53 protein-coding genes and 1 tRNA gene (2 of these 54 only partly in view) are annotated in these 56,555 nt (G+C 69.8%); 15 read left to right on the top strand and 39 right to left on the bottom strand.

Features of this window, described 5'->3' with window-relative positions:
- Positions 1-984: the 3' portion of a DUF445 domain-containing protein gene (locus tag IEX49_RS05495; RefSeq protein ID WP_188804943.1), read on the top strand. 285 nt of this gene lie to the left of the window's left edge; only the last 984 of its 1,269 coding nucleotides appear in the window; the start codon falls outside the window, past its left edge; the stop codon is at positions 982-984.
- Between the two features lie 20 nt (positions 985-1,004).
- Here the strand turns inward: IEX49_RS05495 and IEX49_RS05490 are convergent, their stop codons facing one another.
- From IEX49_RS05490 to IEX49_RS05475, 4 genes are all read right to left on the bottom strand, one after another.
- Entirely contained in the window at positions 1,005-2,039 is a 1,035-nt protein-coding gene (locus tag IEX49_RS05490; RefSeq protein WP_188804941.1) for a hypothetical protein, read from the bottom strand.
- 40 nt (positions 2,040-2,079) lie between these two features.
- On the bottom strand, positions 2,080-2,799 hold the full coding sequence (locus tag IEX49_RS05485) for an alpha/beta hydrolase (protein ID WP_229672266.1): 720 nt from the start codon (positions 2,797-2,799) through the stop codon (positions 2,080-2,082).
- A 7-nt stretch (positions 2,800-2,806) separates the two neighbouring features.
- A complete protein-coding gene (locus tag IEX49_RS05480) occupies positions 2,807-4,189 on the bottom strand; it encodes an endonuclease/exonuclease/phosphatase family protein (RefSeq protein WP_188804939.1) in 1,383 nt (460 codons plus the stop codon).
- Positions 4,190-4,589: 400 nt separating this feature from the next.
- Positions 4,590-4,665, bottom strand: a tRNA-Lys gene (locus IEX49_RS05475).
- 207 nt (positions 4,666-4,872) lie between these two features.
- Between IEX49_RS05475 and IEX49_RS05470 the strand changes: the two genes are divergently transcribed.
- The 3 genes from IEX49_RS05470 (at position 4,873) to IEX49_RS05460 (ending at position 7,377) form a co-directional block, all read left to right on the top strand.
- The gene (locus IEX49_RS05470) at positions 4,873-5,547 is read left to right on the top strand and encodes a hypothetical protein (RefSeq protein WP_188804937.1); all 675 of its coding nucleotides are present in this window, start codon (positions 4,873-4,875) and stop codon (positions 5,545-5,547) included.
- A 178-nt stretch (positions 5,548-5,725) separates the two neighbouring features.
- Complete coding sequence (locus IEX49_RS05465) at positions 5,726-6,352, top strand: hypothetical protein (RefSeq protein ID WP_188804936.1); 627 nt, start codon at positions 5,726-5,728, stop codon at positions 6,350-6,352.
- Positions 6,353-6,357: 5 nt separating this feature from the next.
- Positions 6,358-7,377 carry an inorganic phosphate transporter gene (locus tag IEX49_RS05460; protein ID WP_188804934.1) on the top strand — a complete coding sequence of 340 codons (1,020 nt, stop codon included), beginning with the start codon at positions 6,358-6,360 and terminating at the stop codon, positions 7,375-7,377.
- Positions 7,378-7,413: 36 nt separating this feature from the next.
- Here IEX49_RS05460 and pstB read toward each other — a convergent pair whose 3' ends face one another.
- The 4 genes from pstB to pstS all read right to left on the bottom strand — a co-directional run bounded on the left by pstB (position 7,414) and on the right by pstS (position 11,632).
- Positions 7,414-8,193: a phosphate ABC transporter ATP-binding protein PstB gene (gene pstB, locus IEX49_RS05455; protein ID WP_188804931.1), complete on the bottom strand. Its 780-nt coding sequence runs from the start codon at positions 8,191-8,193 to the stop codon at positions 7,414-7,416.
- A gap of 32 nt (positions 8,194-8,225) precedes the next feature.
- Positions 8,226-9,410: a phosphate ABC transporter permease PstA gene (gene pstA / locus IEX49_RS05450; protein ID WP_188804929.1), complete on the bottom strand. Its 1,185-nt coding sequence runs from the start codon at positions 9,408-9,410 to the stop codon at positions 8,226-8,228.
- A complete protein-coding gene (gene pstC / locus IEX49_RS05445; protein WP_188804927.1) occupies positions 9,410-10,378 on the bottom strand; it encodes a phosphate ABC transporter permease subunit PstC in 969 nt (322 codons plus the stop codon). Before pstC ends, pstA begins: the two co-directional genes overlap by 1 nt.
- A gap of 150 nt (positions 10,379-10,528) precedes the next feature.
- A complete protein-coding gene (pstS, locus tag IEX49_RS05440; protein WP_188804925.1) occupies positions 10,529-11,632 on the bottom strand; it encodes a phosphate ABC transporter substrate-binding protein PstS in 1,104 nt (367 codons plus the stop codon).
- Between the two features lie 395 nt (positions 11,633-12,027).
- On the opposite strand from pstS, the gene IEX49_RS05435 reads away from it, so the two are divergent.
- Together IEX49_RS05435 and radA are read left to right on the top strand one after the other, a co-directional pair.
- A complete protein-coding gene (locus IEX49_RS05435; protein WP_188804923.1) occupies positions 12,028-13,200 on the top strand; it encodes an FUSC family protein in 1,173 nt (390 codons plus the stop codon).
- Positions 13,201-13,271: 71 nt separating this feature from the next.
- Positions 13,272-14,672 (top strand): DNA repair protein RadA, encoded by a 1,401-nt coding sequence (gene radA, locus IEX49_RS05430; protein WP_188804921.1) that lies wholly within the window; start codon positions 13,272-13,274, stop codon positions 14,670-14,672.
- Between the two features lie 38 nt (positions 14,673-14,710).
- On the opposite strand, the gene IEX49_RS05425 is transcribed toward radA, so the two are convergent.
- On the bottom strand, positions 14,711-15,430 hold the full coding sequence (locus tag IEX49_RS05425; RefSeq protein WP_188804919.1) for a hypothetical protein: 720 nt from the start codon (positions 15,428-15,430) through the stop codon (positions 14,711-14,713).
- 78 nt (positions 15,431-15,508) lie between these two features.
- Between IEX49_RS05425 and IEX49_RS05420 the strand changes: the two genes are divergently transcribed.
- Entirely contained in the window at positions 15,509-16,429 is a 921-nt protein-coding gene (locus tag IEX49_RS05420) for an iron-sulfur binding domain-containing protein (protein WP_188804917.1), read from the top strand.
- A 77-nt stretch (positions 16,430-16,506) separates the two neighbouring features.
- Here the strand turns inward: IEX49_RS05420 and IEX49_RS05415 are convergent, their stop codons facing one another.
- The 23 genes from IEX49_RS05415 to dacB all read right to left on the bottom strand — a co-directional run bounded on the left by IEX49_RS05415 (position 16,507) and on the right by dacB (position 40,500).
- Positions 16,507-16,704, bottom strand: coding sequence for a CsbD family protein (locus IEX49_RS05415; RefSeq protein WP_188804915.1), 198 nt, complete (start codon positions 16,702-16,704; stop codon positions 16,507-16,509).
- A gap of 80 nt (positions 16,705-16,784) precedes the next feature.
- Positions 16,785-17,297 (bottom strand): amino-acid N-acetyltransferase, encoded by a 513-nt coding sequence (locus tag IEX49_RS05410; protein WP_188804913.1) that lies wholly within the window; start codon positions 17,295-17,297, stop codon positions 16,785-16,787.
- Positions 17,298-17,424: 127 nt separating this feature from the next.
- On the bottom strand, positions 17,425-19,962 hold the full coding sequence (locus tag IEX49_RS05405; protein WP_188804911.1) for an ATP-dependent Clp protease ATP-binding subunit: 2,538 nt from the start codon (positions 19,960-19,962) through the stop codon (positions 17,425-17,427).
- A 149-nt stretch (positions 19,963-20,111) separates the two neighbouring features.
- Positions 20,112-20,411 carry a histone-like nucleoid-structuring protein Lsr2 gene (locus IEX49_RS05400; RefSeq protein ID WP_188804909.1) on the bottom strand — a complete coding sequence of 100 codons (300 nt, stop codon included), beginning with the start codon at positions 20,409-20,411 and terminating at the stop codon, positions 20,112-20,114.
- 389 nt (positions 20,412-20,800) lie between these two features.
- The gene (locus IEX49_RS05395) at positions 20,801-21,076 is read right to left on the bottom strand and encodes a hypothetical protein (protein WP_229672264.1); all 276 of its coding nucleotides are present in this window, start codon (positions 21,074-21,076) and stop codon (positions 20,801-20,803) included.
- Positions 21,076-22,617: a lysine--tRNA ligase gene (gene lysS / locus IEX49_RS05390; protein ID WP_188804907.1), complete on the bottom strand. Its 1,542-nt coding sequence runs from the start codon at positions 22,615-22,617 to the stop codon at positions 21,076-21,078. The genes IEX49_RS05395 and lysS overlap by 1 nt, the downstream gene beginning before the upstream one ends.
- Positions 22,618-22,670: 53 nt before the next feature.
- Complete coding sequence (locus IEX49_RS05385; RefSeq protein WP_188804905.1) at positions 22,671-24,749, bottom strand: M13 family metallopeptidase; 2,079 nt, start codon at positions 24,747-24,749, stop codon at positions 22,671-22,673.
- A 58-nt stretch (positions 24,750-24,807) separates the two neighbouring features.
- Positions 24,808-25,278 carry an SRPBCC family protein gene (locus IEX49_RS05380; protein ID WP_373286688.1) on the bottom strand — a complete coding sequence of 157 codons (471 nt, stop codon included), beginning with the start codon at positions 25,276-25,278 and terminating at the stop codon, positions 24,808-24,810.
- A 126-nt stretch (positions 25,279-25,404) separates the two neighbouring features.
- Entirely contained in the window at positions 25,405-26,418 is a 1,014-nt protein-coding gene (gene panC / locus IEX49_RS05375; RefSeq protein WP_188804901.1) for a pantoate--beta-alanine ligase, read from the bottom strand.
- A gap of 52 nt (positions 26,419-26,470) precedes the next feature.
- Positions 26,471-27,379: a Rossmann-like and DUF2520 domain-containing protein gene (locus IEX49_RS05370; protein ID WP_188804899.1), complete on the bottom strand. Its 909-nt coding sequence runs from the start codon at positions 27,377-27,379 to the stop codon at positions 26,471-26,473.
- The gene (locus IEX49_RS05365) at positions 27,376-29,079 is read right to left on the bottom strand and encodes a PH domain-containing protein (protein WP_188804897.1); all 1,704 of its coding nucleotides are present in this window, start codon (positions 29,077-29,079) and stop codon (positions 27,376-27,378) included. Before IEX49_RS05365 ends, IEX49_RS05370 begins: the two co-directional genes overlap by 4 nt.
- Positions 29,076-29,576 carry a PH domain-containing protein gene (locus tag IEX49_RS05360; RefSeq protein ID WP_229672262.1) on the bottom strand — a complete coding sequence of 167 codons (501 nt, stop codon included), beginning with the start codon at positions 29,574-29,576 and terminating at the stop codon, positions 29,076-29,078. Before IEX49_RS05360 ends, IEX49_RS05365 begins: the two co-directional genes overlap by 4 nt.
- A 1-nt stretch (position 29,577) precedes the next feature.
- Positions 29,578-30,129, bottom strand: coding sequence for a DUF3180 domain-containing protein (locus IEX49_RS05355; RefSeq protein ID WP_188804893.1), 552 nt, complete (start codon positions 30,127-30,129; stop codon positions 29,578-29,580).
- Positions 30,126-30,704, bottom strand: a complete 579-nt coding sequence (gene folK, locus IEX49_RS05350) for a 2-amino-4-hydroxy-6-hydroxymethyldihydropteridine diphosphokinase (protein WP_188804891.1) — start codon at positions 30,702-30,704, stop codon at positions 30,126-30,128. The genes IEX49_RS05355 and folK overlap by 4 nt, the downstream gene beginning before the upstream one ends.
- On the bottom strand, positions 30,701-31,090 hold the full coding sequence (gene folB, locus IEX49_RS05345; protein WP_188804889.1) for a dihydroneopterin aldolase: 390 nt from the start codon (positions 31,088-31,090) through the stop codon (positions 30,701-30,703). The genes folK and folB overlap by 4 nt, the downstream gene beginning before the upstream one ends.
- Before the next feature lie 3 nt (positions 31,091-31,093).
- On the bottom strand, positions 31,094-32,032 hold the full coding sequence (folP, locus tag IEX49_RS05340) for a dihydropteroate synthase (protein ID WP_188804887.1): 939 nt from the start codon (positions 32,030-32,032) through the stop codon (positions 31,094-31,096).
- 85 nt (positions 32,033-32,117) lie between these two features.
- On the bottom strand, positions 32,118-32,723 hold the full coding sequence (gene folE, locus IEX49_RS05335; RefSeq protein WP_188805083.1) for a GTP cyclohydrolase I FolE: 606 nt from the start codon (positions 32,721-32,723) through the stop codon (positions 32,118-32,120).
- A 112-nt stretch (positions 32,724-32,835) separates the two neighbouring features.
- Positions 32,836-35,010 carry an ATP-dependent zinc metalloprotease FtsH gene (gene ftsH, locus IEX49_RS05330; protein WP_188804885.1) on the bottom strand — a complete coding sequence of 725 codons (2,175 nt, stop codon included), beginning with the start codon at positions 35,008-35,010 and terminating at the stop codon, positions 32,836-32,838.
- Between the two features lie 206 nt (positions 35,011-35,216).
- Positions 35,217-35,768: a hypoxanthine phosphoribosyltransferase gene (gene hpt, locus IEX49_RS05325; protein ID WP_115932510.1), complete on the bottom strand. Its 552-nt coding sequence runs from the start codon at positions 35,766-35,768 to the stop codon at positions 35,217-35,219.
- A 36-nt stretch (positions 35,769-35,804) separates the two neighbouring features.
- Complete coding sequence (tilS, locus tag IEX49_RS05320) at positions 35,805-36,896, bottom strand: tRNA lysidine(34) synthetase TilS (RefSeq protein ID WP_229672261.1); 1,092 nt, start codon at positions 36,894-36,896, stop codon at positions 35,805-35,807.
- A 110-nt stretch (positions 36,897-37,006) separates the two neighbouring features.
- Positions 37,007-38,179, bottom strand: a complete 1,173-nt coding sequence (locus IEX49_RS05315; RefSeq protein WP_188804883.1) for an Rv3626c family coenzyme F420 biosynthesis-associated protein — start codon at positions 38,177-38,179, stop codon at positions 37,007-37,009.
- Between the two features lie 90 nt (positions 38,180-38,269).
- Positions 38,270-38,755 (bottom strand): DNA-binding protein, encoded by a 486-nt coding sequence (locus IEX49_RS05310; RefSeq protein ID WP_188804881.1) that lies wholly within the window; start codon positions 38,753-38,755, stop codon positions 38,270-38,272.
- 86 nt (positions 38,756-38,841) lie between these two features.
- Positions 38,842-40,500 carry a D-alanyl-D-alanine carboxypeptidase/D-alanyl-D-alanine endopeptidase gene (gene dacB, locus IEX49_RS05305; RefSeq protein WP_188804880.1) on the bottom strand — a complete coding sequence of 553 codons (1,659 nt, stop codon included), beginning with the start codon at positions 40,498-40,500 and terminating at the stop codon, positions 38,842-38,844.
- A 118-nt stretch (positions 40,501-40,618) separates the two neighbouring features.
- On the opposite strand from dacB, the gene IEX49_RS05300 reads away from it, so the two are divergent.
- Positions 40,619-41,197 carry an inorganic diphosphatase gene (locus tag IEX49_RS05300; RefSeq protein WP_188804878.1) on the top strand — a complete coding sequence of 193 codons (579 nt, stop codon included), beginning with the start codon at positions 40,619-40,621 and terminating at the stop codon, positions 41,195-41,197.
- 72 nt (positions 41,198-41,269) lie between these two features.
- Here IEX49_RS05300 and IEX49_RS05295 read toward each other — a convergent pair whose 3' ends face one another.
- Entirely contained in the window at positions 41,270-43,078 is a 1,809-nt protein-coding gene (locus IEX49_RS05295) for a flavin-containing monooxygenase (protein ID WP_188804876.1), read from the bottom strand.
- 148 nt (positions 43,079-43,226) lie between these two features.
- Between IEX49_RS05295 and IEX49_RS05290 the strand changes: the two genes are divergently transcribed.
- Together IEX49_RS05290 and IEX49_RS05285 are read left to right on the top strand one after the other, a co-directional pair.
- On the top strand, positions 43,227-44,351 hold the full coding sequence (locus IEX49_RS05290; RefSeq protein WP_188804874.1) for a GAF domain-containing protein: 1,125 nt from the start codon (positions 43,227-43,229) through the stop codon (positions 44,349-44,351).
- Positions 44,352-44,387: 36 nt separating this feature from the next.
- A complete protein-coding gene (locus IEX49_RS05285; RefSeq protein ID WP_188804873.1) occupies positions 44,388-45,029 on the top strand; it encodes a hypothetical protein in 642 nt (213 codons plus the stop codon).
- A gap of 3 nt (positions 45,030-45,032) precedes the next feature.
- Here IEX49_RS05285 and IEX49_RS05280 read toward each other — a convergent pair whose 3' ends face one another.
- A complete protein-coding gene (locus IEX49_RS05280) occupies positions 45,033-45,956 on the bottom strand; it encodes an HAD family hydrolase (protein WP_188804871.1) in 924 nt (307 codons plus the stop codon).
- 26 nt (positions 45,957-45,982) lie between these two features.
- Positions 45,983-47,269: a serine--tRNA ligase gene (serS, locus tag IEX49_RS05275; protein ID WP_188804869.1), complete on the bottom strand. Its 1,287-nt coding sequence runs from the start codon at positions 47,267-47,269 to the stop codon at positions 45,983-45,985.
- Between the two features lie 136 nt (positions 47,270-47,405).
- Here serS and IEX49_RS05270 point away from each other — a divergent pair, with 136 nt between their 5' ends.
- On the top strand, positions 47,406-48,638 hold the full coding sequence (locus IEX49_RS05270) for a diacylglycerol/lipid kinase family protein (protein ID WP_188804867.1): 1,233 nt from the start codon (positions 47,406-47,408) through the stop codon (positions 48,636-48,638).
- A gap of 3 nt (positions 48,639-48,641) precedes the next feature.
- Here the strand turns inward: IEX49_RS05270 and pheA are convergent, their stop codons facing one another.
- Positions 48,642-49,637, bottom strand: coding sequence for a prephenate dehydratase (gene pheA / locus IEX49_RS05265; RefSeq protein ID WP_188804865.1), 996 nt, complete (start codon positions 49,635-49,637; stop codon positions 48,642-48,644).
- On the bottom strand, positions 49,634-49,960 hold the full coding sequence (locus tag IEX49_RS05260; RefSeq protein WP_188804863.1) for a rhodanese-like domain-containing protein: 327 nt from the start codon (positions 49,958-49,960) through the stop codon (positions 49,634-49,636). The genes pheA and IEX49_RS05260 overlap by 4 nt, the downstream gene beginning before the upstream one ends.
- 81 nt (positions 49,961-50,041) lie before the next feature.
- Between IEX49_RS05260 and IEX49_RS05255 the strand changes: the two genes are divergently transcribed.
- The gene (locus IEX49_RS05255; protein ID WP_188804860.1) at positions 50,042-51,460 is read left to right on the top strand and encodes an amidase; all 1,419 of its coding nucleotides are present in this window, start codon (positions 50,042-50,044) and stop codon (positions 51,458-51,460) included.
- Positions 51,461-51,476: 16 nt separating this feature from the next.
- Here IEX49_RS05255 and IEX49_RS05250 read toward each other — a convergent pair whose 3' ends face one another.
- Entirely contained in the window at positions 51,477-52,076 is a 600-nt protein-coding gene (locus tag IEX49_RS05250) for a DUF4190 domain-containing protein (protein ID WP_188804858.1), read from the bottom strand.
- 151 nt (positions 52,077-52,227) lie between these two features.
- On the opposite strand from IEX49_RS05250, the gene IEX49_RS05245 reads away from it, so the two are divergent.
- From IEX49_RS05245 to pgm, 3 genes are all read left to right on the top strand, one after another.
- Positions 52,228-53,361, top strand: coding sequence for a M4 family metallopeptidase (locus IEX49_RS05245; RefSeq protein WP_229672259.1), 1,134 nt, complete (start codon positions 52,228-52,230; stop codon positions 53,359-53,361).
- A 49-nt stretch (positions 53,362-53,410) separates the two neighbouring features.
- On the top strand, positions 53,411-53,812 hold the full coding sequence (locus IEX49_RS05240) for a hypothetical protein (RefSeq protein WP_188804856.1): 402 nt from the start codon (positions 53,411-53,413) through the stop codon (positions 53,810-53,812).
- Positions 53,813-53,921: 109 nt separating this feature from the next.
- On the top strand, positions 53,922-55,676 hold the full coding sequence (gene pgm, locus IEX49_RS05235) for a phosphoglucomutase (alpha-D-glucose-1,6-bisphosphate-dependent) (RefSeq protein WP_188804854.1): 1,755 nt from the start codon (positions 53,922-53,924) through the stop codon (positions 55,674-55,676).
- A 15-nt stretch (positions 55,677-55,691) separates the two neighbouring features.
- Here pgm and IEX49_RS05230 read toward each other — a convergent pair whose 3' ends face one another.
- Positions 55,692-56,555, bottom strand: the 3' portion of a protein-coding gene (locus IEX49_RS05230; protein ID WP_188804853.1) for an aldehyde dehydrogenase family protein. Its footprint extends 729 nt past the window's final position; the window shows 864 of its 1,593 coding nt (coding positions 730-1,593); the start codon falls outside the window, past its right edge — the gene reads right to left on this strand; its stop codon occupies positions 55,692-55,694.

Below are 56,555 nucleotides of genomic sequence, written 5' to 3'. Positions count from 1 at the left end.
ATCGGGGAATCCCTGGGAGCCTTCGTGCAGGAGAACTTCCTGGACGGGGAGGTGGCCCGGGAGAAGCTCGCCGGACTGAAACTCGCCGGCCGCACCGGGGCCTGGCTCCGCCAGCGCCCGCATGCGGAGCGGGTGGCGGCGGAGGTCTCCGCCTCCGCCGAGCGGATCCTGGACGCCATGGACGATGTCCTGGTGCGGGACCTGGTGGCCAACCTGGCTCAGAAGCACATGATCGAGCCCGATTGGGCGCCCACCCTGTCGGAGGTCCTGGGCAAGGTGACCGCCGAGCGCCACCATGACCAGGTGGTGGACCTGGTGGTGTCCCGGACCGGGGACTGGATCACCCGGCACCCCGAGTTCTTCCTGAACAGCGTGCGGCAACGCTCCCCGCAGTGGGTGCCGGGCGTCGTCGACCAATTGCTGGCCGAACGGATCCATGCCGAGGCCCTGAAGTACCTTGCTGCCGTGCGGGAGGATCCGGACCACGAGCTGCGCCGCTCGGTGGACGACTGGCTCGCGGACCTGGTGACCGACCTGCACCGGGACCCGGCGACCAGGGCGAAGGTGGAGCAGGCCAAGAGGGAGCTGTTCAACGATCCACGCATGCGGGAGTGGGCCGAGCGGGCCTGGGCCACGACGAAGTCCGCGCTGCTGGCCCAGTTGCGGGACCCCGGCTCAGACCTGCACCTGGCCCTGGTGGCCGCCCTGCAGGACCTCGGCGTCCGGCTCGAGGAGGACCCGGCGCTGGCGGACCGCGTGGACGGCTGGGCCTCCGACGGCGCCCAGCATCTGGCCCGCCGCTACGGGCCGGAGCTGGTGGGGATCTTCGGCGAGACCATCCAACGCTGGGACGGCCGGCAGGCCTCCCGCACCATCGAGCTCTACCTCGGCCGGGACCTGCAGTTCATCCGGATCAACGGCTCCATCGTCGGTGCCCTGGCCGGCCTGGCGATCTACACGGTCGCCACCCTGGCCTTCGGCTAACCGTGACCGACCGGGGTGGCTCACTGCCCGCGCGTGCGGTTCCGGCGGTGTTCGGCGCGGGCGGCCTCGACGTCGGCCGCGAACCCGGCCGGGTCCTCCGCCCTCAGGGCGTCCAGGGTGCCGTCCGCCCGCAGTGCCTCGATGTCCGCGCGCACGCCCTCCTCCAGCAGGGCCACCAGCTCCGGATCCGTCCCGGCGTCCTCCGAATCCGCGTCCGCTCCTGCCGTCACGTCGCCCGCTCCCCGGGCACCGGCGGCGGAGTGCTTGGCCTTCTTCCCGGCCGGCAGGGCCTGGAGGTCCGTCACCAACCGCCCGGGCAGTGATGCCGGCAGCGGCCCGAAGATGTTCTGGGCGGCCTTGATGACGCTCTTGCCCATGGCCCGGTTGCCGACGCCGCCGATCACGGCGCCCACCCCGAACGGCACCAGTCGGCCGAGCATGCCGGCACCCTGCCGGACGATGAACTTCTTCATGAACATGCGCTTCATCTGCTGGAACAGCACATCGGAGATGCCGGACGTCCCGGAGATGGCAGCCACCGCGCCTGCCAGCGGGCCGGACCCGGAGCCGTTCGCCTGGCTGGTGAAGTCCCGCAGGAGCTTGCGGCCGTCGTCGCCGAGCATCACGGCCATGACCAGGGTCTGTGCGCGCTGTGGGTCTTCAGTGGTCACGCCCATCAGCTCCGCCACGGACTGGGCGTACAGGGCCGTGGTCTCGAGGAAACCGATGGTGGCCGCGGCGGAGAGGCCCAGGGCGGCGGCCGTGCCGACCCCCGGCACCACGGCGGTACCCCCGACGGCGGCCCCGCCCCCGGTGACGGCGGTCAGGTACTGCTTGCCCAGGCGCTCGGCGAGGTGGGCGGGCGTCTCGTCCGGATGCGACCGGCGCAGGCGGTTGAGGTTGCGCAGCACCAATGGGCGCTGGACCTCCACGGCCCGGAGCACGATCTTCTGGAAGGCCGGCGTCGGGTTACCGTGCGGGTCCACGGCCCGGTTCAGGGCGAAATCGGTCGCCTTCTGCCCGGCGACCGTCGAGATGATCGATTTCTTTGCCATGGTGGTGGCCTCCTGGAGCTGGTGGATCCTACCGACGACGCTACCGGAGCGCGTGCTTCAGGAAGATCCGGACGTCCCGGGCCTCCTCGGCGCTCATCCCATGCCCCATGCCCTCATAGGTGCGGGCCGTGAGCCGGGTGTTGGCGTCCAGCCAGTCGGCCGTGTACGCGATGGCGTCCGGGTTGATGACGAGATCCTCCACGTCCCGGCCCCAGAAGAAGGGCCTGGGCCCCGGCCCCTCCGGGGGCGAGTCCAGGGTCTCCAGCAACGGGTTGGAGAGCACGAAGCCGCTGAGGCCCACCACGCAGGTGAAGGCCTCCGGACGGAGCCGGTACACCGTGGAGGCCATGGCCATCCCCTGGGAGTGACCGAGCACCGAGACCGTCCGGAATCCGCTCCGGGTGACCTCCTCGGCGTCCAGCAGGTCGAAGACGCGATGGGCAGCCGCCACCACCTCGGCGAAGTCGTTCGTCAGGAAGTAGTCCAGGAGGAACCAGCCCCAGGCGCCCGGATCGGGTCCCGGACCGGACCCGGCGCCGTCCGTGCCCTCCATGACCGGTGCGGCGCCGGCGTCGATCTCGAACCCGCCGCGCACGGCCAGGCCCGTGGCGTTCTCGGGAAGCATGCCGAAGTAGGCCTGGGCGGCCCGGACCTCATTGGCCCCGTAGCCGTGGATGACCAGCACGAGGTCCGTGCCGTGGCGCTGGGACTCAGGCCGTGACCAGACCACGTGGTGGCCGGTGGACAGGGTCTCTCTCACGCGGCCGTCAGTCGCTTTCGGAGCCGAGGTCGAGGTCGGTCCAGACCAGACGGTGCTCGCTCGGGGTCGTGTCGTTGGACTCGCCCGGTTCGCCACCCGGAGCGTTGGCCCGGGTCAGGTGCGAGCCCAGTTGGCCGGACTGGGGCCAGAAGACACCGGACGCCGCGGTGGTCAGGGACGAGGACGGCAGCAGGTAGTCCGACCGAGCCACCGTCCAGTCGCCGCCCTCACGGCCCACCACCTCGGTGGCCATCGGATGCTCGTCCTCGGTGAGCGCCTGGGCGCCGCGCGAGGTGGGTTCGGGATCGTGGATGACCTCCGACTCCAGCAGGCCGGCGATGACGGAGGGATGCTCCTCCTCGTCCAGGGCGGTGCCGGTCAGCGGGCCGAACTCGCCGGCCAGAATGAAGGATTCGCCCTCGTCCAACCCGCCGGGTCGGCCCTCGTCGTCCACGATGTAGCCGGAGTCGGCCGGGTCCCCGGAGACGTAGTCCGCCCACAGCCTCATCTCATCGTGGTGGCGCTCCGCCCCGGCGAGGCCGTCGCCGGCACCACTCGGCTGGGCCGCCAGCACGTGCACGGTCTGGTCGCCGACCTGGACGGGGATGTCCCAGTGCGAGGTGGACGAGAGACGCAGGACGGACCGCTCGAGATCGGTGAAGGTGTCCTCCGGGATGGCGTTGCCCGGCATGGAATCCCACGGCAGTTCCCGGAAGGTGCGGATGCCCTCCGTGTCCAGGGGATGCTTGGAATACAGCACCATGCCGTGCTGGCCCGCGAACTCGCCCGGGCCGAAGGTGTCCCCGGGCCCGCCGATGATGCCGTCGTTGTCCAGGTCTGCCCCGGTGTCCACGCCGTTGTTGACCTCGGCCACGTACATGTACGGGTAGTCGATACCCTGCTGGCCACCGGTCCCGACGGCCAGGTAATTCGTCCGGAAGGACTGGGCGAACTCCTCGCCTCCGTCCACGTCCACGTCCGTCAGCAGCACGAGGTCCGGCGCGGCCCGCTGGACGGTCTCGGCCACCTGTTGACCCTGCTCATCTCCGGGAGTGGAGAGATCCTCGGTCAGCTCCCCGAGGGCAGACCGGCTCAGCCCGGCCGAGAAGGTGGCCACGCGCAGGTTCTCCGGGGCGGCGGAGGGCACCTGCCCCTCCTTGATCCACAGCATCTGCCGCAGCAGGTCGGGATTCTCGGGAAGGGCGTCGTTGAAGTCGAAGGAGGCCACGCGCTGTGCGGGCGCCACCGAGGTGAGCGCCACAGGTGTTTGCTGGACGGCCGGAGCGGCCGTCGCCACGGGTGCGGCAAGCAGCGCCGCCGCGGCGGCTGCAGGCACAAGGGCACCGCCAAGCACCATGCGCCGGCGGAGCACCCGGGGGAAAGCACTCATGCGCACCACCCTAGGCACGGACACTGCTCCGGCGGTAGGGCCTCCCCCAGCCCGGATCGCCAGGTCACGGCACCGACCGGGCGGTGGCCACAGCCGACGGAACGACCCCAAAACCGCGAGGACAGCGCGTGTCGCGGCCACTATCTCGAGAGTGGTTCGGCGGTCACAACCCTCATTTGCACCGCAGAGCTCGTCATTCGGTTATCAAATCTTGATCTTGGCGCTGCCACCGAGACATCTCTGAAATATTCAAGCGATCGACCGGGATGCTGGGGTCCGAAAGGACGGGAGGTGGCGGGAACTGGCAGCGTTGCGGCCGGGACGAGCAGCGTGCATTCTCTGGCACTGGGCACAGCAGCGGCCCCTGACCCGGCATGATGCCGGTTCAGGGGCCGTTGCGTGGTGGGCCCTGCGGGGATCGAACCCGCGACCCGCGGATTAAAAGTCCGATGCTCTGCCAACTGAGCTAAAGGCCCTGGCCAGCCGGTGACCGCGTCCCATGCTAGCGGACGGCGGCCCCCAGTCGGCGATCGCTCGGCCGGAGTCCCGGGACGCGACCCTGCCGCCGGCGAAGGCGTACCGTGGAGTGGGTCCCCGGTGGCGCCGCCCGGTGCAGCATCACGCCCGCGCGGCACCGAGACCCCGAGCAGACACACCCCCATCCCCGGAAAGGTGGCCCTCCCGTGACGTCCTCCCGGAATCGTTCCGGCCGGTCCGCGAGCTCGACGGCGGCCGGCACCGTCCGCCATCACCGGCCCCGGCCGTTCGCCCCAGACCAATTCGCCGCCTTCCAGGGTGGTGCGGACCCTGCCGCCACCGCAGAGGGCGCGGCGTTGCTGGCCCGCGCCCTGGTCGACGGTGGCCGGTCCACCTCAGACCAGGCCGCGATCCGGCGGCTGGTCGGCCTGGTCGAGGAGGCCGGGATCGACACCGTGGCCCAGTGGTGGGCCGATGCCCCGGCGATCTCCCTGAGCGGTGTCCTCTGGCGGCTGTACGCCCTCCGCTCGGCGACGGTCCGCAACGGGGCCCAGTGGGCCGCCTGGTACCGGGCCGGCCACGAGGCACATGTGGCCCGCGCCGTGGCGGGGCCGGTGGAACCGCCCGGTGCCCGCGAACTGCAGCAGCTGACGACCGACATCCTCACCGGCGCCTTCACCGGCGACTTCGACGTGGCACTCGAGCGGGCCGCCGCCTACAGCCGGGTGGTCTGCCTGGGCCAGGCACATCACTCCGAGGCACTCGAGGCCGGTCAGCCGGCCCAGGCCGCCGTCCTGCTGCGCCAGGCCAAACGGCTCCTGGGCACCGCCGAGGAACTCGAGGAGGCGGCAGCCGCCTGGCGCCGCGGCACGCTCAATTGAGCCGATGGCTGACAACATCGGCGCCGGTGGACATTCCCTCCCCCGACCGCGCACACTGGATACCGGTGCCGGGCCGCGGTAACCCCGGGCTCCAATATTCTGCCGCTACGAGCGGCCACTCGCCGAGAGGCGTTCCCGGTCCGGCACTGCCCCCTCTCGCGGGATACCCTCTTCTTTGATGAACCTCTCACTGTCCTCCCTCCTCGCCCCGGACACCGCCAGCCTCGAACACCTCGCGGCCCTGGCGGATGGCCTGGGTGCCGCCGTGCACCAGGTCGCCCAGTTGATGGGCTCCTCCACGGCCGCCGCTGAGGAGGTCAGCACCCGGTTGTCTGAGATCGACAGCGAGTCCAGCGTCCGCCACATGGCCTTGCTCACCAGCCTGCGCAGCTCCTTCATCACACCCCTGCCGCGCCAAGACCTCTACCTGATGGCGGACGGGCTCAACAACGCCGTGGAGAAGGTCTGCAATGCCGGACTGCTCATCGTCTCCACCGAGCAGTACCGGCTGCCGGCCGAGGCCATGGACATCCTGGAGACCTTGGGGCGGCAGGCCGAGCTCCTCAAGGAGGCCACGGCACAGTTCCGGGCCCTCGACGCCCTCGAGGAGACCTGGATCCAGCTGCAGCGCAACTCAAAGCGCGCTGAGCGCGTCATGGTCGAATGGGTCTCCGGGATGACCGGTGACCTGCTGCAGCGCAACTACAACCGGCAGCGGGAGGCAGCGCACGCCGTGGATGCAGCCATCGTCGCCGTCCGTCAGATCACCGTCCACGTCGGCAGCGTCCTGGTCCAGGAATCCTGACAGACGTGTCCCCCCTCGTCCTGATCCTGCTGTGCCTCGTCTTCGCCCTCACGGTCGGATATGGGCTGCTCAATGGCATGCGGGACGCTCCCAACGCCATCGCCCTGCCCGTCCGCAGCCGTGCCCTCACTCCCGGGGCGGCCCTGCTCCTGGCCGCCGTGATGAACCTCGGCGGCGGCATCCTGTCCGGCGGCCTGCTGACCGCCGTGTGGCAGGAGCTCCCCCCGGCCATCCCCAGCGGCGGACCGGGCCTGCTCATGGCCGTCGTCGCCCTGGCCGTGGCGATCGCGTGGGGGTTGTTCGCCTGGCAGCGCGGCCTGCCCGTGTCCATGACGCATGCCCTCATCGCCGGCCTCGTCGGGGCCGGCGTGGCCTTGACCGTGACCGGTGACGCGTCCTTCGAGGGGATCTGGTCCCCCGGCTTGGTCACCGCGATGCTGGCGGGGCTGCTGCTGACCCCGTTGCTGGGGTGCTTCCTGTCCTGGATCCTCGTCACCCCGGCCACTTGGGTGGCCCGCGATGCCGCGCCCGGCACGGTCAACCACACCGCGCGCATGGGACTGTCGATCACCGGTGCCGCCAACGCGCTCGGCCACGGCGTGCAGTCCGGCCAGCGCATGACCTTCATGGTCGCCATCGCCCTGACCGCCATCGGCCGGCCCGATGCCATGGGCTGGTGGGTTCCGGTGGCAGCCGGCCTCGCCCTGGCCATCGGCACGCTGTTCGGCGGGTGGCGGGTGGCCCACACCCTCACGGAGAAGCTCGTGCACCTGGACCCGCTGCGCTCCGCGGTGGCCTCGACCGTGAGCGCCGGGCTGCTGTTCGTGGGCTCGTTCGCCCTCCACCTGCCGTTGTCCTCCACCCACGCCGCGGCGGCGACCATCCTCGGCGCGGGCCAGAACCAGCGCTACACCGCGGTCCGGTGGCAGCAGGTCCAGCGGGTGGTCGGCTACTGGCTCGTCACCTTGGTGGCGCCCGCGGCCGTGGCCCTCATCCTCGCTGCCGCCGCCAGCCCGCTGTTCTGAGGCGAGCCTGGCCTGGAATGCCCCGGCCGCCGTCGATCAGCCGAAGCGGCCGGAGACGTAGTCCTCGGTCTGCTTGTTGGCGGGGTTGTTGAAGATGACGGAGGTCTCGTCGTACTCGATGAGCTTGCCCGGCTTGCCGGTGCCGGCGATGTTGAAGAACGCCGTCTTGTCCGCCACGCGAGCAGCTTGCTGCATGTTGTGCGTCACGATCACCACGGTGAACTCGTTCTTCAGCTCGTTGATCAGGTCCTCGATCGCCAGGGTGGAGATCGGGTCCAGGGCGGAGCAGGGCTCGTCCATGAGGATCACGTCCGGCTCCACGGCGATGGAGCGGGCGATGCACAGACGCTGCTGCTGGCCACCGGACAGACCGGAACCGGGCTTGTCCAGCCGGTCCTTGACCTCGTTCCAGAGATTGGCACCGCGCAGGGACTTCTCCACGATCCCGTCCGCCTCCGAACGGGACATCCGGGCGCCGTTCAGCTTGTGGCCGGCCAGGATGTTGTCCCGGATGGACATGGTGGGGAACGGGTTCGGACGCTGGAAGACCATGCCGACCTGGGTGCGGACGGTGACCGGGTCCACGCCCGTGGCGTAGACGTCCTCGCCGTCCAGGAGCAGCCGCCCCTCGGCGCGCGCCCCGGGGAGTACCTCGTGCATGCGGTTGATCGTCCGCAGGAAGGTCGTCTTGCCGCAGCCCGAGGGGCCGATGAAGGCGGTGACGGACCGCGGTTCGATGTTGATGTTGACGCCTTCCACAGCCAGGAAATTGCCGTAGTAGACGTTGAGGTCAATGGCTTCGATGCGCTTTGACATGTGGATTCCTCTGTCTTTCGTCTCTGCTCGGCTTAGCGGCCGGTCTTCTTCGGCGCGAACGCCTTGGCGATGATGCGTGCGGCCAGGTTGAGCAGCATCACGATGACGATCAGGACCAGGGCCGCGGCCCAGGCACGGTCCGCCGAGGGCAGGCCGGCGGCCGGCGCGGTCGGGTTCATCAGCTGGCGGTAGATGAACACCGGCAGGGCCGTCATCCACTCACTGAACGGATTCCAGTTGGTCGCCGCCGCATAGCCCGCGGTCACCAGGATCGGTGCCGTCTCGCCGGTGACGCGGGCGATGGCCAGGGTGATGCCGGAGGCGATACCGGACATGGCCGTGGGGAGCACGACCTTGAAGATGGTCCGCCACTTGCGCACACCGAGGGCGTAGGACGCCTCCCGGAGTTCGTTCGGGACCACCCGGAGCATCTCTTCGGTGGAGCGGACCACCACGGGGATCATCAGCACGGACAGGGCGATGGCCGCCGTGAGGCCCATCTTGATCATCTGCACATGCCGAGGGGACTCCCCGATGAACGTGGTGATGAACAGTTCCACCACGGCGAATGCGAACAGGCCGGCCACGATCGAGGGGATGCCGGTCATGACGTCCACGAAGAACACGATGGAGCGGGAGAACCAGCCGCCCCGGCTGTACTCCACCAGGAAGATCGAGGTCAGCAGGCCGATCGGCACCGAGATGATCGTGGCCATCAGCGTGATCATCAGGGTGCCGGCCAGACCGTGCAGGAAGCCGCCCTGCAGGGAGGCGCCCTCATTCTGCGTCGCGATGTCATCCGCGCCGGTCACGCCGCCCATGTCCGTCCACAGCAACTGCGGATTGGCCAGGAGGGTGGGCAGACCGTTGGCGAACACGGTCCAGACCACGGAGACCAGCGGGATGAGTGCCAGGATGAAGGCGGCCCACACGAGGTTGCGCCAGATGCCGTCCGTGGCACGGCGCTTGTTCTCGATGGCGTAGGTGGTGACGTACATGCCGACGATGTAGAGGACCGCGGCGAAGATCAGCCAGCCGGTCCAGCTGAAGGACCCGCCGCCCAGCAGGGCCGTGAGGCCGGCGGCGAGGACCAGCGCACCGATGGCGACGGCGATCCAGGTCCAGCGCGGCATCTGGCCGGCGGTCAGGGAGTTCTTCCTGGTTCCGCCCGGCTGCGGGGCGGAACCCCGCTGGGTGGTGTCAGTTGAGGTGGTCATCAGTTCGCTCCCGAGAATTCCTTGTGCCGGTTGACGATCCAGCGCGCGATCATGTTGACCACGAGGGTGATGATGAACAGCATCAGGCCTGCTGCGATCAGCTCCGACTGGCGCATGCCGAAGGCCTCGGGGAAGTTCAGCGCGATCTCAGACGGGATGGTCGCGTTCCGACCTGAGGTGATGATGCTCCAGGAGAAGATGCCCGGGGAGAGCACCAGGGTGACGGCCATGGTCTCGCCGAGGGCTCGGCCCAGGCCCAGCATGATCGAGGAGATGATGCCGGCCCGGGCGAACGGGAAGACGGTCATCCTGATCATCTCCCAACGGGTGGCACCGAGAGCCAGGGCGGCCTCCTCGTGCAGCTTGGGGGTCTGGATGAAGATCTCGCGGCAGAGGGAGGTGATGATCGGCAGGATCATCACGGCCAGCACGATCGCGGACGTCAACAGGGCACGGCCGGTGTTGCCGGCATCCCCGCCGAACAGCGGGATCCAGCCCAGGTACTCGTGCAGCCACTTGTAGAGGGGCACCACGCCCCCGGCCAGCGTGGTCATGCCCCAGGCGCCGAAGACGACGGACGGGATGGCCGCCAGCAGGTCGATGACATAGCCGACCGGAGTCGCCACCGACTTGGGGGCGTAGTGCGAGATGTAGAGGGCGATCCCCACCGCCACCGGGGTGGCCAGCAGGATGGCGATGATCGAGGCGATCAGCGTGCCGGCCATGAGCGGCCAGACGTACTGCCAGAAGGTGTCCGCGCTCTCGATGCTCTCCTCGTCGGAGAAGACCTCCGGCCACAGGGCCGGCAGGGACTCCACCACCAGGAAGATCGCGACGAACGCCAGGACCATCAGGATGATGACGCCGGCCGCGAGGGCCAGGCCGGAGAAGACCTTGTCCCCTGCGGCGCCGCCGCGCGACGCCGTGAGCGACGACCTCTTCGCCGGCTCAGTGGCAGTTTCAGTCACGGTGACTCCCCTCGGAGTTCGTGGTGCGGACCCGGGGTCCACATCTCAGGAATGGATAGCGTGTAAAGCATGACACAGCCGCCGACCCTACTTGAGAGGGTCGGCGGCTGGGCCGAATGGCCGATCAGCACCGGCCGGAACCGGCGATGATCAACCCTGGACGGAGATGGCCTGGATGGACTCCAGAGCGGCGTCGCGGGTGGCGTCGGAGATCGGGGCGTTGCCGGCGGAGGCCTCGGCGGCAGCCTGGCCCTCCGCGGACACCACGTACTCGCCGAAGGCCTTGGCCGTGTCAGCGGTCTCCTGGTCCTGGTACTGGTTGCAGAAGATGTGGTAAGAGACCAGCACGATCGGGTAGACGCCGGCCTCGGTGGTGGTGCGGTCGAGCTCGACGGCACCGGCCTCGCCCGGCTCGGCCTTCTCGACGGCGGCGGCAGCAGCGTCGGCGGAGTACGGCACGTACTCCTCGCCGACCTGGACGGCCACGGTGCCGAGGTCGCCGATCTGGGAGGCATCGGCGTAGGTGATGGCACCGTCGGTGGACTGGGCCAGGGAGACCACACCGGAGGTCTGCTGGGCAGACTCGGCGGTGATCTCAGAGGGCCAGGTCTCGACGACGTCGTAGGTCCAGGACTCCGGAGCCGCTGCCGTCAGGTAGTCGGTGAAGTTCTCGGTGGTGCCGGAGTCATCGGCACGGTGCACCACGGTGATGGCGGTGTCCGGCAGCTCGGCATCCGGGTTCTGGTCAGCGATGGCCGGATCGTTCCAGGTGGTGATCTCACCGGTGAAGACCTGGGCGATGGTCTCGGCATCCATGTTGACCTCGTCGACGCCCTCGAGGTTGAAGGCGACGGCGACCGGGGAGATGTAGGACGGGACGTGGAAGACGCCCTCCGGGCCGCAGATCTCCTCGGCGGAGGCCATCTCCTCCTCGTCCATGGCGGCGTCGGAGCCGGCGAAGGAGTACTGGCCGGCCAGGAAGCCCTCGCGGCCGGAGCCGGAGCCCACCGGGTCGTACTGGACGGTCAGGTCCGGGTGGACCTCGGTGACACCATTGGTCCAGGCGGTCATGGCGGACTCCTGCGAGGAGGCGCCACCACCGATCAGGGTGCCCGAGACCTCGGCCGGGGCACCCGACTCGGAGCCGGCCGGAGCGGAGGACTCGGAGGAGCCACCGTTGCCGCCGCAGGCGGTCAGGGCCAGAGCGGCGACAGACAGGACGGCGGCGTAGCGCCCGATGCGAAGAGCCTTCACGAATATGCCTCTTTCGAGTTCGATGACAGTGCAGACGAGGCCGTCACCACTGCTTGTCCGAGTGGCAACTGACGAAGCAGGGCAGGGATGCCGATGGCCTCGATCCACCAGAAAGCTATGGGGGCAAGGTGACGCGAGGGTCGGTGCAAGATTAACGCGACCTTAACGAGGCCCCGGCACGGGAGGCGGCGCCGCCGCCCCGACGCGCGGGGAGGCCAGTAACGGCGCGGAAGTCGCCGACTTCTCCGGAGATTTCGTTGACGTCGTGAGTAATCTCACGCTGCCCTGGACACCGTCAGCGTCCCATCAGGACTCCTCGGCGGTCCCATGGCGACGGGTCCAAGCCCTGGCCTCTCGGTCCGCCGCGCCGGTCGGACCGGCCTAAGCTAGTCGGCATGGAGCAGCAGCCTCCGTCCGGCTCCTCCTGGACGAGAACGGTGACGAAATCACGGCAGTGGTGGGCCCGCACGTGGTCCTTCGCCACCCGCCGGGCACGCTCGGGCGCCTCCCGGGTCACCTCGGCGCTGGTTCCTGCGGCCGTGACCTCCCTGTGCGCCGTCCTGGCCTACGTCTTCGCCGAGCTCGTCCTGGGTCACCAAGATCCCCTGTTCGCCGCTACGGCAGCGCTGATCGCCCTCGGTTTCAACCGGGACCCGAAGGTGCGCAAGGTCCTCGAGGTGGCCATCGGCTGCACCCTGGGCATCCTCATCGGCGACCTGATGCAGGCCGTTCTGGGCCAGGGCTACTGGCAAGCCGTGCTGGTGGTCTACACCTCCATCCTCGTGGCCCGGTTCATCGACTCCGGGGCCACCTTTACGCTGCAGATGAGCCTGCAGTCCGTTCTGGTGGTGCTCCTGCCCGCCGCGCAGGGTGGGCCGTTCACGCGCAGCCAGGACGCCGTCGTCGGCGGTTTCATCGCCCTCCTGGTGACCCTGTTGATGCCGAAGGACCTGCGCAAGGAGGCCGCCACCGGCCTGCGGGACCTCTACGTGACGCTCACCCGTGCCCTGCGCGACTGCTCGGAGGCGCTGCGCTCCCACGAGTCCCGGACCGCGTGGATGGGCCTGGTGGCCTGCCGCGGCACCCAGACCGCCGTGGAGAACCTGCGCAAGGACGTCAAGAATGCCCGCGAGCTGGCCACCTTCTCCCCCACCAAACGGCGTGCACGTCCCGAACTGGACGAGACGGCCCACACCGTGGAGATGTCCGACCTGGCGGTGCGGAGCATGCGCATCGTCGCCCGCCGCGTCATCAGCGTGATCGACAACGGCGCCCTGGACGACGAGGGGACCGGGCTGCTGGCAGACTGGTTCGATGAGGCCGCGGACGCCGTCGGGATCCTGGGCCGGTCCCTGGGGGAGCCGGCGGCGGCCGGCCGGCACAAGTCACTCTCCGTGGCCCGGGGTGCCCTCGGCGGGGCGGCGGCGCGGCTCGATCCAGCCGAGCTGGGCGCCACCACACTGCACGCCGAGGCGCTCGTCATGCTGCTGCGCCCCATGATGGTGGACCTCATCGAGGCCACCGGCGCCTCCCACGACGAGGCCGTCGGGTACCTGCCGCGCCTCTGAACTCGGCGCTCAGCCGGCCTCTGGACTGGCCACTGAGGTAGCGTGTCCGCGCGCGGCACTAGCCTTGGTCCATGGCGACGAAGACCAGCAAACGAGCGAACCCCGGCTACCGCTGCAGCGAGTGCGGGTGGACCACCGCCAAGTGGGTGGGTCGGTGCGGGGAGTGCCAGGCCTGGGGCACGGTGACCGAGGCCGGCGCGGATGCCTCGTCCGGCCGGACCCCCGCCGCCACGGTGGCGACGCCGGCCGTGCCGATCGGTGAGATCGACGCCTCACAGGCCCGCTTCCACACCACCGGGGTGTCCGAACTGGATCGGGTGCTCGGCGGCGGACTGGTTCCGGGCGCGGTGGTGCTGATGGCCGGCGAGCCCGGCATCGGCAAGTCCACCCTGCTGCTGGACGTGGCCGCCAAGGTGGCCCGGCACCGCCGTCCGGAGGGGTCCACGCGGTCTGTCCTGTACGTGACCGGGGAGGAGTCCGCGGCCCAGGTGCGGTTGCGGGCCGACCGGATCGGCGCCGTCGCCGATACGCTCTTCCTGGCCGCCGAGACGGATCTCGGCCGGGCCCTGGGCCAGATCGAGAAGGCCGAGCCGGACCTGCTGATCGTGGACTCCGTCCAGACCCTGCAGTCCCAGTCCGTGGACGGCACCGCCGGAGGCGTCACCCAGGTGCGCGAGGTGGCGGCCAGCCTGATCAACGAGGCCAAGAGCCGGAACATGACCACCGTGCTCGTGGGACATGTGACCAAGGACGGTTCGATCGCCGGTCCCCGCCTGCTGGAGCACCTGGTGGACGTGGTCTGCCAGTTCGAGGGTGAACGGCACTCACGCCTGCGCCTGGTCCGGGCCGTGAAGAACCGCTATGGGCCGACGGACGAGGTCGGGTGCTTCGACTTGGGGGACGCCGGCATCGTCTCCCTGGAGGACCCCTCCGGGCTGTTCCTGTCCGGGACCCTGAACCCCGTGGAGGGCACCTGCGTGACGGTGACCCTGGAGGGCCGGCGGCCCCTGGTGGCAGAGGTCCAGTCCCTGCTGACGCCGTCCGGGCAGGGCAGCCCCCGCCGGACGGTCAGCGGGCTGGACTCGGCGCGGATCAACATGATCCTGGCCGTCCTGCAGCGCCGGGCCGGATTCCCCCTGAACCAGGACGACTGTTACGTGGCCACCGTGGGTGGGGTGCGGCTGACCGAGCCCGCGTCCGACCTGGCGGCCGCACTGGCCATCGCCAGCGCCAAGCTCAACGCCGTGGTGCCCAAGGGCCTGATCGCCTTCGGGGAACTGGGCCTGGCCGGGGAGGTTCGCCCCGTGCCCGGCATCGGGCGGCGCATCCGGGAGGCCGCCCGGTTGGGTTTCCGCCGCGCCGTGGTGCCGAAGTCCCCCGAACCGCTGGGTGAGTTGCCGGCCGGCGTGGCGGTGGCCGAGGTCCGCACGCTGACGGAGGCCCTGGAGACCATGAAGGACTGGGCCTCGTGAGCCCCCAGCCTTCTGGGCCCGCAGCCTTCTGACCGCGGTTACTGCAGGGTGAACGTCACCGGCTGGGCCTTGAGCTCCCCCAGGGACACCTCGAGGCGGTAGGTGCCGCTGCGGGGTTCCGAGGTGGTCTCGCCGCAGCCCTCGGCGGAGCGCACACGCGGCCAGGTGAACCGGGCACGCTCCTGCTCATCCGGGGAGATCTCCACCAGGGCGTCCTGGCCGTCCACCTGGCAGTCCTCCGTGGAGAAGATCCGGTCCGAGCCGGAGTACACGGTGAACACCTGCTGCGTGGTGCCGAGGTTCGCCTCGCAGGGCTCCTCACCCGTGTTGTCCACGCGCAACTCCAGGACCGGCTCCTCCCCTTCTCCGTAGGTCGGCTGGTCCGTCGCGGCGGAGATCACGATGTCCCCGGGCGGGCAATTGCCCGAGACCGCGGCCTCACCCGAGGCCGAGGGCTGGGCCGACGGGTCGTCTCCGGCCCCGTCGGTGGCACCGGATTCGGGCGCGGTTCCCATGGCGGACGCGGATGGCGAGGCCGCGTCCTCACCGGAGGATGTTGCGGCCACGCTCGGAGACGACGTCGGCGCGGGAGCGTCCTCGCCGCCGGCCGGCCGGAAGAGCGAGGTGAGCCACCAGACCAGCCCCACCACGATCGCCAGGACCACCACGAGCAGCACCAGGGCGACCAGCCGGCGACGGCGGTACACCGCGCTCGATTGCGGTCTCAGCAGGTCGTTGTTTCGGGGCTCACCGGGCATGCCCCCAGCCTAGGGACCGCGGTGGCCGGTCCCGGACTGGCCACGCCGACGATCGGCCGGCGCACTACAGTGGACAGCATGTCTGCGCCGGTGATCACGTCCACCCTTCACCACCGGGTCAACGACTGGTTCTCCGTCCACGCCCGGGATCTGCCGTGGCGTGACCCGGAGTGCAGCCCGTGGGGTGTCCTCGTCAGTGAGATCATGCTGCAGCAGACCCCCGTGGTGCGGGTGCTGCCCGTCTGGACGGCCTGGATGGAACGCTGGCCCACACCGCGGGACCTGGCCGCAGAGCCCCCGGGCGAGGTCATCCGCGCCTGGGGACGGCTGGGCTATCCACGCCGGGCCCTCCGACTCCAGGCTGCCGCAGCGGAGATCGCCGGCTCCCACGGGAACCGGGTGCCGGACCGTGCCGACCAGCTCCTCGCCTTGCCCGGCGTCGGCGCCTACACGGCCGCCGCCGTCGCCTGCTTCGCCTTCGATCAGCCCGAGGTGGTGGTGGACACCAACATCCGCCGGGCACACGCCAGGATGGTTTCCGGCCGCGCGCTGCCGGAGAAATCCCTGACCGCCGCCGAGATGGCCCTGGCCCGGGACCTCATGCCCGAGGATCCGGAGCAGGCCTGCCGGTGGAATGCAGCGGTGATGGAACTCGGGGCGCTGATCTGCACGGCCCGCTCCCCCCAGTGCGAGCTCTGCCCGGTGGCAGACCTCTGCGCCTGGCGAGCGGCCGGCATGCCGGAGCCGCACTACAAACCCACGGGCCAGGCCTGGGCCGGCACTGACCGCCAAGTGCGCGGCGCGGTGATGGCCCTGCTCCGGGAGCGCGGCTCGGTGACGCTCTCCGCCCTACCCACCCTCACGACGTCGGCCGGCACCCTGGGTGCGCATCGCCCCGGGGCCGCCCAGTATGAGCGGTGCGTGGACGGCCTGGTGTCAGACGGTCTGGCCGTCCGGCACGGCAACGGCCCGGAGGCCATGCTCAGCCTGCCTGGCTGAGGGCCCCCGGGCCGTCCGGTGCCGGAATCCACGGCCGACCTCTGGACGGCGAGCGGTGACTCCGGCGACTGCGTTGGTCAGGTGTTCTTGTTTCCGCCGAAGATGTCCTTGGCGGCGTCCTTGACGTCCTCGACCTTGTCCTTGATCCCGGCCTTGGCCTCATCGGCCCGGCCCTCGTTCTTCAGACGGTCGTTGTCCGTCACGTCGCCCAGACCCTGCTTGGCCTGGCCCTTGACCTCGTCGGCCTTGTTCTCAAAGCGATCTCCGGTACCCATGGTCTCCTCCTCGCTACGGTGAACGGCCGGCACCTGCCGACCCTTGCCCCTGCAGTCAAACACGGCACCCCGAGCTGTGGCTACAGGGTGATGATCATGCGGGTGTTGCCGAGGGTGTTGGGCTTGACCCGGGCCAGATCCAGGAACTCGGCCACGCCCTCGTCCTGAGAGCGCAGCAGCTCGGAGTAGACCTCCGGGTCGACGACGGACTGGTCTGCCATGACCGAGAATCCGTGGCGGCCGAAGAAATCGACCTCGAACGTCAGACAGAACACCCGGGACACGCCCAGCGCACGGGCCCGATCCAGCAGGCGGTCCAGGATGCGGTGGCCCACCCCGTGGCCGCGCCACTGACTCGACGTCGCCAGCGTGCGCACCTCGGCGATGTCCTCCCAGATCACGTGGAGGGCGCCGAATCCCGCCAGGGTGCCGTCCGGCGCCTCGGCCACCGTGAACTCCTGGATGGCCTCGTAGTAGGCCACGGCCTCCTTCTGCAGCAGCACGCGATCACGCGCCAGCGGATCCACGAGGGCGCGGATGGCCTGGACGTCCTGCGTGCGCGCGGGCCGGATGACGGGTTCAGTGGAGTCCATCAGTTCAGTGTAGGACTGCGGCAGCGGCATCCGGCCCCTACGGCAGAGGACCCGCCCCTGACGGGGCGGGTCCTCTCGGCATCCGTTGCCGTCAAGCACGGGGCCGAACTGACGGCGGGGCCGACTCCTACTGTCCGGAGGCCGAGGCCTCGATCTCCGGGTGCTCGGGGGCCGCTTCCAGGACCTCGGGCTGGTGGGCGACGGTGAAGGTGAGCTTGGCCGTCTCCGCCTCCCCTTCCAGACCCACGCTGATGGCGGAACCCGGCGTGATCTCCCCGAAGAGGATTCGCTCGGAGAGCTGGTCCTCCACGAGGTGCTGGATGGTGCGGCGCAACGGGCGGGCGCCCATGGCCGGGTCGTAGCCCCGATGGGCCAGGAACTCCTTGGCCGGGGTGGACACGCTGATGGTGAGGTCCTGCTCGTCCAGGCGCTTCTGCAGGCGTGCGATGAACAGGTCCACGATCTGCACGATCTCGCCCTTGGACAGCTGCGGGAAGACGATCACGTCGTCCACGCGGTTGAGGAACTCCGGCCGGAAGTGCTGGCGCAGCTCCTCCTGGACCTTGCCCTTCATGCGGTCGTACCCGGTCTGGGTGTCCGCGGCGGACTGGAAGCCCGTCATGACGCCCTTGGAGATGTCCTTGGTGCCGAGGTTCGTGGTCATGATGATCACGGTGTTCTTGAAGTCCACCACACGGCCCTGGGAGTCGGTCAGACGGCCGTCCTCCAGGATCTGCAGCAGCGAGTTGAACAGGTCCGCGTGGGCCTTCTCCACCTCGTCGAACAGCACCACGGAGAACGGGCGCCGGCGGACCTTCTCCGTCAGCTGGCCGCCTTCCTCGTAGCCGACATATCCGGGAGGGGCACCGAAGAGGCGGGAGACGGTGTGCTTCTCCTGGAATTCGGACATGTCCAGCGTGATGAGCGCTTCCTCGTCACCGAACAGGAACTCTGCCAGGGCCTTCGCCAGCTCGGTCTTGCCGACGCCCGTGGGCCCGGCGAAGATGAACGAGCCGGAGGGGCGGTTCGGATCCTTCAGGCCCGCGCGGGTCCGGCGGATCGCCTGGGACAGCGACTTGATGGCCTCGTTCTGGCCGATGACCCGCTGATGGAGTTCGGCCTCCATGTTGCGCAGGCGGTCGGTCTCCTCCTCGGTGAGCTTGAAGACCGGGATGCCGGTGGAGGTGGAGAGCACCTCGGCGATGAGATCGTCATCCACCTCGGCGATGCCCTCGGTGACGGAGGTCCGCCATTCCTCTTCCTTCTGGTTGCGCTCGTCCGTGAGCTTCTGCTCCTGGTCGCGCAGGTTGGCGGCACCCTCGAAGTCCTGGCCGTCGATGGCGGCCTCCTTCTCGGCACGGACCTCGGCGATCCGGGCCTCGAACTCCTTGATCTCCGGCGGCGTGGTCATCCGCTTGATGCGCAGCCGCGCCCCGGCCTCATCGATCAGGTCGATGGCCTTGTCCGGCAGGAACCGGTCCGAGACGTACCGGTCAGCCAGGGTGGCGGCCGACTTCAGGGCCTCATCCGTGATCGAGACACGGTGGTGTGCCTCGTAGCGGTCACGCAGCCCCCGGAGGATCTCGGTGGTCTCCTCGACGGAGGGCTCGTTGACCTGGATCGGCTGGAAGCGGCGCTCCAGCGCGGCATCCTTCTCGATGTGCTTGCGGTACTCGTCCAGGGTGGTGGCACCGATGGTCTGCAGCTCGCCGCGGGCCAGCATCGGCTTGAGGATCGACGCGGCATCGATGGCACCCTCGGCGGCACCCGCACCCACGAGAGTGTGGATCTCGTCGATGAACAGGATGATGTCCCCACGGGTGCGGATCTCCTTGAGGACCTTCTTCAGGCGCTCCTCGAAGTCACCGCGGTAGCGGGAACCGGCCACCAGCGAGCCGAGATCCAGCGTGTACAGCTGCTTGTCCATCAGGGTTTCCGGGACATCGTTGCGGACAATGGCCTGGGCCAGTCCCTCCACCACGGCGGTCTTGCCGACGCCGGGCTCACCGATGAGCACGGGGTTGTTCTTGGTGCGGCGGGACAGCACCTGCATGACCCGCTCCATCTCCAGGGCCCGTCCGATGACCGGGTCCAGCTTGCCCTCGCGGGCTGCGGCGGTCAGGTTGCGGCCGAACTGGTCCAACACCACCGAGCCGGCCGGGGCCCCCTCGGACTGGCCGCCGGCGGAGACGCCGGCTCCTGCGGTCTCCTTGCCGCCGGCACCGCCCTGGTAGCCGGAGAGCAACTGGATGACGGTCTGGCGGACCCGGTTCAGGTCAGCGCCGAGCTTCACCAGCACCTGGGCGGCCACGCCCTCGCCCTCGCGGATCAGCCCCAGCAGGATGTGCTCGGTACCGATGTAATTGTGGCCCAGCTGGAGGGCCTCGCGCAGGGAGAGCTCCAGGACCTTCTTCGCCCGCGGCGTGAAGGGGATGTGGCCGGACGGGGTCTGCTGACCCTGGCCGATGATTTCCTGGACCTGCTCGCGCACGGCGCCCAGGGAGATGTTGAGCGACTCGAGGGCCTTGGCGGCCACTCCTTCGCCTTCGTGGATCAGACCGAGCAGGATGTGCTCGGTACCGATGTAGCTGTGGTTGAGCATCCGCGCTTCTTCCTGCGCGAGTACCACCACCCGCCGGGCACGGTCCGTGAATCTCTCAAACATTGGGCACACTCCTTGCTGACTGTGGTGTCGATGCTACGCACCGCAGGACGACTTCGGGCGGCTGTTCGCCACTGGGAGAACAGCCGCCCGAAGGGGCGTGGGTGAAGCGCGGGGCGGGAGCGGAGCGGTCCGCCCTACCGCGCCACCGACTACTTCTTCGCGTTCCGGTAGGCCTCGACGATTTCCCGGTGCAACCGTCCTCGGCGGGACACCTCGTAACCGTTGTCCGCGGCCCACTCACGGATCTTCGCCGCCTCATTGGCGGGGGCCGGCGGCGCCACAGCGCGGGCCTTGCGGATGTACCCCTTCAGGGTCGTGCGCAATTCCTTGGCGTGCTCCACCGAAAGGTCGATTTCGTAGTGACGCCCGTCCAAGGAGAACTGAACGGTTTCTTCGGCCGGTGTTCCGTCCAGATCGTCAACCAAGACCACTTCCACTTTCTGTGCCAAGACTCCCCCTAGGTGTTCTGCTATTCCCTCTCCAGCATCCGTTCAATCGGCCGCGGTGATCCACGGACAATGCATCGGCAATCTGGAATCTGATCCACTGATTTTGATCCTAATGCCGAGTATTGCCGAGAGGATAAGAAACCTTCAACTCAGAAGGGCTTGCACGCCATCATTCCATGCGAACTCACAGGTTTCGAATGCGTGATGATTCCGAACAGCAAAGATCCTCATCGCTGTCTTTCAGCCTGATGTGACAGGGTATTCACGGATCAAGGAGTGACATATTCGCGTGCCATTGGCACCAGAATGGGGTTGTTTTCCCGGTATCCAATTTCTCTGGATCCAGGGAGTGAAACCCTGCCACGCGGCGCCCAGAAGTGTCCGGAGGTTCAGTCGCGGGGGGGCTGACCGCGTCCGTCGGGCCGGCCGGAGCCGTCGAGCTGATCAACTCCGTCTGCATGATCTGAGCCGTTCTGCAGGTCCGCTGCTGAGCCCTGCTCTGCGCGCTGGCGAGCCCATTCCTGCGCCTCGCGTTCCTCGAGTTCCGCCTTGGCCTGGCGCTCTCCGGTGTCCACCCGGAACACCGACCGCATGACGAGCCAGAAGATCAGGGCCAGACCCACGGAGGGGGCCAGGACGGAGAAGTAATCCCAGAAACTTGCCATCAGTGATCGCCCCCGGGCGCCTCTGGCTTGAGCAGCGGGAACAGGATCGTCTCCCTGATACCGGCTCCGGTGAAGAGCATGACGAGCCGGTCGATGCCGAGGCCGATACCGCCCATGGGCGGGGCCCCGTACTCGAGGGCCCGCAGGAAGTCCTCGTCGAACTGCATCGCCTCGTCGTCACCGGCGGCTGAGGCCCGGGACTGCTCCACGAGCCGTTCGCGCTGGATGACCGGGTCGATCAGCTCGGAGAACGCGGTCCCACGCTCCATTCCACCGATGATCAGGTCCCAGGCCTCGATGACCCCCGGCTGGTCACGGTGCGGGCGGGCCAGCGGCTGTGCGGCGGGCGGGTAGTTGTAGACGAAGGTCGGGTTGATCAGGGTCGGTTCGACGATCTCGCCGAACAGCTCGATGACCATCTTCTCGGCGTCCCAGAACGGATCGAACCTCACCTCGTGCTTCTCGGCGACCGCCCGCAATTCCTCGACGGTGGTGTCCGGGGTGATCTCCTGGCCCACGGCCTCGGACAGCCCGGGGTAGACCTCGACCCAGGCCCAGTCCCCGTCCAGGTCGACGGTGCCGTTGGGGGTCTCGACCGTTCGACCGGCGCCCACGGCATCCGCAGCGTGGAGGATCATCTCCTTCATGCGGTCCGCCATGACGTACATGTCGGCCCAGGCCTCGTAGGACTCCAAGGTCGTGAACTCGGGTGAGTGCGTGGAGTCCACGCCTTCATTGCGGAAGACGCGGCCGATCTCGAACACACGGTCGATCCCGCCGACCACGGCCCGCTTGAGGTAGAGCTCCGTAGCGATGCGCAACGTCATGCCCTGGTCGAAGGCGTTCAGGTGCGTCTCGAACGGACGCGCGTGCGCGCCGCCGTGGATGAGCTGCAGGACCGGGGTCTCGACCTCGACGTAGTCGCGCGCTTCCAGGGTGGAGCGGATCGAGCGGATGATGGCGGCACGGGTGTGCACCATCTTCCGAGCCTCGGGCCGCACGATCAGATCCGCATAGCGCTGGCGGACCCGGGTCTCCTCGTTGAGTTCGGCGTGCAGCACGGGCAACGGCCGCAGGGCCTTGGAGGCCATCTGCCAGGAGTCGGCCATGATGGACAGCTCGCCGCGGCGCGAGGCGATGACCTCGCCGCTCACGGCCAGGTGGTCGCCGAGGTCCACCAGGTGCTTCCAGTCCGCGAGGGAGTCCTCGCCGACGTTCGCCAGGGAGACCATGACCTGCAGGCGGACGCCTTCGCCGCCGTCGCCGCCTTCCTGCAAGGTGGCGAAGCACAGCTTGCCGGTGTTCCGCAGGAACACCACGCGGCCGGCGACGCCGACCGTGTCCCCCGTCTCCGAGCCCGGCTCGAGGTCGGGATAGGCCTCACGGACCTGCTGCAGGGAGTGGGTGCGCCCGACGGAGACCGGGTACGCCTCGCCGCCGGCTGCCAGGATCTCGGCGCGCTTGTCTTGGCGCACCTGACGCTGGTCGGCACTGGTGGCGGGGGTCGCGGAGGTCGGAGTCTTCTCGGTGGTCACGGTCATCCAGTCTACGTGCCCCCGGCGGGACACCAACTGCCGCTACAGCCACGCCCACGTCACCAGATGGTGACACGGTCCTCCGGGTCCAGCCACATCGCGTCACCGGGTTCGGTGCCGTAGGCCTCATGGAACGCGTCCAGGTTCTTCACCACCTGGTTGCAGCGGAACTCGTTGGGCGAGTGCGGGTCCGAGGTGATGCGGGTGATGGCGGTCTCCGTGCGGGTCAGCTGGCGCCAGCACTCGCCCCAGGAGGCGAAGAACGCCCGGTCCTGCTCGCGCGAGGCCTCGGCGGCATCGGCGCGCTCCACCGGCCCGCCGGTGTCCGGGAGGCCTTCGGCGACCGACCCCTCACCGTCAGCGTCGGCACCGTCCGAGACGGGGTTCTCCTCGCGCCAGATGCCCAACGCCTGGGAGGCGATGCCGAGTCCGCCCAGGTCGCCGATGTTCTCGCCGAGCGTGAGCTCGCCGTTGACCCGGTGCTCGGGCGCCTCAGCGGGGCTGAGCACCTCGTACTGGCCGACGAGCCGGGCCGTGCGTTCCTCGAAGGCCGCGCGGTCCGCGTCGGTCCACCAGTTCTGCAGGGATCCGTCACCGGCGTACTGGGAGCCCTGGTCGTCGAAGCCGTGGCCGATCTCGTGGCCGATCACCGCGCCGATAGCCCCGAAGTTCTCCGCGGCCAGACGGTTCGGGTCGAAGAACGGGGGCTGGAGGATGGCGGCGGGGAACACGATCGCATTCTCCAGCGGCGAGTAATAGGCATTGACCGTCTGCGGGGTCATGTGCCATTCCTCCGGGTCCGGCCCCGTCTCGATCTTGGCGAGGTCGCGTTCGAACTCGAAGGCGTGGGCGGCCCGGACGTTGGCGATGAGGTCCTCCGGATCCACGGCCAGGGACGAGTAGTCGATCCACTTCACGGGGAACCCCACCATGGGCTTGAACATGGACAGCTTCTCGAGGGCCTTCTGGCGCGTGTCCTCGCCCATCCAGTCGAGGGTGCTGATCGACCGGCGGTAGGCCTCGATGAGGGCGGAGATGAGGTTGTCCATGGCGGCCTGATGGCCGGCCGGGAAGTGCTTGGCCACATACAGCCGGCCGACATCCTCGCCCACGGCGCCGTTCACGAACGCGACGCCGCGCTTCCAGCGGGGCCGGACCTCCTCGGTGCCGGCGATCTTGCGGCCGTAGAACTCGAAGTTCTCGTTGACGAAGGCCTCGGTCAGGTAGGGCGCAGCGGATCGGAGCAGCTGGAGCTGCAGCCACCGCTTCCACGTGCCCAGATCCTCCTCCACGAGCAGCGTCTGCATCGCGGCCAGGAAGTCCGGCTGCCAGGCGACGACCTCGGCGCTGCGGCCACCGGAGGCACCGACACCCTCGAGCCAGCGCTCGGCCAGCGGGAAGGTCTGCAGCAGGGCGTCCCGGTCCAGGAGGTTGTACCGGGCCACGGCGTCACGGACCTTGACGACGTCCCAGTGGGCGGCGGCGATCTTGGTCTCCAGGTCCACCACCCGGTCCGCGTCCCGCTCGGCCTCGTCCCGGTCCCCGCCGATGCCGGCGAGCATGAACACGTTGTCCACGTGCTGGCGGTAGTCCATGACCAGATCCGCGAACTTCTCCTCGCGGTAGTAGGACTCGTCCGGCAGGCCGAGGCCGTCCTGGATCAGGTGCAGCAGCATGCGCTCGGGGTTGCCGGCGTCATTCAGGGAACCCGTGCCGATCAGCCCGCTGACGCCGGCACGCTGCAGCTGGCCGGAGAGGTGGATGAACTCCTCCGGGGTGGACACGCCCTCGATCTGGGCGAGGTCGGCCACGATCGGTTCGAGTCCGCGCTCCTCCACTCCGGATTCGTCCATGAAGGACGCGTAGAGGGCGCCGATCCGGCGGCGAGCGCCGTCGTCGTCATTGCCCGCGGTGAAGGAACCGGACTCACGCCCCGCGCCCGGGCCGGACCAGAAGTGCGCGGCCGCGTCCTCGGCGATGTGCCGCACGGCCAGTTCCGAGGCATCCCGCAACTCCATGAAGGCCCCGTAGGCACCCTGGTCCGCCGGGATCGAGTTGGACTGCAGCCAGGCACCGTTGACGTGCCGGTAGAGGTCCTCGCGGGCGCTGGGCTGCCGGGATGGGGTGGTTTCAGTCACGGATGCTCCTAGGAAGGGCCGGGCATGTCCACCGATCCTAGCGGCGAAGGGCCCCGACTCAGACGAGCGACTGCAGGCGGGCCAGGGACTGATCCATCTGGTCGGAGCTGATGGCGGGAAAGATGTTCTTGGCCAGCAGCTCCTGGTCGGTGACCTGGGACCAGTCGTAGGTCAGGGAGACCTCCGTGGTGTCCTGGTCCACCGGTTCCAGCTGGTACACCCACTGCCAGCCGCCCGGCTCTCCGCCGACGGGGCCCGGCTTCCAGCCCACGAGCTTGTTCTCGTCATAGGCCACCACGTGGTTCTCACGCTGGTAGTCGCCACCCTGGGATTCGGCGTGCATGTTCATGACGAACGTGTCGCCGACCTGCTGGATGCGCTGGGACTTCTCATCCGCGCGCACCATGTCGGAGCCGTCGAACTCCTGATGCCGGGCCGGCAGGGTCAGGATCTGGAAGATGTCCTTGGCCGGGGCCTCGATGGTCCGGGTGACAGTCTGCTTCTTCTCGCCGTGTGCGGTCTCGTTCATCGTCATGCTGCACCCTAAACACGCCCGGCGCCCGACTTTCAAGGGCAGTGGTGCGCCGGCCGGTCAGCCGGAGCCAGCCGGACCGATCAGCCGGAGCGGTTGCCAGCCCGTCCCGGCCTCCCCCGCCTACTGCCGGGTGGCCGGCAGGATCATGTTGTCGATGAGCCGGACCGATTCGACGGTGGCGGCCACCAGGGCCAGCGCTTCACGTTCCAGCGGGGCGGCGAGCTGCTCGGCGCTCAGGGGCTCCAGGGTCGAGTGGTCCACGACCTCCAGATAGTCCAGGTCCGCCAGGGGCTCGGCCCGGACCAGCGTCCGGGCCGCGTCGAGATCGAGGGGACGGCCGGCGTCGGCGGCCCGACGCAGCGATTCCAGGGCGCGGTGCAGCACGAGGGCAGCCTCCAGCCCCGCGGGGGACAGCCGGGTGTTCCGGCTGGAGAGCGCGAGGCCCTCCGGCGAGCGGACCAGCGGGACCGGTCGGATCTCGAGGTCGAAGTCCAGGTCCGCCCGCATCCGGCGCAGGACGGCCAGCTGCTGGGCGTCCTTCTGGCCGAAGTAGCTGCGCAACCGGGCCGGGGCTGGCGGCATCGCCGCGTGCCAGAGTTTCGCGACGACGGTGCAGACGCCGTCGAAGTGCCCCGGGCGGGCGGCCCCCTCGAGGACCTCGCCCATGTGGCCCGCCGTGACGGTGACCATGGGCGCGTCCGGATAGCCGGGGTACATCTGGTGCAGGTCCGGGGCGAAGACCAGCTCGCAGCCCTCGGCACCCAGGATCGCCCGGTCCGCCTCGAGGGTGCGCGGGTAGTTCTCCAGGTCGGACGGGTCGCCGAACTGCAGCGGGTTGACGAACACCGAGGCGATGACGATGTCGTTCTCCTCGCGGGCCTGCCGGACCAGGGCCGCATGGCCGCCGTGCAGCGCACCCATGGTCGGGATCAATCCCACGGTCGGCTCGGGAACCCCGGCGGCGACGGCGGCGCGCACCCTGTCCGCGAGCGCGGCCTTGAATGCCGCCCGGGTGGTGTGCACGGCGGGCAGGTCACCGGCACCCGCAGGCGGCTGACGGGCTGTGTCCTCCAGGGTCAGGCCGGTGCCGGCGGGGACGGGGGTGCGGTCGGGAACGCGGTCAAGCGGGGTCACGCAGGTGAGTCTAGGGCGGTTCAGGCGAGGCGCTGCCCGTGAGGTCACCGGGTTACCGGCCCAACAGGTCCAGCAGTTCGGCCACGCTCGCCTCGGACAGCGCGCCACGGGCCAGGGCGCGTTGTGCGGTCGCCGTGGCCATGGCCCGGTAGGCCTGCCCGACGTCGGCCGGGATCCCCTCGGCGGCGAGCACCTGCAGGTGCCGGCGCACCGTGCCCACGTCCCCGCGGGCCACCGGCCCGGTGAGGGCCCCGTCCCCGTTGGCGAGGGCGTTCTCCAGGGAGGCGTTCAACAACGGGGAGAGCATGCGGTCGGTCTGCTCCACCCCGATCGAGGCCAGGATCTGCGCGGCCTGCGCGGTCAGGGTGACGAGGTGGTTCGAGGCGTGCGCCAGGGCCGCGTGGTAGGTCCCGCGGTCTGCCTCGGCGATGACGGCCGGCTCCCCGCCCATCTCCACCACGAGCGCCTGGGCCACCGGCAGCACGATCGGGTCCGCGGTGACCCCGAACATGCAGTCCTGCAGCCGGGCCAGGTCCAGGGTCAGCCCGGTGAAGGACATGGCCGGGTGGATGGCGAGCGGGATCGCCCCGGAGGCCCGCACCGGGTCCAGCACGGAGACCCCGTGCGCACCGGAGGTGTGGACCACGAGGTGGCCGGTCTGGAAGTGCCCGGCCTCGGCGAGCCCCGAGACCAAGTCCGGCAGCACGTCGTCGGGAACGGCCAGCAGGACCATCTCGGAGCGGCGCAGGATCTCCGGGATCTCCAGCACCGGCACCTCCGGCAGCAGGGACTCTGCCCGGCTGCGGGAGGCCTCGGAGACGGCGTGCACGCCCGTGACGGCGTGGCCGGCGTTGCGCAGGGCGGCCCCGAGCACGGCACCGACCTTGCCGGCCCCGATGACGCCGACGCCCAGCCGGCCCGGCCGGTTCTGCGGCTCGGCGGCCCAGGGCTGGGTGCTCACTGCTCGATCACCTGCTGCGTGCGCTGCTCGAAGCGGTCCAGCTCGTCCTGACGCATCCACTGGTTGCGGTCCCGCATGCGGCGGGAGACGGCGGCGATGTCCGCCTCCTCGTTGAACAGTCGGACGGCAACGTCCGCATCCGCGTGCGGCAGCAATGGCACCACGGGACCCGCGGTGGAGTGGAACCGCAGGGTGGCCACGCGCAGGCGGCGCTCGAGGGGGCCCTGGTGCAGCCCGATGGACTGGATCCGCTCGTGCGGCATCAGGACCAGGTAGCGCTCGATCCTGCCCGAGCGCAGCAGGACCATGGTGTCCGTGGACCGGTAGGCGTTGCGCTTCCAGGTCAGCGGGTCCAACCACCACACACGCCGCGGGGAGTGCGTGAAGCCCTGCCCGTCGCCGCTGCCGGTGATGCCTTCACGGATGACCTCCGGCGCGTTCTCCACGCCCGGGTCCGGCGCCACCACGGAGAGCACGCGCATGACGTCCTCGATGGTCCCGACGGGCAGCACCGTGGAGTTGTCGGCTCCGCTGCCCTCCGTCACGGCACCATAACCCGCCACGTTGACGCTCATCTTGTACCAGCCGAAGGCCCGCCACAGCAGGCCCTGGCTGATGCGCACCGCCTGGACACGGCCTGGCGGGACTGTCTGCTGCGAGGTCTCAAGCAGGCCGTACCGCAGGCGCAGCCCGTCCGGAGAGGTGGCGACCGTGAAGTTGTAGCCCTTGTTGAATCCGCCCCACGCGACGCCGACCAGGGAGAACACGAAGGGCAGCAGGACGAACAACAGGATCAGCCACCAGTTGTCCTCGCCGTCCTGCGGGATGGTCATGTCCAGGATCCAGGCACCCAGGACCAGGAGGACGATGATCGAGACCATCACGATCATCGCCGTGGACAACAGCACCGAACCGATCATCCGACCCGCGGGGACCTTGAGCATGACGTGCTCGGGCGCCTCCGGAAGGGCCGACGTCGGGGCCGCGGCCGGGCGCGGGCCCTCGCCTGGACCCTCGCTCGGCTCCTCGCCTGATTCCGCAATGGCCGCCCCGGCACCCCGGCGTGCAACCTCCTCGGGAGCCGCCCCGGCACGGATGCCTGCGGCACGGCCCATGATCTCGGCGCGGAGGATGCGGGCCTCGCCCTCCTTGATGAAGGCCAGCTGCATGGCCGTGCTGCCGCCGTCCGCCGCCTCGAACTTCAGTTCCGCGAGCCCGAAGATGCGCGCCACCAGCGGCTGGCGGATGTCCACGGCCTGGACGCGGTCATAGCGGACACGCCGGTGCTGTCGGAAGATCACGCCGGTGTCCAGCAGGACCTGTTCCTCGGCAAGCTGGTACTTCGTGAAGCGCCAGGAGAAGTAGTAGATGATCACCATGACCACGAACACCCCGCCATAGATGGCCAGGGTGACCCACAGGCCCTCGGCGGCCTGGAACTCGCCCTGGCCGACCAGCGCCCGGACCATGTCCTCGCCGAAGGACTGGGTGGCGAAGAACAACATGGCGACGAGGATCACCCAGCCCCGCACCCAGGGGCTGATGGGATGCACGCGGTGCCATTCGCCGTCGGCCGCCTCCGGACGGCCCGAGCCGGGATCCGGCAGAGGGGGTTCGGCCGGCTCCGTGGCGGTGCTGTCCGGCTGCGTCTGTTCCGGCCGGACGCCTGCCGACTCCTCCGGCTCCTGCGGCGCCGTCACAGTCCGGCCAGACGTGCCTGTCCGCGGGCCATGAGCTGGTCGCGGAGCCGTTCACTGTCCTCGGCCGGGATGCCCTCGATGGTGGCGTTGGTGGCCGCGGAGGCGGTCTGCAGTTCCAGGGAGCGGATGCCGAAGCGCCGCTGCACGGGACCCTCCTTGACGTCGAGATACTGGAGGCGGCCGTAGGGGACGGCCAGCACGCGCCGGAACCAGAGCCCGGATTTGAACACGAAGTCGTCCTCACGCTCGGCGTAGCCCATGGCACGCACACGGCGGGGGACGAGGGCCAGGTCCACGAGGCCCCACACCAGCACGATCCCCGGCAGCCCCCAGGCCAGCCAGGCCGGATAGGCGGGCCAGACGTCCACCAGCATGAGGACCAGCGGGACGGCCAGGACCGCCGTGATGATCAGCGTGGTGAGGCCAGTGGAGATGAGATGGGCCGGGACCAGCTTCGGGGACACCGGGGTCCACTCCACCTGCTCCAGGTCAGCCACGTCATGAGTTGTTCGTCCGGGCATATCCGCCTTCCCCCTCCGCGCCGTAGGCGGGTCCGGTCTGTCCCCGGTGCCCCTCGCCGTTCCGGCCGTTTGCGTCTGTGGTGCCGTCCGCCCTGTCTTCCGGGGGTAGGCGGCAGAATTGCTCCACGATGTACCCCACGATAACCAGAACCAACCCCCCGACCACCATCAACAGGGCATCGTTCACGGTGGGAGTGCCGAAGCCGGTGGCCGAGGTCAGGTGGACGAGGACGCCCCCGTGCCAGCCGGCGATGAGCGATCCCGCGTAGGCGCCGGCCTGTGCCAGTGCCAGGGTCCGAGTGGCCACGAGCGGGTTCATCCGGGCTGCCGGCGGGCGCTTCTTGTCCCGCTGGACGCGGATGCCGAGCACCAGCACCAGCAGGGCGACGGATCCGAGGGTGATCGTGGAGGAGCGCACCAGTACTGGTGCGACCACGCCCGCCTCGGCCGTCAGCAGCGCGGCCACCCAGCCCAGACCGCCGGAGACGAGCAGGATCAGCAGCAGCCACAGGGGTCGGATGCCGTTCATGAGGTTGGCCCCTCGGTGCCGGTGGGCAGCCGCCGTACCGAGCCGGCGTCGTCCGCCTGTGCGGCCAGGTGCGCGACGCGCGCTCCGGCGAGCATGGCCTCGGGGTCCACCCAGGACCACGGGGTGAGCACGAACGCGCGGAGGTGGGCGCGTGGGTGGGGAAGGGTGAGCTCGGGATCGTCCGAGGTCAGATTCTGGTAGGTGATCACATCGATGTCCAGGGTGCGCGGTCCCCAGCGCACCTCGCGGGTGCGGTGGTGCGTGCGCTCGATCTCCTGGCCGGCCGCGAGCAGAGCGCGCGGGGACAGGCGCGTCATCAGGGTCAGCACGAGGTTCAGGTAGTCGGGCTGGCCCGGGGGCCCGCCCACCGGCTGGGTCACCGCCACCGGGGACACCCCGGTCAGCTCGATCCCCGGGGTCTCGGCGAGCTGGCGGACCGCGGCCTCGAGGGTCGCGGCCGCCTCTCCCAGATTCGCTCCGAGTGCCAGCACCGCCGGAACCGGGGCGGACGGGACGCGGTCGAGGTCAGTGCCGTGATGACCGGCCTCGTCCGCGGGTGAGGCGGGCGAGGTCACGTCCGGCTCCGGAAGACCGTGACCGCGACGTCGGCGAAGTCGGCCTCGATGGGGGCATGTGGTTTGTGCACGGTCACCTCGACAGCGGTGGCCACGGGCTGTTCGGCGAGGAGGGCGCGGGCGATGCGGTCGGCGACGGTCTCGATGAGGTCGAGGGACTCCCCCGTGACCACCCCGAGCACCGTTTCGGCAACCTGGGCATAGTTGACGGTGCGGGCAAGGTCGTCACCGTCGGCGGCCGGTGCCGCGTCCAGGTGCACCACCACGTCCGTGGTGAAGTCCTGGCCGTCACGTTTTTCCTCGGCGAAGACGCCGTGGAAGCCCCGGACGGTCAGCCCGGTGAGGGTGATGCGGTCGGCCGGGCGCCCACCGGTACTCTCGACCACGGCTCAGGCCCCCCGACGGCGGACGCCGGCGGACTCCGGGTCCAGCCAGGCCCGGGCGGCCTTGACCGCGTGAAGGCTGGGCTCGATCTCGTGGACCCGCACTCCCCACACCCGGTGCAGGGCGGACAGGGCGGACACGGCTGCGGTGGCGTGGTCGCGGTCCGCGGGCGCCGGCTCGGCACCGGCCGCGTTGGCCAGCAGGGTGCCGAGGAAGCGCTTGCGGGAGGCGGCCACGAGGACCGGGAATCCGAGTGACTGCAGGCGGTCCAGGCCCTGCAGCAGCTCCCAGTTCTGCGCTCCGGCCTTCGCGAAGCCCAGCCCCGGGTCCAGGATGAGCTGCTCGGGCTGCACGCCGGCGGCCAGGAACGCGTCCTTCAACTCGGTCAGCTCCTGTGCCACGTCCTCGACCACATCCCCATAGTCGGCGAGGGAGTCCATGGTCTTGGAGTCCCCGCGGTTGTGCATGAGGATGTACGTCGCCCCCGTGCGGGCGATCAGCTCGGGCATCTCGGGTTCGTAGTTCAGGCCGGAGACGTCGTTGATGATGACGTCACCGATCTTGAGGGCGGCCTCCGCGGTGACCGTATGCATGGTGTCCACGGACACCACGGCGCCGGCCTTCACGAGGGCCTCGATGACGGGCAGGATGCGGTTCTGCTCCGTGACGGGGTCGATGGACTCCGCCCCGGGACGGGTGGACTCCCCGCCCACATCGATGATGTCCGCACCGGCATAGTGCAGGCGCAGGCCCTGCTCGATGGCGGCATCCGCGGCGAGGTACTCCCCGCCGTCCGAGAAGGAGTTGTGGGTGACGTTCACGACGCCCATGATCAGCGTGCGGTCCGTGGGCAGGTCGCGAAGGGTGCGGCGGCGAACCTTGCGGACCACCGAGAGAGGGCCGGTGTTGGGCCCCGTTCCGGTCTGTGCTGCCATCGAGTCCATCGGTGGTCCTTTCATCGCGGTGGCCGGTCACGCCAGTGGCGCGCGGCAGGTCAGAGACGCAGGCGGTGGCGCGGTGGTGCCGAGCTCAACCGTGCAGGATCAGGCTCATGGCCTCGGAACGGGTGGAGGAGTCGCGGAGCTGGCCCCGGACGGCCGAGGTCACGGTCTTGGCGCCGGGCTTGCGGACCCCGCGCATGGACATGCACATGTGCTCGGCCTCGATCACCACGATGGCCCCGCGGGGGGTCAGGTGGGTCATGAGGGCCTCCACGATCTGCGTGGTCAGCCGCTCCTGCACCTGGGGACGCCGGGCGAAGACCTCCACCAGCCGGGCCAGTTTGCTCAGCCCGGTGACCAGCCCCTCCGGGGAGGGGATGTAGCCGATGTGAGCCGTGCCGTGGAAGGGCACCAGATGGTGTTCGCACGTGGAGTAGAACGGGATGTCCTTCACCAGCACGAGTTCCTCATGCGCGATGTCGAAGGTGGTACCCAGGATGTCACCGGGATCCTGCTTCACGCCGGCGAAGAACTCGTCGTAGGCCTTGGCCACGCGCTTCGGGGTGTCCTGGAGACCCTCCCGGTCCGGATCCTCGCCGATCGCCTCGAGGATCTCGCGCACGGCGGCCTCGATGCGCGGACGGTCCACACCGGCTGGGGCCAGCCCAGCCTCGTCGTCCACGTCCACGTCCACGTCCACGTCCACGTCCCTCAGGGTGTTCTGTGTCTGCTCCACGATTCCGATCCTATCGGTGGGTGAACCGGTGCGGTGGCCGGGCCACCGGACGGTGGCCCGGCCGGACCGGTCAGGTCTGGTCGGTGCGCGGCAGGTCCGTGGGACCGGCGGGTCCCCCGGGACGGCCGGTTCCGCCGTCGGGCTCCCCGGGCAACTGACTGCCGGGGGTGGGATCCACCGTGGGATTCAATGAATCCGAGGAGGACTCGGGGTCCACGGGAGGCTCCTGCTCCGGGTCGGGATGACCAGCATGACCGGTATGGCCGTCAGAACCCCCGCGGCCGGCGCCGCCGCCCTGGCCGTTCGATCCGGCCTTCTCCGCCAGGGCCCGGCGCTCGGCCGGGGACAGGATGGGCGGCTGGTCGGAGACCGGACGGTCCTCGCTGGAGAGCCATACGGTGCGGGGCTCGCGCTGGCGGATCTCGGAGAAGATCTCGGCGATCTGGGCCTGGTTGAGGGTCTCCTTGGCCAGCAGCTCGTAGGCGAGCCGGTCCAGGATCTCCCGATTCTCGTTGATGATCCAGTACGCCTCGTCATGGGCCTGGTCCAATAGCTGGCGCACCTCGGCGTCCACCAGTCCGGCGACCTGCTCGGAGTACTCGCGGCCACTGCTCATGTCCCGGCCCATGAAGGGCTCGCCGCCGGCGGAACCGAGTTTCACGGCGCCCACGCGCTCACTCATGCCGTATTCGAGGACCATCTTGCGGGCCGTTTCCGTGGCCTTGGAGATGTCATTCGAGGCGCCGGTGGACGGATCGTGGAAGATGATCTCCTCGGCCACGCGGCCGCCCATGGCGTAGGCGAGCTGGTCGAGGAGCTCGTTGCGGGTGACGGAGTACTTGTCCTCCTCCGGAACCACCATCGTGTAGCCGAGGGCGCGTCCGCGCGGCAGGATCGTGATCTTGGTGACGGGCGCCGAGTTGCGTAGTCCGGCCGCCACCAACGCGTGGCCCCCCTCGTGATAGGCGGTGACCTTGCGCTCGTGCTCCTTCATCAGGCGCGAGCGCTTCTGCGGCCCGGCCATGACCCGGTCGACCGCCTCGTCCAGGGCGCGGTCATCGATGAGCTGGGCGTTGGAACGGGCGGTGAGCAGGGCGGCCTCGTTGAGGACATTGGCCAGGTCCGCACCGGTGAAGCCGGGGGTGCGCTTGGCCAGCGAGTGCAGGTCCGTGCCGGGAGCCATGGGCTTTCCCTGGGCGTGCACGGAGAGGATCTGGTGGCGCCCCTCCAGGTCCGGGGCCTCCACCGGGATCTGCCGGTCGAAGCGGCCCGGGCGCAGCAGCGCGGGGTCCAGGACATCGGGCCGGTTGGTGGCGGCGATGAGGATGACGTTGGTGGTGGCGTCGAAGCCGTCCATCTCCACCAGCAGCTGGTTCAGGGTCTGCTCACGTTCGTCGTTGCCGCCGCCCACGCCGGCCCCGCGGTGCCGGCCGACGGCGTCGATCTCGTCCACGAAGATGATGGCCGGGGAGTTGTTCTTGGCCTGCTCGAACAGGTCACGTACGCGCGAGGCGCCGACGCCGACGAACATCTCGACGAAGTCGGAGCCCGAGATCGAGTAGAAGGGCACCCCTGCCTCACCGGCCACGGCCTTGGCGAGCAGGGTCTTGCCGGTGCCGGGAGGGCCGTACAGCAGCACACCCTTGGGGATCTTGGCGCCGACGGCCTGGAACTTGGCGGGCTCGGAGAGGAATTCCTTGATCTCGTGGAGTTCCTCCACGGCCTCCTCGGCGCCGGCAACATCCACGAAGGTCACCTGCGGCATGTCCTTGGAGATCAGCTTCGCCTTCGACTTGCCGAACTGCATGACCTTGCCACCGCCGCCCTGCATGCGGGACATCAGGAACCAGAAGACCAGGCCGATGAGCAGGAAGGGGATGATGAAGCCCAGCATGGACAGCAGCCAGTTGCTCTGCACCGGCTCATCCGTGAAGCCGTCCAGGCCGGAGGCGTCGATGGCCTCGACCACGTTGTCCGCGCGGGCCGTCGAGTAGTAGAAGTAGACGTCCTTGCCGAGGTCACGGCCGTCCTGGGAGTAGGACTCGCGCAGGGTCAGGTCGACGCGCTGCTCACCGTCCTGGATCTTGGCCTGGGCGGCCCTGTCCTCCTCGAGCAGGACCAGGCCCACGTTGGTGTCCACCCGGGCGGAGGACCCCTGCGTCAGCGCGGGGATGATCAGCATCAGGAACACAGCGGCCAAAACGATCCAGATGATCGGGCCCTTGAAGACCTTCTTGGCTTTCAACAACTCTCCTGACCTTGACCTGCGCCGATGGGCACGGCGTGCCCATCCGGTACGGCACTGTGCCGTTGACCCGCTGCGGAACGGAGCCACCGGCACCGGGCACAGCCGTACCCGTCCACGGTACCGGGGGACAGTCTACGGCCGGGGTCTGGGAGTCCGCCGTTCGCGGGCGGTGGAATGGCTGCCGGCGCCCGCGGCGGACGGCGTCAGGAGTAGACGTGCGGGGCGAGGGTCCCGATGAAGTCCAGGTTGCGGTACTTCTCGTCGAAGTCCAGGCCGTAGCCGACCACGAACTCGTTGGGGATGTCCTGGCCGACGTACTTGACGTCGATCTCGACCTTCATGGCCTCCGGCTTGCGCAGGAACGCGCAGATCTCGACCGAGGCGGGGCCGCGGGACTCGAGGTTGGTCTTGAGCCAGGACAGGGTCAGGCCGGAGTCGATGATGTCCTCGACGATGAGCACGTGGCGGCCCATGAGGTCGGCGTCCAGGTCCTTGAGGATCCGCACCACGCCGGAGGACTGGGTCCCCGAGCCGTAGGAGGAGACGGCCATGAAGTCGAGGGTGACGTGCGAGTGCAGTGCGCGGGAGAGGTCGGCCATGACCATCACCGCCCCCTTGAGCACCGCCACCAGGAGGACGTCCTTGCCCTCGTAGTCGCGGTCGATCTGGGCTGCCAGATCCTTGATGGTGTCCTGGATCTGCTCTGTGGTCATGAGCACATGATCCAGGTCGCCGTGCACGTCCTGTGCTTCCATGCGGGCTGCTCCTGCTGCGGGTTTCTGTGGTTTGCGCTACCGGGACGGCGCCGGGGGAACTGGGGCGTCCGCGGGGGACTCCAGTACCTCTCCGGCGTCGAAGTCCAGTGTCGCATACCCGCCGGTACGACGACGGCGGGAGACCACGCCGCCCGGCAACTGGACCGGTCCGGCCGAGGTCCCCCCGCCGGCCCGGCCGGCGATCAACCGGTCCACGGCCAGCACGCGTTCGCGACTGGGCCGCTCTCCCCCCGCGGAGACGGCGGCGGTGCCGATGACCCGGTACCGGATCGCGTCCGGCAGCTCCGCCAGCTCCTCCAGCGGCAGGGACAGGTTCGCGCCCCGGCCGGCCGTGATGCCGAGACGATTGCCGGCACCGGAGGCGTGCTCGCCGGGCCGGTACCTCACGAGCCGGCTGTACTCCCGGGACGCCCACTGCTCAAGGGCATCGGCGTCCTCGGCCGCGATGTCCGCACTGCGCGCCAAGGCCGCGGACAGGCCGGGGCCCAGGCCCTCGTCCGGATCCTCGAGCGCGGGCAGCACACGGGTGCGGAGCCGCGAGCGCAGATAGGCCGGATCCGCGTTGGCCGGGTCCTGCCACCAGCGCACGCCGGCCCAGCGGCAGATGGCCTCCGTCTCCTGCCGCGTCAGGTCCAGCAGTGGACGCAGGATCAGCCCCCGACGGCGGGGGATCCCCGCGAGTGACCGCGTCCCGGAACCCCGGGCGAGACCCAGGAGGACCTGTTCGGCCTGGTCATCGCGGGTGTGCGCCAGCAGCACGGCGCCGGAGCCCAGGCGCTGGGCTGCGGCCTCGAGCGCGGCGTGGCGGGCCTGGCGGGCCTCGGCCTCGGGTCCGTCACCGGTGGCGGTGACGTGGACGCGCTCGATCACCACCGGATCGAGCCCCAGTCGCCGTGCGATGGCGGCGGCGCGCTCTGCCACGGCGGCGGAGTCTGCTTGGAGACCGTGATCCACGACGACGGCGCCCGCACCACCGGCCAGCGCCGGGTTGGCCCGGGTACGGACCGCCTCCGCGGTGGCCACGGCGAGCGCGAGGGAGTCCGCGCCGCCGGAGAGGCCGACCAGCGGCGTCCGGCGGCCCTGGGTGGCGGCCGCGACCGCATGCACGGCCCGGTGGAGTACCTCCGGCCAGCGGGAGGCGGGCGGCCAGGCGGCCGGACCGGCCGGAGTCGTGCTGGCTTCCGGGCCGGCTGATGCGGGGCCGTCCGGTACCGTGCTCAGCCTGTCTCCCGGATGCGCTGGATCCACTGGTCCGGGTACTGGATCTCCTGCTCGCCGGGCAGGTTCTCGGCCGACTCCCACACCACGTTGAAGCCGTCCATGCCGAGTTCCCGGACCACGTGCTTCACGAAGCGCTGGCCCTCCCGGTACTGGCGCATCTTGGCGTCCATGCCCATGAAACGGCGGACCCAGCGGTCCAGGGAGGAGCGGGTGGCGCCGCGGTGGTCGAAGCGCTGGCGGATGGTCTTGACCGTGGGGACCACCGAGGAGTCGATGGCATCCATCACCACGTTGGCGTGCCCCTCCAGCAGGGACATCACGGCGTTGAGGTGGGCGAGCCGCTTCTTGTCCTCGGGGTCCTGGATCAGCTCGAGCAGACCCATGGAGGCGGGATGCTCGTCCGTGCCCAGCTCGGCAGAGCCCTGGCCCCGCTCCACGGAGCCCCGGTCCGCCTCGGGTCCCTGCAGCAGGGCGCGGACACGGGCGGAGAGGCGCTCGGGCAGGGTGTCGGCCTTCTCGAACATGCCGGAGACCAGGGCCGTGATGTGGGACTGCAGGTGCTCGCGGAGCCACGGGGCGGCGGCGAACTGCACGCGATGGGTCTGCTCATGCAGGCAGACCCAGAGCCGGAAGTCCTCCGGGTCCACGTTGAGCTCCACCCTGACCTCGGCGATGTTGGGTGCCACCAGCAGCAGGCGGCCGCCCTCGGGTCCGGCGGAGGTCCCGTCCGGCCCCGGCAGGGCACAGAACGGCTCGTACTGGCCGAGGACCTTGGAGGAGAGGAACGCCAGGACGGCGCCGGCCTCCATGGCGGTGGCGACGGTGCCGAGTCCGCTGGTGGCGCGGGCATACTCGGCCGGGCGGATCGACTGAACGTGCTCGAAGGCCGGCTCCAGCAGGGTGGAGAAGGCCTGGGCATTGGCCTGCGTCCAGGTGGGGCGGTCCACCACCAGCACCTCGGAATCGTGCAGGTCCTTCGCGGCGTCCAGCCGGGTGATCCGGTGGACGTGGTCCACGGACGCCTCGGCGGCACGGCGCAGGCCGTTGGCCTCACGCTCGGCCTGGTGCCGGGTGAACCGCGGCCCCGCAGCACACAGGCGGGCGGCGGTGCTGGCGGCCAGGTCCCAATTCACCGGGGACGGGACGGTCTGACGGGAGACGGATTCCATGGACCCATCCCATCACACGGCAGGTCGGCCGCGCAGGGCATCGCGGCCACGGCAGCGACGGCGGCAGCCGGTGCGAGTCAGGGGGGCCGTTCAGCCGTGCAGGGCGGCCGCCCGGTCCAGGACGTCGGCGAGGTCGGCGGCACCGGTGGCACGGGCGGCCTGCGCCGTGGCGCGGAACTGCTCGGCCGTGGCCAGCCCACCCAGCGGCACGGCGGGATCGGCAACCGGGAGGGCGCCGGCGTCGGGCATCAGGAGACGGGCCTGCCGGGCCCGGGAGGCATGGGTGGTGAGCACCGGTTCCGAGGCCTCCACCTCGGACAGCACCTGGGTCAGGTCCGCCTCGTCCTGGCGCTCCTCCAGCATGACGAGGCGTTCATAGACGGCGGGATTGCCGATCTTGATGCGCTGCGCGTTGATCAACTGGGAGAGCATGGGTGCGGAGAGTCCCAGGACGCGGGCCAGGGAGCGCTGACTGAGTCCATAGGCGGCCATGATGACGCCGAAGCGCTCGGACAGGGAGATCCCGTAGATGGCCTGCTGCTGGGCGAGGCGCTGATCGGTGTCCGGCGAAGGCATGGGGTTCATCCTATCCGATGATTTGCGAAGGCAAAGGTGCTGGCGGGACCCCCGGAGGAACTCCACAGGGAAACCGCGCGCCGACCCTAGCGGCAGCCGCATCCGGCCAGGACGACGGCCCCGCGGTCCACGGCGAAGCGGGCGTTAGTCAGCACGCCCGGCTGCTTGTTGGCGACGAAGCTGAACAACAGCGTCCGGCCGTCCTCGGTCTGGACCGTGCCGGTCAGTGAGGCGACGGAGCTGAGCGTGCCCGTCTTCGCCTGCACATTGCCCGCGGCATCGGTCCCGACCATGCGCTGCTCCAGTGTGCCCTGCTCCCCGGCCACGGGCAGGCCGGTGGCGGCCGCCTCCAGCTCCGGGGCCGTCGTCGCGACCTGCAGGGCGGCGGTCAGCTGGGCGGCGGACACCAGGTTCTCGCCGGACAGGCCGGAAGCATCCACCAGGGCCAGCCCCGAGGTGTCGACCTCGAGTTCCGCGAGAGTCTCCTCGATGGTCTGTGCGGCCCCGGCGAAACTGCCCGGAGCGCCGGCGGCGAGCGCCAGGTTGCGACCGGTGGCCTCGGCGACCTGGTTGTCCGAGGTCTGGAGCATGTAGGCCATCTGCTCGGACAGCGGCGCGGACTGCACGCTCGCCAGCTCGGTGCCCGGTGAAGCCGGCGCCGGTGACGTCGAACCCGGTGAGGCCTGTTCCGCCGATGCCGACTCGGTCGACGTCGGCTCAGCCGCCGCCGATTCAACCGGAACGCGGCTCGTCTCCGCGGCGAGGGTGATGTCCAGTCCGAGGGTCTGCGCGTGCGCGGCCAGCTGGTCCCCGAACACCTCGGCGGCATACAATGCCGGGTCGTGGAGGCGATCGGTGTCCCTGCTGGGCACGGCCCGGCCGCCGTAGGTGGCCATCGGCTGCACCGCGGAGGCGTTGCCGGAGGACACGATGTCGCTGCTCCAGTCCGGCGAGACCGTGGGGCCCTCATAGCCCGAGTCGTCGAGTTTGACCGAGACCGTACCCGTGGTGCCCTGGGCCTGGAGCGCCTCGGCCGTCCTGAGCGCCAGCGTCCCCAGTCCGGCCCGGCCGTTCGCCTCGTCAGCGTTCGCGCCGGTCCCCAGCATCACGTCTCCCCCGGCCTCCAGCACGACGGCGGTGCCCTCCGGTCCCGCGGGCATGCCCACGGCCGCGGTGGTGTAGCGGTGGTCCGGGCCGAGCACCTCCAGGGCGGCCACCGCGGTCAGGACCTTGACGGCAGAGGCCGGCACCACGGCAGTGTCCGCCCCCTGGTCGTAGAGCAGTTCCCCGGTCAGCCCGTCCCGGACCGCGGCGGAGACGGAGCCGTCCTGCACCGTCAGCGCCTCGTCCAGCAAGGGTTTCAGGACCTCCGGGTCCGGCCTCGGGACCAGCAGCGGCGTCAGGTCCGGGAAGTCAAGGAACTCGGTCAGGGTGGCCGCCGCGGAGGCCGCCGTCAGCGGTTCGTCGGTGCTGGAAGGCTCCGCGGCACTGGGAAACAGGACGGCGCTGGAAGGTTGGCCGGACTGGGAGGCGCCGGCCGGCGTCGTGCTGGTGGTGGTGCTGCTGATACTGGTGCCTGCGACCGCACCGGACGCCGTGCCGGAGGACGCCGGGACCGGGATCACGGTGCAGCCGGCCAGCAGGGTGGCCGCCGCAGCCCCCATCGCCACTCTCGCCGCTCGCGCCGTCAAGGAGACCGGTCTGCCCGCGCGGGCAGGCCGGCGCAGGGCGGGGCGTTCGGTCACGGTGGGGCTTTCCTGGTGGGGCGCGGGATACCCTTGATTCTAGACGCCGCGCCTGGCATCGCCATCCGGCGCGGTGACCGCCCATCCCACCGTGAAGCAGCGCCAAGGAGTGCATTCCATGAGCCATGACGTCACCATCGAGATCCCGGCCGGATCCCGCGTCAAGTACGAGTTCGACCACGAGTCCGGGCGCCTGCGCCTGGACCGCATCCTCTTCACGTCCATGCAGTACCCCACGCACTACGGGTACTTCGAGGACACGCTGGGCGAGGACGGCGACCCGCTGGACGCCATGGTGTTCCTGCCCGGCTTCGACCTGGTTCCCGGTGTGATCGTGGAGGCCCGCCCCATCGGCGTGTTCAACATGACGGACGACGGCGGCGGCGACGCCAAGCTGCTCTGCGTCCCGGAGGACAAGCGCTTCGACCACATCCAGGAGCTCGAGGACATCGACGAGTGGCTGAAGAAAGAGATCGAGCACTTCTTCACCCGCTACAAGGACCTGGAGCCCGGCAAGTGGGTCAAGGCCGAGGGCTGGCAGGGCCGCGAGGCCGCCGAGGCTGAACTCGCCGCCTCGGTCGAGCGCTTCGCCGCCCATGGCGAGGAGACGCCGGAGGACGAGCCGCAGGGCCGCGACGTCGAGACTGCGGAAGAGGATCCCGTCGTGTCCTCCGACGATCCGCAGGGTCGCGACTGATTCGAGAGGACGGGGCACCGGCGCGGACGTCTGTTCCGCGCCGGTGCCCCGTTCCCGCCGTGATCGCCGAGGTCACCGCGAGTGGTGGGATTCCTCCAGCTCGAACACGGGGGTGGGCAGGCCTTCCATCCGCGCCTTGAGTTGCAGGGCGAGGTATTTGGAGTAATGCCTGCTCTGGTGCAGGTTGCCCCCGTGAATCCAGAGGTTCTCCACATTGGTGGGCTTCCACATGTTGCGCAGTTCTCCCTCCCATGGGCCGGGGTCGCGGGTCGTGTCCGAGCCGTAGCCCCAGCACTTGCCCACGCGGTCGGCGACGTCCGGCGAGATGAGATCGGCCAGCCATTCGTTCATGGAGCCATAGCCGGTGGCGTGGACCACCAGGTCCGCCGGCAACCTGGCCCCGTTGTCCAGGACCACCGCGTCCTCGGTGAGGTGGTCGACCTGACCGGTGGCCAGGCGGACCCGACCGTCGATGATCAGTTGGGAGGCGCCGACGTCGATGTAGTAGCCGGACCCCCGGCGCAGGTACTTCAGGAACAACCCCGAGCCGTCCTCGCCGAAGTCCAGGTCGAAGCCGGCGGCCTCCAGGGCGTCGTAGAACTCGCGGTCCCGGTCTGCCATCTCCTCGAAGGCCGGGCGCTGGACCTCGGGCAGCACGCGATACGGCCACGAGGCGAAGAGCATGTCCGCCATTTCGGTGGTGATACCGGCCTCCAGCGCCTCCTCGGAGTAGAGCGGCTTCAGGACCAGGTCCATGAGGGACTCGCTGCGCGAGATGTGCGTGGAGGAGCGCTGGACCATGGTGACTTCCGCACCGTGCTCCCACAGATCCGCGCAGATGTCGTGGGCGGAGTTGTTGGATCCGATCACCACGGCCCGCTTGCCCGCCCAGTCGTCACCCCCGGCATGGTCGGAGGAGTGATGCTGACGGCCACGGAACGTCTCGGCGCCCGGGAAGTCCGGTATCCGGGGATATCCGGAGACGCCCAGTGCGAAGACCAGCTGGGTCGGGTGCAGCGTGACCTCCTCGCCGTCCCGGTCCACGACGACCGTCCAGGTGCCGGAGGCCTCGTCCCACTCGGCGGACCGGCACTCCGTCTTCGCCCAGTAGTTCAGCTCCATGATGTCCGCGTAGTGCATGAGCCAGTCCGCGATCTTGTCCTTGGCCGGGAAGACCGGCCAGTCGTCCGGGAACGGCAGGTAGGGCATGTGGTCGTACCAGACCGGGTCGTGCAGGTGCAGGGAACTGTAGCGGTGGCGCCAGGCGTCTCCTGCCTTCTCATGCTTGTCCACCACGATCGTGGGGACGCCGATGCGCGCCAGGCGGGCAGCCAGGCCGATGCCGCCCTGCCCTCCACCGACCACGAGGCAGTACGGCTGCTCCGTGTGACCGAGGACCCTTTCCCGTGCCTGACGCCGTTCCAGCCAGGTCGTGCGCTCGCGGGTGATCTCGTGGACCACCCCGCGGTCTCGGCGGGGCCCCTTCTTCTCCTCGAAGCCGCGCAGGTCCTGCAGCGTGGTCAGCAGCGTCCACGCCTGACCGTCGCGCAACCGCAGGTAACCCCACCCGGACCCGGCACTGGTGCTGAAACGCACCCAGCACTCCGTGACGCCATCCGCGACCGTCGGCTTCCCCTCCACGGTCCACCCGGAGGGCCGGATGTGCGGGAGCATCTCCGCGAGCATCTGACAGATCCGGTCTCGCCCCTCCATGGTCTTCAGATTCCAGGTCAAGGCCAGGAAGTCGCGCCAGAAGCCGCCCGGCTCGAACAACTCCGCAGCTGCGTGCGCGTCTCCGGCCGCGAGCGCCGCGTCCAAGTCATCCAGCCAGGCCTGTGCGGTGTCTGTTCCGACGGTGGTGCCGGTGTCAGTCTCAGTCATGGTTCCTCCTTCGTTTACCCGGGGACGCCCGGTGGCATAGTGTCCGGTGTGATGTGTGTCACCACTATGGGGTGGCGGGGGTTTCCCCGGGGTTGCATCGTGGATCAGGTGGACTACACGGAAGAGTGCGGTGGGCGGTATGGGATCGATGGAGGCGACCGAGAGGATTCGCTCCGCCTGGGAGCGGTGCGCGGCACAGGGCCTCTCCCGGGAGCTGGACGGCCCGCCCCAGGTGCTTCCGGACCAGGACATTCGGCACCGGCGCGACCTCTCGCCCCTGGGCAGGCACGTCGACGTCGTCGCGGACATCCTGGGCGTCTCCCAGGGCTCGGCCGAGCCACGGGTGGCCATTCTCACCGGCCCGGACGGTACGGTGCTGTGGCGCCGCGGTGGCCGCGCACCGCTGCGCCGCGCTGACCATCTCGGATTCGTCGAGGGTGCCGGGTGGGACGAGCACCACGTGGGTACCAACGCCATCGCCCAGGCACTCCGCAGCGGAACTGCGGAAGAGCTCAGCGGACCGGAACACTTCGCCCTGTCCCACAGCACCTGGGACTGCACCTCCGCACCCGTGCACCGCCCGGAGAGCGGGGAGGTCCTCGGAGTCATCGACCTGTCCGGGCCCCGGGGCAGCGCCAACCCTGACACCAGAAGGCTGGTCAGGTCGGCTGCGCGGGTCGTTGAGGCCTTGCTGTCCGTCCCACCGTCCCGGCCAGCCAGCGCTGACGCCGTCCCCCTCCTGGAGCTGCGCCTGCTCGCCGAACCCGCCGCGGCCCGCGTCAATAACGGAGACTGGTTCACCCTCCCCACCCGTACCGCGGAGATCCTCGCCCTGCTCAGCCTGCGCGATCGCGGGTGGAGCGCCGAGGAGATGGCCTATGAGCTCTACGGTGACCACGGCTCGCCGGGCACGGTCCGAATCGAGATCCACCGGGCCCGCCGCCGTCTCGGAGCAGTGATCGCCGCAACCCCCTATCGCTTCACGGACGCCTCACGCGTGACCAGCGACGTGGCACGCCTCCGAGCTGCCCTCGAGGAGGGCGATCTGGACCGGGCGTTGTGCATCTACCGGCAACCGTTGCTGCGCTCCTCGGATCTGCTCGCCCTCGAGCAGTGGCGGGGCGAGCTGGACCGGGCGACCACGGATGCCGTGCGCCGCAGTTCAGACCCCCGCATGGAGATCCGTTGGTCCCACACCGAGATGGGTCAGGCGAACGCTCTGCCAGGGCCACCGGTGGGATGGGCGTCAGGTCAGAACATCCCGGCGTCATGACCGGAGAACGGCGGCAACACTGGCAGAATCGGGGCTATGCCTCACTACGTCCTGACGATCAACCAGCGTGATTCGCGGGAGGTCGGGGACATGGTCGGCGACCTGTTGCGATCACTGCGGCCCGTGGGCACGGTGGTGCCCTTCCAGCGCTCCTTCGGCGACGAGGCCATCGGCATCGTGCCGGACGCCCGGTCTGCCGTCGACGCGGCGATGCGGGCCCTGCGCCAGCGGCGCTGGAACGTGGGCATCGGCGTCGGCTCGGTGGGGCCGGCCGACCCGGCACGCGGCGGTTCCCTGCCGGACACCCAGGTGATCCACGACGTCGGCGGGCCGGGCCTGGTCTACGCGCGGCGGGCGGTGGAGGAGGCTGCCAGGACCGGGGTCCGCGTTCCGGTGGCCGTGGACGGCCCCGATGCGGACGTGGCCGAGGAGGCCCAGGCCGTGCTGCGGCTCATCGGGCAGTTGGTGCTCACCCGCACGGACGCGGAGTGGGCGGTGCTCGACCTGCTGGTCCCGGGGGTCCGGGGACAGCAGAAGCCCGTGGCCGCCGAGCTCGGGATCACGGTGCAGGCCGTCTCCAAGGCGGTGCAGCGGTCCTTCTGGAACGAGGAGCACGCCTGCCGCCCGGCGGCCGAACGACTGCTCTCACTGGTGGACGCGGTGGAACTCCCCCGCTGAGGGTCAGTCCAGCAGCGAGCGCAGGACGGCGGCGGCGCCGTTCTCATTGACGTGTCCCGTGACCTCATCGGCGACCTTGACGACCTCCGGGGGCGCCTGGCCCATGGCCACGCCGCGGCCGGCCCACGCCAGCATCTCGATGTCGTTGCGGCCGTCACCGACGGCCACCGTGTCGTCGATGTGCACGCCCAGATGGTCACGCAGGGCCTCCAGTCCGGATGCCTTGGTGACGCCGGCGGCGGCGATGTCCAGCCAAGCGGACCAGCCCACGGAGTACGTGACACCCTGCAGGCCGATCGACTCGACGGCCTCGCCGAACTCCTCGGCCGAGGAATCCGTGGAGAACACGACGAGGCGCACCGCGGTGGCCTCCATCAACTCCTCGAAGGTCACGCCCTCGGCCTGGACGCCGAAGCTCATGTCCTGGAAGCGCTCAGTGGACAGGAAGCGTCCACGGTCGTCCTCGATGGCGTACTTCGCGCTCGGCAGGCGGTGGCGCAGGGAGCGGAGGGCCGGTGCCGGGTCAAAGGTCCGGCGGTCGATGACCTCGTAGCCCTCCTCGAGGGCGGTGGACAGTTTCAAGGTGACACCGCCGTTGCTGCAGACGCTGTGCCCCTGTTCCAGGCCGATGGTCTGGATGATGGGCAGGGTCGCCGCGAGCGAGCGCCCGGTGGCGATGAGGACGTGGTGGCCGGCCTCGACGACGGCCCGCGCGGCATCCCGTACCTCGTCGTCCATGTGGCCGTCATGGTCCACGAGCGTGCCGTCCACGTCCAGGCACACCATCTTGCGGGACCCGTTGCCGTGGGGCTGGTGGCCTGAAGAGGTCATGTCCGAGGTGGGACGGTAGGTGGTCTGGAGGGAACCGGTGATCGGGTTCCGTTCTTCGTGCCGGTCTTCGTTGCCGGCGTTCCTTGAATTGAGCATGCCTCTAGTCAAGCAGATCGCACGGGTCAGAGCACCGGCAAGACCTCGAGGCCACCCAGGTAGGGCTGCAGGGCCGCGGGAACATTGACGGAGCCATCCGGGTTCTGGTGGTTCTCCAGGATGGCCACGAGCCACCGGGTGGTGGCCAGGGTGCCGTTGAGGGTGGCGACCATGCGCGTGCCGCCCTTGCTGCCGTCTTCGGCGGCCACGCGCTCACGGATGTTCAACCGGCGGGCCTGGAACGTGGTGCAGTTCGAAGTGGAGGTCAGCTCCCGGTAGGTCTCCTGGGTGGGGACCCAGGCCTCGCAGTCGAACTTGCGGGCGGCACTCATGCCGAGATCGCCGGCAGCCGTGTCGATCACGCGGTAGGGCAGCTCGACCATGGCGAGCATCTGCTCCTCCCAGTCCAGCAGCCGGGCGTGCTCCTCGGCGGCCTTCTCCGGAGAGGTGTAGATGAACATCTCCAGCTTGTTGAACTGGTGCACGCGGATGATGCCGCGGGTGTCCTTGCCGGCCGAACCGGCCTCGCGGCGGTAACAGGTGGACCAGCCCGCGTAGCGGATCGGCTCCTCCCCCAGTTCGAGGATCTCGTCCGCGTGATAGCCGGCCAGGGCCACCTCGGAGGTGCCGACCAGGTACAGGTCATCCCGCTCGAGCTTGTAGATCTCGTCGTCGTGTTCCACGTCGAAGCCCGTGCCCTGCATGGTCTCGGGACGCACCAGGGTGGGGGTCATCATGGGGATGAAGCCGTTCTTCAGGGCCAGGTCCAGGCCCATCTGCATCAGCGCCAGCTCCAGGCGGGCGCCCACGCCCTTGAGGAAGTAGAACCGGGAGCCGGAGACCTTGGCGCCGCGTTCCATGTCGATCGCTCCGATCAGCTCGCCGATCTCCAGGTGGTCCCGCGCGGTGAAGCCGTCGGCAGAGAAGTCCCGGATGGTACCCACGGTCTTGACGGTGCTGAAGTCATCCTCGCCACCGGCGGGCACTCCGTCCTCGATGAGATTCGGGAACCGGCGCTGCAGACCGTCGAGCCGGCCCTTCGCCTCGTCCGAGGCAGCCTCGGCCGCCTTGACGTTGGCGGAGAGCTCCTTGACCTCGGCCAGCAGCTGCTGCTTCTCGTCACCCTTGGCGGCAGCGACCCGCTTGCCGAAGGCCTTCTGCTCGGCGCGGAGCTCCTCGAACGCCGTGATCGAGGAACGGCGCTCCGCGTCGGCGGACACGATCTGCTCGACGAGGGACTCGTCGGCGCCGCGGGCTCGCTGGGAGGCCACATAGAGGTCCGGGTTTTCGATGAGGTGCTTGACGTCGATCACGGGGTCAAGCCTAGTCGGCCCACCCGCCACCACCGTGAGTCGTCACTTGATGTCGCGGTTGCGCAGCCAAGCGCGGCATCATCTGACCACCCACGCCGACGCGGGAGCCGGGGCCCGCCCCCGTAGACTGCAGCGCATGCCCGTTGAACTGGTCCTGGTCATCATCGCCCTTGTCCTCGTGGTGGCCGCGCTGGCCTTCGCCACGGGACTCTGGACCGGGCAGCGGCGCCTGCGCAGTCGCATGGACCGCCTCGACGGCCAGGTCACCTCGCTGCACGGCAACGTCCAGACCCTGCCGGGCCGGATGGACGACCTCAACGGCAGGGTCCAGGTCCTGGACGGGCAGGTCAGCGAGATCGCCGACGCACCACTGGTGGCCCGCGCCATGGACCACCCCCAGCGCATCGCCCTGGTGCTCAACCCCTCCAAGAACGGTGCGGACCGCATCCGCGCGATGGCCACCGCCGCCGTCGCCGAGGCCGGGCTGCCCGAGCTGCAGGTCTATGAGACCACCGTGGAGGATCCGGGACAGCAGATGGCGCGCGATGCCATCCGGGACGGCGCCGACGTCGTGATCGCCGCCGGTGGCGACGGCACGGTGCGGTTCGTGGCCGAGGAACTGGCCGGGACCGACGTCGCGCTGGCGCTGGTGCCGATGGGCACCGGCAACCTGCTGGCGCGGAACCTCAAGCTGCCGCTGGACGACCACCAAGCCTGCATCAACACGGCCATCCACGGGTCCACGCGGGAGATCGACTCCGTCAGCATCAAGCTCGAGGGCACCGACGGGCAGGTCAAGAAGAACACCTTCCTGGTCATCGCCGGCGCCGGCATCGACGCGGAGGTCATGGGTGACACCCGTGACGACCTCAAGGCCCGGGCCGGCTGGCTGGCCTACGGCGAGGCGGGCATGCGGCACCTGCCGGGCAAGCGCAAGGAGATCTCCGTCTCGCTCGACGGCGGCGCCCCCCAGCGGCGTAAGGTCCGGTCCGTGATGGTCGCCAACTGCGGCGAGCTCACCGCGGGCATGGACTTCATCCCGGACGCCCGGTTCGACGACGGCCTGCTGGACGTCGTCATGCTCTCCCCGCGCCACGTGGGCGACTGGGTTCGCATCGCCGCCAAGACGCTGACCAAGTCCACCACTGAGATCCCCGTGATGGAGACCCACCAGGCGACCCGGTGCCGTGTGGTGCTGCATGAGCCGATGACCGCCCAGCTCGACGGCGACGCGATCATGGAGGTCAAGGTCATCGACGCGCGGGTCAAGCCGGATTCCCTGCGGGTGCAGATGCCGGCCACGGACGTGCCGGACTCGGCCGCCGCCCCGCTCATGCGGCCGGAGGCGGTCCCGGCCGCAGAGGACTGAGCCCTACCGCTCCATGATCGCCGCGACCCACTCCTGCCCGGCCCGGTAGGCCGCATCCCGGGTGTGCGCCGGGATCGAGTACTTCAGCTTGTCGGCACGGGGATAGGACCCGAGGAAGCGGATGCCCGGGATCATCCGGTACAGGGCGGCGAGCGCGGCCTTCACCCGCTCCTCGGCCACGTGGCCCTCGAAGTCGATCGAGAAGAAGTAGCTGCCCAACCCGGCCCCCGTGGGGCGGGACTCGATCCGCGAGAGGTTGATCCCGCGCGTCGAGAACTGGTCCAGGATGTCCATCAGCGCGCCGGGGTGGTCCTCCGGCAGGGGCACGACGACGGTCGTCTTGTCCGAGCCCGTCGGCGCCGGCACGGTTCCCGGGCGGGAGACGAGGACGAATCGGGTCACGGCGCCGGCGGTGTCCTCGATGGCCGAGGCCAGCACGGGCAGGCCCGTCTGCTCCGCCACGAGCGGCGCGCAGACGGCGGCATCGTAGGTGGTGGAGTCGTCCAGCAGGCCCCGGGCCGCGCCGGCCGTCGAGTTGCCGGGGACGAACTCCGCCTGGGGGATGTGGGCCGCGGCCCAGTTGCGCACCTGCGCCCAGCCGTGGGTGTGGGTGGAGACCGTCCGGATCTCGTTCAGCTCCAGCTGACGCCGGCCGACCAGCACGAAGCTGATCGGCACCAGGATCTCGCGCCGGATCTGCAGGTTGTCGTCCGCGGCGATGTCATCCAGGGTGGCGGTGACGCCCCCCTCCACGGAGTTCTCGATCGGCACCACGGCATAGTCGGCGGTGCCTTGACGGACCTCCGCGAGCGCCGTGATCACCGAGCCGACGGGATCACACTGGGCCTGCTCCGTGCGCGGGACCTGGCGCAGGGCGGCCTCGGTGAACGTGCCCTCAGGACCGAGGTAGACGTACCGGGCGCGGCCGGTGCCCTCCGTGGTCGAGGTGGCCGCGCCGACGTCGTGCGCAGTGCCCGAAGGCGCAACGGCAGCGCTCACTTGACGGTCGGTTCGGCGCCGCCGTCCGCCTCCATGGGCCGCTCGGACTCGAGCCAGGCACCGGAGCCACCGGCGATGTTGATGGCGGAGTAGCCACGGTCCACCATGAATCCGGCCGCGCGCATGGAGCGGCCGCCGGTCCGGCAGATCACGTAGTAGTCGGTGTCCGGGTCCAGCTCATCGAGCCGCTCGGGCAGCTCGCCGAGGGGAATGTGCACGGCGCCGGCAGCGCGGCCCAGGACCCACTCGTCGTCCTCCCGGACATCGAGGATGGTGGCGTTCTCAGGGACGTCGCCGACGGGGACGGTTTCGAACATGCTCATGGTTCCCAGCCTATAGAGGGAGGCGGACCGCTGGAACCATGCGTCCCGCCCTCCCCGGGCGGCGATCGTTACAGTGGGGGGATGAATCAACGGGATACCCCTGCCGACGCGGCCGACCCGACCGGCCCCGGCCTGGACGGCCTCACCGCTCTGCAACTCCGCGACGCCCTCGCCGCGGGGCAGGTCTCCACCGTGGACGTCACGCGGCATTTCCTGGCCGTCGCCGAGCAGCGCAACCCCGAGCTGGGGGCGTTCATCACCCTGGACCCGGAGGCCGCCCTCCAGCGGGCCGAGGAGCTGGACCAACGCTTCGCTGAGGCCGGCGCCACCGGTTCCCTGCACGGGATGCCGTTGGCGTTCAAGGACCTGGTGGATGTGGCCGGGATGCGCACCACCTTCGGCTCCCGTGTGATGGCACAGGCCCCCGTAGCCACGGAGGACGACCCGCTGGCAGCCTCCCTGCACGCCGCCGGGGCCCTCTCCACCGGCAAGACCACCGTTCCGGAGTTCGGTCTGCCCTGCCACTCGGAGAATCTCATCTCCGCCCCCGCGCGCAATCCGCTCGACGCCGATCGCACCGCGGGCGGCTCCACGGGCGGCGGTGCCGCGGCTGTGGCGGCCGGCATGCTGCCGTTCGCACCCGGGAACGACGGCGGCGGGTCCGTCCGCATCCCGGCGGCGGCCTGCGGGCTGGTGGGCCTGAAACCCGGACGGGGGGCCGTCCCCACCGATCAGCAGGAGGACTCGGTGCGCAATCTTTCGGTGTCTGGGCCCATCGCCCGCAACGCCGTGGATGCGGCCCTGTTGTACGACGCCATGCTGGGTGGCCCCGGCGGCGAGGGTCGAAGCCTGCCACGGGCCCTGGAGGCCGCGCCGGGACAACTGCGCATCGGGTATTCCACCGCCTCCCCCTTCTCCCCGGACCTGGACATCACGCTGGCCCGGCCTGCCGTGGACGCCCTCACCGCCGCCGCGGCGGCGCTGGGCCGGGACGGGCACGAGGTGGTGGAGGCCGACCTCTCCTACGCGCCCGGATACCACCGGGACTTCCGCACCGTCTGGACGTCGGCGCTGACCAGGGTGCCCCTGCCGGACGGCGCAGAGCCACTCCTCGGGCCCCTCTCCGCCCACTTCCTGGAGTTGGCCCGTGGCTACTCCGAGGACCAGCTCGCCACCTCGGTGGGCCGCCTGACCGCATGGGCCGCCGATGCCCGCCGTCAGCTGGCCGCGCACGATGTGGTGCTGACGCCGGTCCTGGCCTTCGCCCCGCCGGCCATCGGCACGTTCACCGCCCTGCCCCCGGCCGAGGACTACGAACTGCAGTGCCGGTTCACTCCGTACACGTCCATGGTCAATGTCATGGGGCTGCCGGCCATCTCCGTCCCCGTACTGCGGGACGCCGACGGGTTCAGCTGGTCCGTCCAGGCCATCGGCCGGCCCGGAACGGAGGGGCCCCTGTTGGCCCTCGCCGCGCGAATGGAGCAGCTGCTGGCCGGTTAGACCCGGTCAGACCCGGTCAGACGAAGAGCAGCGCCATGAATCCGAGAACGCCGAGGAGCGTGAGCCCGGTCATCAGGTAGCCCATGACCAGTCCGGCGATCGCGAAGCCCCGGCTCTGACGGTCCCGGTTCAGGCTGACGTGACCGAGGATGACCGCCAGGATCTGGGGCACGAAGAGGAACCCGCCGGTCACCACGCCGACGATGCCCAACACCATGGATGCCACGGCCAGGCCACTGGGCTGCGCCGGGTGGCCGGCCGTGGGGAACGGGCTGCCCGCCTGACGACCGGACGCGTCCCACGGTCCGGTGTGGCCCGCACGTGAGCCGTAGGGGTTTCCGGCCCCGCCCTGGCCTGACGGATTGGCGATGACGGGATACTCGCCCTGGATCGGGTACTGCCCCTGGCCGTTGCCGTAGGGGCCGGCCAGCGGCTGATCGGCATAGGGGTTGCGTGCGGCGGCCTGCTGTCCGGGTGACTGCTGCGGAGCGGCGGGCGTGGCCGGCGCGGAGGGGTCCGAGTACCAGGAGGGGTGATGCGGGTCGTTGAACGGCCGGTCGCCGTCCGACGACTCGGACGACTGGCCACCGTGCTGGCGTGGGTCCCGATCGGACATGGCTCCCCTTGGGTCTTCGGCTGCTGCGGGCCGGACCGGAAACTGGACGAGCCAGCCGCCGGCAGGCGGAATGATGAGCCCAGTCTACGGAACGGATCAGACACCGTCCCGGTCGCAGCGGATCCCTATCGTGTCCCTGGCCGCCTGCAGGATGATGAAGACCGCAGGGGCCGGACCGTCCGACGCTGGCGGCCACGGGAGGGAACTGATGATGATGTTCACGGCAACGACACCGCGCGATACCGCCATGGTGCCGGGATATCAACGCCACTGCGCCGTGCCCCCGTATCTGCTGGAGCACCTGTCCCGGCACCGGCCGCCGGCCGCCATTGTGAGGACCCTAGAGCTGGATGACCAGGTCCGCGAGCGGCGCCACCGTGGGGCGTTGCCGGAACGCGCGCTGGTGGCCCCGGCGGGCACCCTGGACCGCACGATCTCGGATGCGGAGAACACCGAGGAACTCCCCGGCAGGACCGTGCGGACGGAGGGACAGCCACCGGTGGAGGATGTGTCCGTCAACGAGGCCTATGACGGGATCGGCTCCGTGCACGCGTTTCTCGAGGAGGTCTACCGGCAGTCCTCCCTGGACGGGACCGGGCTGGGACTGCTCGCGACCGTCCACTACGGCCAGCGCTATGACAACGCGTTCTGGGACGGGACGCAGATGGTGTTCGGGGACGGCGACGGTGAGGTCTTCACGGGCTTCACGCCCTCGGTGTCCGTGATCGCCCACGAGCTCGCGCACGGGCTGATGCAGTATTCCTCGGACCTGCTCTACGAGGGCCAGTCCGGTGCCCTGAACGAGTCCTTCTCCGACGTGATCGGCGCCCTGGTGGACCAGTACGCGCAGGGCCAGACGGCCGAGCAGGCGAGCTGGCTGATCGGTTCGGAGATCTTCGGCGAGGGCGTCCAGGCTGACGGGCTACGGTCTATGGCCGCGCCGGGAACCGCCTATGACGACCCGCGGTTGGGGCGGGATCCGCAACCGGCGCACATGGACGACTACGTGGAGACTCAGGCGGACTACGGCGGGGTGCATCTGAACTCCGGCATCCCCAACAAGGCCTTCCACCTCGCGGCGATGGCCCTCGGCGGACACGCCTGGGAGCGGGCAGGGCAGGTCTGGTTCGACGTCGTCACGGGCGAGACACTGCCGCGTGATGCCGACTTCGCCGGTTTCGCGGAAGCTACGGTTCTGGCGGCCGGCGAACGATTCGACGAGGCCGTGGCCACGGCGGTCCGGGACGCCTGGGAGCAGGTCGGGGTCCTGACCGCCCGATCCTGAGCGGACTCGGAACAACCGGCACCGGGCACCCCCTGCGTAGGCTTGCACCATGGATGGCACTGCTGACCGCCCTCCGGGACCACTGAGGGCTCCTGGAGAACCTGGTGTTCCTGCAGCACCTCAGCAAGGCTCGGGCACCGCACTGTTCGAGGTCACGGTGGAGCGCTCCGGCGGGATCGCCGGGATGGTGCGCCGGTGGTCCGCCCCGGTTCCCGACGACGGCGGCCCGGCCTCGCGTGCGGCGCACCGGATCGCGGAGTTGAGCACAGCAGAGCCGAGCGCAGAAGGGCTGGGCACAGACGAGCCGGGGCATGGGGGACCGGGTCGGGTGCGGGACGGCTTCGTCTGGGCCGTGAGGTGTGGGGAAGGTTCCCTGCAGTGCGACGAGGAGGGCCGGCGTCGTGATCCGGAGGTGGATGCGCTCATCTCCGTGGTCACCGCACCCCAGTAGTCCCGCACCCCAGTGGTCCGGCACTGACCGGAATGCTGAGAGGAACCAAGTGGTGTCACGGTAGACACTCTCGCTACCCGCCCCGGGCCGGGCGTGCCACAGTGGTGGCATGAGCTCTGAGAACGCCTCACCCGATCCCGCCGCCACCCAGGTGAAGCCCGCCGCCGAACGAGCCGGGACTCGCGCCCTCGCGCAGGATCTGGTGGACGTGCCGGCGTTGCTCGCCGCCTATGCCGAACTGCATCCCGATCCCGCCAACCCGGCCCAGCAGGTCTCCTTCGGGACCTCAGGCCACCGCGGCTCCTCGCTCAAGGCCTCCTTCAACGAGGACCACATCGCCGCCATCACCCAGGCGATCATCGAGTACCGTGCCGCCCAGGGCGTGACCGGCCCCCTGCTGATGGGCCGGGACACCCATGCCCTCTCGGGCCCCGCACAGGACACCGCGCTCGAGGTGCTCATGGGCAACGGCGTGCACACCCTGATCGACTCCCGTGACGGGTTCACGCCCACCCCCGCCGTCTCCCACGCGATCCTGGCGCTGAACGCGGAGGTGCCGGCCGGCGTCGGGCCCTCGGAGGCCGGACAGACGGGGCAGGCCGACGGCATCGTCATCACTCCGTCCCACAACCCGCCCACCGACGGCGGCATCAAGTACAACCCTCCGCACGGCGGCCCCGCGGACACGGACGCCACGAACTGGATCGCCGACCGCGCCAATGCCCTGCTCGCCGGCGGCCTCGCGGACGTCCAGCGCATCCCGCTGGCCGAGGCCCGGCAGCACGAGGCACTCGGGACCTACGACTTCCTGGGTCGCTACGTCTCCGACCTACCCAAGGTCATCGACCTGGATGCCATCCGCCAGGCCAGGGTACGCATCGGAGCGGACCCCATGGGCGGCGCTTCCGTGGGGTACTGGGGAGAGATCGGAACCCGGCACGGGCTGGACCTGACCGTGGTGAACCCGGAGGTCGACCCGCAGTGGGGGTTCATGACCCTGGACTGGGACGGCAAGATCCGCATGGACTGCTCCTCCCCCAACGCGATGGCCTCGCTGATCGAACGGATGCGGTCCGAGGACACCGGGGAGAACGAGTCGGCCGGCGCTGCCCCGTTCGACATCGCCACCGGCAACGACGCCGACGCCGACCGCCATGGGATCGTCACCCCGGACGGCGGGCTGATGAATCCGAACCACTTCCTGTCCGTGGCCATTGACTACCTCTACCGGCACCGGCACGGCTGGCCGGCGGGGGCCGGCGTCGGCAAGACCCTGGTGTCCTCCTCGATGATCGACCGGGTGGCCGCGGGACTGGGACGGCCCCTCGTGGAGGTGCCGGTCGGATTCAAGTGGTTCGTGCCCGGACTGCTGGACGGCACCGGGGTGTTCGGCGGCGAGGAATCCGCCGGCGCCTCCTTCGTGCGCTTCGACGGCAGCGCCTGGTCCACAGACAAGGACGGATTGCTGCTGTGCCTGCTCGCCGCGGAGATCCGTGCGGTGACGGGCAAGACGCCCACCGAGTACTACGCGGAGCTGGTGGAGCAGTACGGCGATCCCGTGTATGCCCGCATCGACGCGCCGGCCACCACCGAGCAGAAGGCGAAGCTGAAGAAGATGTCCCCGTCCGACGTCACCGCGGACACCCTGGCCGGCGAACCGATCACCGCCAAGATGACCGAGGCCCTCGGCAACGGCGCGGCGGTCGGCGGCCTCAAGGTCACCACCGAGAACGCCTGGTTCGCGGCCCGGCCCTCCGGGACCGAGGACGTGTACAAGATCTATGCCGAGTCGTTCGTCTCCGCCGAACACCTGGCCCAGGTGCAGGCGGAGGCCAAGGCGATCGTGGACTCCGTCATCGCCTGACCCCGGGCACTCCGCCTACAGCAGGCGCTTGAGGGCCTGACGCTTGGTCCACGTGTAGGGCGGGTAGACCATCCTCAGGGTGTCCACCTGATCGGTCTTCGTCAGGGCCGGGCGCAACTGGGAGAACGTCTCGAACCCGGCCCGCCCGTGATAGGCACCCAGGCCGGAGGCCCCCACCCCGCCGAAGGGCAGCGTGGGCAGTCCCACCTGCAGCAGGGCCACGTCGAAGGCCATGCCGCCGGCCGTGACGCGCTCCTCGAAGGCCCGGTGGTAGCGGTGCTTGTCCGTGAACAGGTAGGCGGCCAGGGGGTGCGGCCGGGCCGTGATGAACTCCACGGCCTCCTCGAAGGTATCCACCCGGACGATCGGCAACACCGGCCCGAAGATCTCCTCCGCCATCAGGGCGCTGTCCGGTGACACGTCCGCCACCACGGTCGGTTCCAGGAACCGGTCGGCGACGTCGGCCCGGCCGCCATGCACGAGCCGCGCCGGCGGGTGCCCCTCACCGCCGGCCCGAGCGCCGGCACCGTCCTCAGCACCCGCACCCGGGCCGCCACCCGACAGCGCGTCTTCCAGCAGGGCCACGGTCCGTTCCAGGTGCTCGGTGCTGACCATGCGGCCGTAGTCCGGCGATTGCTGCGCGTCCTTGCCGTAGAACTCCTCGATGGCCTTCGGCAGGTGCTTCTCGAGCTGCCGCTGGGTCTCCTCGCCCACGGCCAGCACGTAGTCCGGGGCCACGCAGGTCTGCCCGGCGTTGGTGAACTTGCCGAAGGCGATCCGGCGGGCGATCGCCGGCCAGTTGCGCCCGTCCGCCACCACGCACGGGGATTTGCCGCCCAACTCCAGGGTCACCGGGGTCAGCTGCTTCGCCGCGGCCTC

It is taken from the genome of Citricoccus zhacaiensis (genome assembly GCF_014645315.1).
Lineage (GTDB): Bacteria > Actinomycetota > Actinomycetes > Actinomycetales > Micrococcaceae > Citricoccus > Citricoccus zhacaiensis.
Note: the sequence above shows the minus strand (reverse complement) of the source record. Positions and strands in the feature narration are given on the sequence as shown.

Excerpts from the sequence above, each read along its gene's own strand:
- IEX49_RS05490 (WP_188804941.1), bottom strand. The coding sequence starts at position 2,039 with ATGGCAAAGAAATCGATCATCTCGACGGTCGCCGGGCAGAAGGCGACC.
- IEX49_RS05480 (WP_188804939.1), bottom strand. The coding sequence starts at position 4,189 with ATGAGTGCTTTCCCCCGGGTGCTCCGCCGGCGCATGGTGCTTGGCGGT.
- IEX49_RS05465 (WP_188804936.1), top strand. The coding sequence starts at position 5,726 with ATGAACCTCTCACTGTCCTCCCTCCTCGCCCCGGACACCGCCAGCCTC.
- pstB (WP_188804931.1), bottom strand. The coding sequence starts at position 8,193 with ATGTCAAAGCGCATCGAAGCCATTGACCTCAACGTCTACTACGGCAAT.
- pstA (WP_188804929.1), bottom strand. The coding sequence starts at position 9,410 with ATGACCACCTCAACTGACACCACCCAGCGGGGTTCCGCCCCGCAGCCG.
- IEX49_RS05435 (WP_188804923.1), top strand. The coding sequence starts at position 12,028 with ATGGAGCAGCAGCCTCCGTCCGGCTCCTCCTGGACGAGAACGGTGACG.
- radA (WP_188804921.1), top strand. The coding sequence starts at position 13,272 with ATGGCGACGAAGACCAGCAAACGAGCGAACCCCGGCTACCGCTGCAGC.
- IEX49_RS05425 (WP_188804919.1), bottom strand. The coding sequence starts at position 15,430 with ATGCCCGGTGAGCCCCGAAACAACGACCTGCTGAGACCGCAATCGAGC.
- IEX49_RS05420 (WP_188804917.1), top strand. The coding sequence starts at position 15,509 with ATGTCTGCGCCGGTGATCACGTCCACCCTTCACCACCGGGTCAACGAC.
- IEX49_RS05415 (WP_188804915.1), bottom strand. The coding sequence starts at position 16,704 with ATGGGTACCGGAGATCGCTTTGAGAACAAGGCCGACGAGGTCAAGGGC.
- IEX49_RS05410 (WP_188804913.1), bottom strand. The coding sequence starts at position 17,297 with ATGGACTCCACTGAACCCGTCATCCGGCCCGCGCGCACGCAGGACGTC.
- IEX49_RS05405 (WP_188804911.1), bottom strand. The coding sequence starts at position 19,962 with ATGTTTGAGAGATTCACGGACCGTGCCCGGCGGGTGGTGGTACTCGCG.
- IEX49_RS05395 (WP_229672264.1), bottom strand. The coding sequence starts at position 21,076 with ATGGCAAGTTTCTGGGATTACTTCTCCGTCCTGGCCCCCTCCGTGGGT.
- lysS (WP_188804907.1), bottom strand. The coding sequence starts at position 22,617 with ATGACCGTGACCACCGAGAAGACTCCGACCTCCGCGACCCCCGCCACC.
- IEX49_RS05380 (WP_373286688.1), bottom strand. The coding sequence starts at position 25,278 with ATGAACGAGACCGCACACGGCGAGAAGAAGCAGACTGTCACCCGGACC.
- IEX49_RS05355 (WP_188804893.1), bottom strand. The coding sequence starts at position 30,129 with ATGAACGGCATCCGACCCCTGTGGCTGCTGCTGATCCTGCTCGTCTCC.
- folP (WP_188804887.1), bottom strand. The coding sequence starts at position 32,032 with ATGGACTCGATGGCAGCACAGACCGGAACGGGGCCCAACACCGGCCCT.
- hpt (WP_115932510.1), bottom strand. The coding sequence starts at position 35,768 with ATGGAAGCACAGGACGTGCACGGCGACCTGGATCATGTGCTCATGACC.
- IEX49_RS05315 (WP_188804883.1), bottom strand. The coding sequence starts at position 38,179 with ATGGAATCCGTCTCCCGTCAGACCGTCCCGTCCCCGGTGAATTGGGAC.
- IEX49_RS05310 (WP_188804881.1), bottom strand. The coding sequence starts at position 38,755 with ATGCCTTCGCCGGACACCGATCAGCGCCTCGCCCAGCAGCAGGCCATC.
- IEX49_RS05300 (WP_188804878.1), top strand. The coding sequence starts at position 40,619 with ATGAGCCATGACGTCACCATCGAGATCCCGGCCGGATCCCGCGTCAAG.
- IEX49_RS05295 (WP_188804876.1), bottom strand. The coding sequence starts at position 43,078 with ATGACTGAGACTGACACCGGCACCACCGTCGGAACAGACACCGCACAG.
- IEX49_RS05290 (WP_188804874.1), top strand. The coding sequence starts at position 43,227 with ATGGAGGCGACCGAGAGGATTCGCTCCGCCTGGGAGCGGTGCGCGGCA.
- IEX49_RS05285 (WP_188804873.1), top strand. The coding sequence starts at position 44,388 with ATGCCTCACTACGTCCTGACGATCAACCAGCGTGATTCGCGGGAGGTC.
- IEX49_RS05280 (WP_188804871.1), bottom strand. The coding sequence starts at position 45,956 with ATGCTCAATTCAAGGAACGCCGGCAACGAAGACCGGCACGAAGAACGG.
- IEX49_RS05270 (WP_188804867.1), top strand. The coding sequence starts at position 47,406 with ATGCCCGTTGAACTGGTCCTGGTCATCATCGCCCTTGTCCTCGTGGTG.
- IEX49_RS05260 (WP_188804863.1), bottom strand. The coding sequence starts at position 49,960 with ATGAGCATGTTCGAAACCGTCCCCGTCGGCGACGTCCCTGAGAACGCC.
- IEX49_RS05255 (WP_188804860.1), top strand. The coding sequence starts at position 50,042 with ATGAATCAACGGGATACCCCTGCCGACGCGGCCGACCCGACCGGCCCC.
- IEX49_RS05250 (WP_188804858.1), bottom strand. The coding sequence starts at position 52,076 with ATGTCCGATCGGGACCCACGCCAGCACGGTGGCCAGTCGTCCGAGTCG.
- IEX49_RS05245 (WP_229672259.1), top strand. The coding sequence starts at position 52,228 with ATGATGAAGACCGCAGGGGCCGGACCGTCCGACGCTGGCGGCCACGGG.
- IEX49_RS05240 (WP_188804856.1), top strand. The coding sequence starts at position 53,411 with ATGGATGGCACTGCTGACCGCCCTCCGGGACCACTGAGGGCTCCTGGA.
- pgm (WP_188804854.1), top strand. The coding sequence starts at position 53,922 with ATGAGCTCTGAGAACGCCTCACCCGATCCCGCCGCCACCCAGGTGAAG.